Source organism: Lentzea sp. JNUCC 0626 (assembly GCF_043632865.1).
Lineage (GTDB): Bacteria > Actinomycetota > Actinomycetes > Mycobacteriales > Pseudonocardiaceae > Lentzea.
The window spans coordinates 4504925-4559213 of the sequence record NZ_CP171635.1; the positions used below are offsets into that span (position 1 = coordinate 4504925).

At 68.4% G+C, this 54289-nt stretch carries 63 protein-coding genes (2 of these 63 cut by a window edge); 35 read left to right on the forward strand and 28 right to left on the reverse strand.

Going from position 1 to position 54289, the window contains the following annotated elements:
* Nucleotides 1-534 carry the 3' portion of a non-homologous end-joining DNA ligase gene (gene ligD, locus JNUCC0626_RS19545; protein WP_394621200.1) on the forward strand. The gene continues 411 nt to the left of window position 1, outside the view, so only the last 534 of its 945 coding nucleotides appear in the window; its start codon lies beyond the left edge, outside the window; the stop codon is at nt 532-534.
* Nucleotides 524-1459 carry a DNA polymerase domain-containing protein gene (locus JNUCC0626_RS19550; RefSeq protein WP_394621201.1) on the forward strand — a complete coding sequence of 312 codons (936 nt, stop codon included), beginning with the start codon at nt 524-526 and terminating at the stop codon, nt 1457-1459. Before ligD ends, JNUCC0626_RS19550 begins: the two co-directional genes overlap by 11 nt.
* On the opposite strand, the gene JNUCC0626_RS19555 is transcribed toward JNUCC0626_RS19550, so the two are convergent.
* The 7 genes from JNUCC0626_RS19555 to JNUCC0626_RS19585 form a co-directional block, all read right to left on the reverse strand.
* Nucleotides 1438-3783 carry a caspase family protein gene (locus JNUCC0626_RS19555; protein WP_394621202.1) on the reverse strand — a complete coding sequence of 782 codons (2346 nt, stop codon included), beginning with the start codon at nt 3781-3783 and terminating at the stop codon, nt 1438-1440. The genes JNUCC0626_RS19550 and JNUCC0626_RS19555 overlap by 22 nt on opposite strands.
* Nucleotides 3784-3824: 41 nt before the next feature.
* Nucleotides 3825-4703: a hypothetical protein gene (locus JNUCC0626_RS19560; protein ID WP_394621203.1), complete on the reverse strand. Its 879-nt coding sequence runs from the start codon at nt 4701-4703 to the stop codon at nt 3825-3827.
* 83 nt (nt 4704-4786) lie between these two features.
* A complete protein-coding gene (locus JNUCC0626_RS19565; RefSeq protein WP_394621204.1) occupies nt 4787-6484 on the reverse strand; it encodes an ABC transporter family substrate-binding protein in 1698 nt (565 codons plus the stop codon).
* 86 nt (nt 6485-6570) lie between these two features.
* Nucleotides 6571-8700: a dipeptide ABC transporter ATP-binding protein gene (locus tag JNUCC0626_RS19570; RefSeq protein WP_394621205.1), complete on the reverse strand. Its 2130-nt coding sequence runs from the start codon at nt 8698-8700 to the stop codon at nt 6571-6573.
* A complete protein-coding gene (locus tag JNUCC0626_RS19575) occupies nt 8697-9674 on the reverse strand; it encodes an ABC transporter permease (RefSeq protein ID WP_394621206.1) in 978 nt (325 codons plus the stop codon). Before JNUCC0626_RS19575 ends, JNUCC0626_RS19570 begins: the two co-directional genes overlap by 4 nt.
* A 16-nt stretch (nt 9675-9690) precedes the next feature.
* Nucleotides 9691-10668 carry an ABC transporter permease gene (locus JNUCC0626_RS19580; protein WP_394621207.1) on the reverse strand — a complete coding sequence of 326 codons (978 nt, stop codon included), beginning with the start codon at nt 10666-10668 and terminating at the stop codon, nt 9691-9693.
* Nucleotides 10669-11152: 484 nt separating this feature from the next.
* Nucleotides 11153-12181 carry a hypothetical protein gene (locus JNUCC0626_RS19585; RefSeq protein WP_394621208.1) on the reverse strand — a complete coding sequence of 343 codons (1029 nt, stop codon included), beginning with the start codon at nt 12179-12181 and terminating at the stop codon, nt 11153-11155.
* Between the two features lie 42 nt (nt 12182-12223).
* Between JNUCC0626_RS19585 and JNUCC0626_RS19590 the strand changes: the two genes are divergently transcribed.
* The 3 genes from JNUCC0626_RS19590 to JNUCC0626_RS19600 are packed head-to-tail and all read left to right on the forward strand — an operon-like array spanning nt 12224 to nt 14628.
* Nucleotides 12224-12703, forward strand: a complete 480-nt coding sequence (locus JNUCC0626_RS19590) for a DUF6886 family protein (RefSeq protein WP_394621209.1) — start codon at nt 12224-12226, stop codon at nt 12701-12703.
* 9 nt (nt 12704-12712) lie between these two features.
* Complete coding sequence (locus JNUCC0626_RS19595) at nt 12713-13363, forward strand: response regulator transcription factor (protein WP_394621210.1); 651 nt, start codon at nt 12713-12715, stop codon at nt 13361-13363.
* The gene (locus tag JNUCC0626_RS19600; protein ID WP_394621211.1) at nt 13360-14628 is read left to right on the forward strand and encodes a sensor histidine kinase; all 1269 of its coding nucleotides are present in this window, start codon (nt 13360-13362) and stop codon (nt 14626-14628) included. The genes JNUCC0626_RS19595 and JNUCC0626_RS19600 overlap by 4 nt, the downstream gene beginning before the upstream one ends.
* Here the strand turns inward: JNUCC0626_RS19600 and JNUCC0626_RS19605 are convergent.
* Nucleotides 14585-15073 carry an SgcJ/EcaC family oxidoreductase gene (locus JNUCC0626_RS19605; RefSeq protein WP_394621212.1) on the reverse strand — a complete coding sequence of 163 codons (489 nt, stop codon included), beginning with the start codon at nt 15071-15073 and terminating at the stop codon, nt 14585-14587. The two genes, JNUCC0626_RS19600 and JNUCC0626_RS19605, sit on opposite strands and share 44 nt — an antisense overlap.
* Nucleotides 15074-15195: 122 nt before the next feature.
* On the opposite strand from JNUCC0626_RS19605, the gene JNUCC0626_RS19610 reads away from it, so the two are divergent.
* On the forward strand, nt 15196-15570 hold the full coding sequence (locus tag JNUCC0626_RS19610; protein ID WP_394621213.1) for a PH domain-containing protein: 375 nt from the start codon (nt 15196-15198) through the stop codon (nt 15568-15570).
* A 297-nt stretch (nt 15571-15867) separates the two neighbouring features.
* Here the strand turns inward: JNUCC0626_RS19610 and JNUCC0626_RS19615 are convergent, their stop codons facing one another.
* Both JNUCC0626_RS19615 and JNUCC0626_RS19620 read right to left on the reverse strand, forming a co-directional pair.
* Nucleotides 15868-16317, reverse strand: a complete 450-nt coding sequence (locus JNUCC0626_RS19615) for a DoxX family membrane protein (RefSeq protein WP_394621214.1) — start codon at nt 16315-16317, stop codon at nt 15868-15870.
* Nucleotides 16318-16456: 139 nt separating this feature from the next.
* Entirely contained in the window at nt 16457-17116 is a 660-nt protein-coding gene (locus JNUCC0626_RS19620) for a winged helix-turn-helix transcriptional regulator (RefSeq protein WP_394621215.1), read from the reverse strand.
* Between the two features lie 94 nt (nt 17117-17210).
* Between JNUCC0626_RS19620 and JNUCC0626_RS19625 the strand changes: the two genes are divergently transcribed.
* The 3 genes from JNUCC0626_RS19625 (at nt 17211) to JNUCC0626_RS19635 (ending at nt 19272) form a co-directional block, all read left to right on the forward strand.
* Nucleotides 17211-18356 carry an acyl-CoA dehydrogenase family protein gene (locus tag JNUCC0626_RS19625; protein WP_394621216.1) on the forward strand — a complete coding sequence of 382 codons (1146 nt, stop codon included), beginning with the start codon at nt 17211-17213 and terminating at the stop codon, nt 18354-18356.
* Between the two features lie 68 nt (nt 18357-18424).
* Nucleotides 18425-18832 carry a VOC family protein gene (locus tag JNUCC0626_RS19630; RefSeq protein ID WP_394621217.1) on the forward strand — a complete coding sequence of 136 codons (408 nt, stop codon included), beginning with the start codon at nt 18425-18427 and terminating at the stop codon, nt 18830-18832.
* Between the two features lie 59 nt (nt 18833-18891).
* Entirely contained in the window at nt 18892-19272 is a 381-nt protein-coding gene (locus JNUCC0626_RS19635; RefSeq protein ID WP_394621218.1) for a class I SAM-dependent methyltransferase, read from the forward strand.
* Between the two features lie 423 nt (nt 19273-19695).
* Here the strand turns inward: JNUCC0626_RS19635 and JNUCC0626_RS19640 are convergent, their stop codons facing one another.
* The 7 genes from JNUCC0626_RS19640 to JNUCC0626_RS19670 all read right to left on the reverse strand — a co-directional run bounded on the left by JNUCC0626_RS19640 (nt 19696) and on the right by JNUCC0626_RS19670 (nt 26950).
* The gene (locus JNUCC0626_RS19640; protein ID WP_394621219.1) at nt 19696-20025 is read right to left on the reverse strand and encodes a hypothetical protein; all 330 of its coding nucleotides are present in this window, start codon (nt 20023-20025) and stop codon (nt 19696-19698) included.
* A 182-nt stretch (nt 20026-20207) separates the two neighbouring features.
* The gene (locus JNUCC0626_RS19645) at nt 20208-21947 is read right to left on the reverse strand and encodes a DUF2264 domain-containing protein (RefSeq protein ID WP_394621220.1); all 1740 of its coding nucleotides are present in this window, start codon (nt 21945-21947) and stop codon (nt 20208-20210) included.
* Nucleotides 21944-22894, reverse strand: coding sequence for a hydroxyacid dehydrogenase (locus JNUCC0626_RS19650; RefSeq protein ID WP_394621221.1), 951 nt, complete (start codon nt 22892-22894; stop codon nt 21944-21946). The genes JNUCC0626_RS19645 and JNUCC0626_RS19650 overlap by 4 nt, the downstream gene beginning before the upstream one ends.
* On the reverse strand, nt 22891-23718 hold the full coding sequence (locus tag JNUCC0626_RS19655) for a carbohydrate ABC transporter permease (RefSeq protein ID WP_394621222.1): 828 nt from the start codon (nt 23716-23718) through the stop codon (nt 22891-22893). The genes JNUCC0626_RS19650 and JNUCC0626_RS19655 overlap by 4 nt, the downstream gene beginning before the upstream one ends.
* The gene (locus JNUCC0626_RS19660; protein ID WP_394621223.1) at nt 23718-24593 is read right to left on the reverse strand and encodes a carbohydrate ABC transporter permease; all 876 of its coding nucleotides are present in this window, start codon (nt 24591-24593) and stop codon (nt 23718-23720) included. The genes JNUCC0626_RS19655 and JNUCC0626_RS19660 overlap by 1 nt, the downstream gene beginning before the upstream one ends.
* Nucleotides 24590-25888, reverse strand: coding sequence for an ABC transporter substrate-binding protein (locus tag JNUCC0626_RS19665; protein ID WP_394621224.1), 1299 nt, complete (start codon nt 25886-25888; stop codon nt 24590-24592). The genes JNUCC0626_RS19660 and JNUCC0626_RS19665 overlap by 4 nt, the downstream gene beginning before the upstream one ends.
* Before the next feature lie 33 nt (nt 25889-25921).
* On the reverse strand, nt 25922-26950 hold the full coding sequence (locus JNUCC0626_RS19670) for a substrate-binding domain-containing protein (protein ID WP_394621225.1): 1029 nt from the start codon (nt 26948-26950) through the stop codon (nt 25922-25924).
* 97 nt (nt 26951-27047) lie between these two features.
* On the opposite strand from JNUCC0626_RS19670, the gene JNUCC0626_RS19675 reads away from it, so the two are divergent.
* From JNUCC0626_RS19675 to JNUCC0626_RS19690, 4 genes are read left to right on the forward strand one after another with little or no spacing between them, the layout of a single operon-like run.
* Entirely contained in the window at nt 27048-27968 is a 921-nt protein-coding gene (locus JNUCC0626_RS19675) for a TIGR01777 family oxidoreductase (protein WP_394621226.1), read from the forward strand.
* Between the two features lies 1 nt (nt 27969).
* Nucleotides 27970-28221, forward strand: a complete 252-nt coding sequence (locus JNUCC0626_RS19680) for a hypothetical protein (protein WP_394621227.1) — start codon at nt 27970-27972, stop codon at nt 28219-28221.
* Nucleotides 28214-28480, forward strand: a complete 267-nt coding sequence (locus JNUCC0626_RS19685; RefSeq protein ID WP_394621228.1) for an SH3-like domain-containing protein — start codon at nt 28214-28216, stop codon at nt 28478-28480. The genes JNUCC0626_RS19680 and JNUCC0626_RS19685 overlap by 8 nt, the downstream gene beginning before the upstream one ends.
* Nucleotides 28473-29063, forward strand: coding sequence for a nitrile hydratase subunit alpha (locus tag JNUCC0626_RS19690; RefSeq protein WP_394621229.1), 591 nt, complete (start codon nt 28473-28475; stop codon nt 29061-29063). The genes JNUCC0626_RS19685 and JNUCC0626_RS19690 overlap by 8 nt, the downstream gene beginning before the upstream one ends.
* Nucleotides 29064-29112: 49 nt before the next feature.
* On the opposite strand, the gene JNUCC0626_RS19695 is transcribed toward JNUCC0626_RS19690, so the two are convergent.
* The 5 genes from JNUCC0626_RS19695 to JNUCC0626_RS19715 all read right to left on the reverse strand — a co-directional run bounded on the left by JNUCC0626_RS19695 (nt 29113) and on the right by JNUCC0626_RS19715 (nt 35152).
* Nucleotides 29113-30522 (reverse strand): serine hydrolase, encoded by a 1410-nt coding sequence (locus JNUCC0626_RS19695; RefSeq protein ID WP_394621230.1) that lies wholly within the window; start codon nt 30520-30522, stop codon nt 29113-29115.
* A gap of 25 nt (nt 30523-30547) precedes the next feature.
* On the reverse strand, nt 30548-31768 hold the full coding sequence (locus JNUCC0626_RS19700; RefSeq protein WP_394621231.1) for an MFS transporter: 1221 nt from the start codon (nt 31766-31768) through the stop codon (nt 30548-30550).
* A 59-nt stretch (nt 31769-31827) separates the two neighbouring features.
* Entirely contained in the window at nt 31828-32286 is a 459-nt protein-coding gene (locus JNUCC0626_RS19705) for a DoxX family protein (protein ID WP_394621232.1), read from the reverse strand.
* A 60-nt stretch (nt 32287-32346) separates the two neighbouring features.
* On the reverse strand, nt 32347-34026 hold the full coding sequence (locus JNUCC0626_RS19710; protein ID WP_394621233.1) for a peroxidase family protein: 1680 nt from the start codon (nt 34024-34026) through the stop codon (nt 32347-32349).
* Nucleotides 34027-34159: 133 nt separating this feature from the next.
* Nucleotides 34160-35152, reverse strand: coding sequence for a glycosyltransferase (locus JNUCC0626_RS19715; protein WP_394621234.1), 993 nt, complete (start codon nt 35150-35152; stop codon nt 34160-34162).
* A 43-nt stretch (nt 35153-35195) separates the two neighbouring features.
* Between JNUCC0626_RS19715 and JNUCC0626_RS19720 the strand changes: the two genes are divergently transcribed.
* Complete coding sequence (locus tag JNUCC0626_RS19720) at nt 35196-35519, forward strand: STAS domain-containing protein (protein WP_394621235.1); 324 nt, start codon at nt 35196-35198, stop codon at nt 35517-35519.
* 9 nt (nt 35520-35528) lie between these two features.
* On the opposite strand, the gene JNUCC0626_RS19725 is transcribed toward JNUCC0626_RS19720, so the two are convergent.
* On the reverse strand, nt 35529-36080 hold the full coding sequence (locus JNUCC0626_RS19725; RefSeq protein WP_394621236.1) for a chorismate mutase: 552 nt from the start codon (nt 36078-36080) through the stop codon (nt 35529-35531).
* A 9-nt stretch (nt 36081-36089) separates the two neighbouring features.
* On the opposite strand from JNUCC0626_RS19725, the gene JNUCC0626_RS19730 reads away from it, so the two are divergent.
* Entirely contained in the window at nt 36090-36446 is a 357-nt protein-coding gene (locus JNUCC0626_RS19730; RefSeq protein WP_394621237.1) for an RNA-binding S4 domain-containing protein, read from the forward strand.
* On the opposite strand, the gene JNUCC0626_RS19735 is transcribed toward JNUCC0626_RS19730, so the two are convergent.
* Genes JNUCC0626_RS19735 through JNUCC0626_RS19745 form a run of 3 tightly spaced genes read right to left on the reverse strand, consistent with a single transcriptional unit; the run spans nt 36443 to nt 40461 of the window.
* A complete protein-coding gene (locus JNUCC0626_RS19735; protein WP_394621238.1) occupies nt 36443-37855 on the reverse strand; it encodes a DUF4419 domain-containing protein in 1413 nt (470 codons plus the stop codon). The genes JNUCC0626_RS19730 and JNUCC0626_RS19735 overlap by 4 nt on opposite strands.
* Entirely contained in the window at nt 37833-38729 is an 897-nt protein-coding gene (locus tag JNUCC0626_RS19740; protein WP_394621239.1) for an NAD-dependent protein deacetylase, read from the reverse strand. The genes JNUCC0626_RS19735 and JNUCC0626_RS19740 overlap by 23 nt, the downstream gene beginning before the upstream one ends.
* A gap of 1 nt (nt 38730) precedes the next feature.
* Nucleotides 38731-40461: a cellulase family glycosylhydrolase gene (locus tag JNUCC0626_RS19745; RefSeq protein WP_394621240.1), complete on the reverse strand. Its 1731-nt coding sequence runs from the start codon at nt 40459-40461 to the stop codon at nt 38731-38733.
* Between the two features lie 549 nt (nt 40462-41010).
* Between JNUCC0626_RS19745 and JNUCC0626_RS19750 the strand changes: the two genes are divergently transcribed.
* The 5 genes from JNUCC0626_RS19750 (at nt 41011) to JNUCC0626_RS19770 (ending at nt 45374) form a co-directional block, all read left to right on the forward strand.
* Entirely contained in the window at nt 41011-42870 is a 1860-nt protein-coding gene (locus JNUCC0626_RS19750; protein WP_394621241.1) for a recombinase family protein, read from the forward strand.
* 98 nt (nt 42871-42968) lie between these two features.
* Complete coding sequence (locus tag JNUCC0626_RS19755; RefSeq protein WP_394621242.1) at nt 42969-43727, forward strand: hypothetical protein; 759 nt, start codon at nt 42969-42971, stop codon at nt 43725-43727.
* Entirely contained in the window at nt 43724-44125 is a 402-nt protein-coding gene (locus JNUCC0626_RS19760) for a hypothetical protein (protein ID WP_394621243.1), read from the forward strand. The genes JNUCC0626_RS19755 and JNUCC0626_RS19760 overlap by 4 nt, the downstream gene beginning before the upstream one ends.
* The gene (locus tag JNUCC0626_RS19765; RefSeq protein WP_394621244.1) at nt 44122-44949 is read left to right on the forward strand and encodes a hypothetical protein; all 828 of its coding nucleotides are present in this window, start codon (nt 44122-44124) and stop codon (nt 44947-44949) included. Before JNUCC0626_RS19760 ends, JNUCC0626_RS19765 begins: the two co-directional genes overlap by 4 nt.
* Entirely contained in the window at nt 44946-45374 is a 429-nt protein-coding gene (locus tag JNUCC0626_RS19770; RefSeq protein ID WP_394621245.1) for a hypothetical protein, read from the forward strand. Before JNUCC0626_RS19765 ends, JNUCC0626_RS19770 begins: the two co-directional genes overlap by 4 nt.
* Before the next feature lie 165 nt (nt 45375-45539).
* Here the strand turns inward: JNUCC0626_RS19770 and JNUCC0626_RS19775 are convergent, their stop codons facing one another.
* A complete protein-coding gene (locus JNUCC0626_RS19775; protein ID WP_394621246.1) occupies nt 45540-45824 on the reverse strand; it encodes a hypothetical protein in 285 nt (94 codons plus the stop codon).
* Between the two features lie 137 nt (nt 45825-45961).
* Nucleotides 45962-46417, reverse strand: coding sequence for a hypothetical protein (locus JNUCC0626_RS19780; protein WP_394621247.1), 456 nt, complete (start codon nt 46415-46417; stop codon nt 45962-45964).
* A gap of 120 nt (nt 46418-46537) precedes the next feature.
* On the opposite strand from JNUCC0626_RS19780, the gene JNUCC0626_RS19785 reads away from it, so the two are divergent.
* The 15 genes from JNUCC0626_RS19785 to JNUCC0626_RS19855 form a co-directional block, all read left to right on the forward strand.
* Nucleotides 46538-46849, forward strand: coding sequence for a helix-turn-helix domain-containing protein (locus tag JNUCC0626_RS19785; protein WP_394621248.1), 312 nt, complete (start codon nt 46538-46540; stop codon nt 46847-46849).
* Nucleotides 46846-47043, forward strand: coding sequence for a hypothetical protein (locus tag JNUCC0626_RS19790; RefSeq protein WP_394621249.1), 198 nt, complete (start codon nt 46846-46848; stop codon nt 47041-47043). The genes JNUCC0626_RS19785 and JNUCC0626_RS19790 overlap by 4 nt, the downstream gene beginning before the upstream one ends.
* A gap of 6 nt (nt 47044-47049) precedes the next feature.
* Complete coding sequence (locus tag JNUCC0626_RS19795) at nt 47050-47367, forward strand: hypothetical protein (RefSeq protein WP_394621250.1); 318 nt, start codon at nt 47050-47052, stop codon at nt 47365-47367.
* Nucleotides 47367-47915 carry a hypothetical protein gene (locus JNUCC0626_RS19800; RefSeq protein ID WP_394621251.1) on the forward strand — a complete coding sequence of 183 codons (549 nt, stop codon included), beginning with the start codon at nt 47367-47369 and terminating at the stop codon, nt 47913-47915. Before JNUCC0626_RS19795 ends, JNUCC0626_RS19800 begins: the two co-directional genes overlap by 1 nt.
* Nucleotides 47915-48142, forward strand: coding sequence for a hypothetical protein (locus JNUCC0626_RS19805; protein WP_394621252.1), 228 nt, complete (start codon nt 47915-47917; stop codon nt 48140-48142). The genes JNUCC0626_RS19800 and JNUCC0626_RS19805 overlap by 1 nt, the downstream gene beginning before the upstream one ends.
* A gap of 21 nt (nt 48143-48163) precedes the next feature.
* Nucleotides 48164-48475, forward strand: a complete 312-nt coding sequence (locus tag JNUCC0626_RS19810) for a hypothetical protein (RefSeq protein ID WP_394621253.1) — start codon at nt 48164-48166, stop codon at nt 48473-48475.
* Nucleotides 48472-48828 (forward strand): DUF7574 domain-containing protein, encoded by a 357-nt coding sequence (locus tag JNUCC0626_RS19815; RefSeq protein ID WP_394621254.1) that lies wholly within the window; start codon nt 48472-48474, stop codon nt 48826-48828. Before JNUCC0626_RS19810 ends, JNUCC0626_RS19815 begins: the two co-directional genes overlap by 4 nt.
* Nucleotides 48825-49736 (forward strand): YqaJ viral recombinase family protein, encoded by a 912-nt coding sequence (locus JNUCC0626_RS19820; protein WP_394621255.1) that lies wholly within the window; start codon nt 48825-48827, stop codon nt 49734-49736. Before JNUCC0626_RS19815 ends, JNUCC0626_RS19820 begins: the two co-directional genes overlap by 4 nt.
* Nucleotides 49733-50620: a recombinase RecT gene (locus JNUCC0626_RS19825; RefSeq protein WP_394621256.1), complete on the forward strand. Its 888-nt coding sequence runs from the start codon at nt 49733-49735 to the stop codon at nt 50618-50620. The genes JNUCC0626_RS19820 and JNUCC0626_RS19825 overlap by 4 nt, the downstream gene beginning before the upstream one ends.
* Before the next feature lie 203 nt (nt 50621-50823).
* The gene (locus JNUCC0626_RS19830) at nt 50824-51006 is read left to right on the forward strand and encodes a hypothetical protein (protein WP_394621257.1); all 183 of its coding nucleotides are present in this window, start codon (nt 50824-50826) and stop codon (nt 51004-51006) included.
* Between the two features lie 4 nt (nt 51007-51010).
* Entirely contained in the window at nt 51011-52093 is a 1083-nt protein-coding gene (locus tag JNUCC0626_RS19835; protein ID WP_394621258.1) for an HNH endonuclease, read from the forward strand.
* Nucleotides 52090-53433, forward strand: coding sequence for an AAA family ATPase (locus tag JNUCC0626_RS19840; protein ID WP_394621259.1), 1344 nt, complete (start codon nt 52090-52092; stop codon nt 53431-53433). The genes JNUCC0626_RS19835 and JNUCC0626_RS19840 overlap by 4 nt, the downstream gene beginning before the upstream one ends.
* On the forward strand, nt 53430-53624 hold the full coding sequence (locus tag JNUCC0626_RS19845) for a hypothetical protein (RefSeq protein WP_394621260.1): 195 nt from the start codon (nt 53430-53432) through the stop codon (nt 53622-53624). The genes JNUCC0626_RS19840 and JNUCC0626_RS19845 overlap by 4 nt, the downstream gene beginning before the upstream one ends.
* Nucleotides 53621-54112, forward strand: coding sequence for a hypothetical protein (locus JNUCC0626_RS19850; protein WP_394621261.1), 492 nt, complete (start codon nt 53621-53623; stop codon nt 54110-54112). The genes JNUCC0626_RS19845 and JNUCC0626_RS19850 overlap by 4 nt, the downstream gene beginning before the upstream one ends.
* Before the next feature lie 76 nt (nt 54113-54188).
* A protein-coding gene (locus JNUCC0626_RS19855) for a hypothetical protein (RefSeq protein WP_394621262.1) crosses the window boundary here: on the forward strand, nt 54189-54289 show its 5' portion. The gene runs 121 nt beyond the window's last position; only the first 101 of its 222 coding nucleotides appear in the window; the start codon lies at nt 54189-54191; its stop codon lies beyond the right edge, outside the window.

The following is a 54289-nucleotide window of genomic DNA, read 5'->3' on the forward strand; positions in this document are numbered from 1 at the left end:
GACCTCGACCCCGGCCCGACCTGCTCGTTCGACCGGGTGCGGCGGGTGGCCCTGGTCGTGCAGGAGGTGCTGGCCGAACTCGGCGCCACCGGGTTCCCGAAGACGTCGGGCTCCAAGGGGCTGCACATCTACGTGCGGATCAAGCCCGACTTCGGTTTCCAGGACGTGCGGAAGGCCGCGTTGGCGTTCGCGCACGAGGTGGAGCGACGCGCCCCGGACGACGTCGAGACGACCTGGTGGCGCAAGGACCGCGACCCGTCCCTGGTGTTCGTGGACTACAACCAGAACACCCGCGACCGCACGATCGCGAGCGCCTACTCGGTGCGCGGCTATCCCGAAGCCACGGTGTCGACACCTGTCCTGTGGTCCGAGATCCCCGACGTCGACCCGCACGACTTCACCATCGCGACCGTGCCCGCTCGTTTCGCTTCGCTGGGGGATCTGCACGCCGGGATCGACGACGCGGTGTGGTCGATCGAGCCGCTGCTGGAGTGGGCCGCCCGCGACTCCCTGGAGGTCCCCGATGAGCAGTAGTTCCTTCAAGTTCTCGTCCTTGGACCAGCCGTTGTTCGGCGGGCTGCTCAAGGGCGACCTGGTGTCGTACCTGGAGTTCGTGGCCTCGCGGTTCGTGCCGGTGCTGGCGGGGCGGCAGCTGTCGGTGTGGCGGATCCTGCGCGGGCAGGACCCGTTCATGCAGAAGAACGTCCCCAAGTACACGCCTTCCTACGTGCGGACGGTCGACGTGTGGGCCGAGGCGTCGCACCGCACGATCAAGTACGCGATCTGCGACGACGAGCAGACGTTGATGTGGTTCGCGAACCAGCGCGCCGTCGAGTACCACGTGCCGCTGTACCTCGGGGATCACTTCGGCGAGGACCACGTGCAGACGCATCTGGTCATGGACATCGATCCGCCCGAGGGTTCGGGGTTCGACGTCGTGGTGCAGACGGCTTTGCTGGTGCGGGCCGCCTTGGCCGATGCCGGGCTGTCCGGCGTGGTGAAGACGAGTGGCGCCAAGGGGGTGCACATCTTCGTGCCTCTGGTCGCGCACTCGCCCGACGACGTCGCCGCGGCCACCCGGGCCTTGGCGGTGCGGGCGGAGAAGCTCGATCCCGCCCTGGCCACCACGGCCTACATCCGGGCGGAGCGGGGTGGGAAGGTCTTCCTGGACTCGACCCGTTCCTGGGGAGCCACGGTGGTGGCCGCCTACTCGCCTCGGCTGCGCGAAGGGTTGCCGATCTCCTTTCCGGTGCCTTGGGAGTCGCTGCCGGACGTGACGCCTGCCGACTTCACCGTGCGGACCCGGTTCGACGGGGACCCTTGGGCTACCTTGATGCCCGCGCCGCAGACGTTGCCCGACGACCTGATCGCGGAGGGACACACGATTCCCGTCGCGCGGGTGGTGGCGATGCACGAGGGGAAGCGGCGGAAGGCGGCTCAGCGGGAGGCGGAGAAGTAGGCGGCCATCGCGGCTGCCACCGGCAGGGCCACGTGGGCGACGCTGGTGAACGTCGGTTCGGTGGCGGAGACGTAGTCGTTGGCTCTGACGAGGATTCCCGCCGCGATGACCAGGTAGGCGGCCAGCCGGGCTTGGGCTGTGGTGATCGCGGCGGCCAGGGGGACGACGATCAGGGCCGCCAGGGCGGCGTGGGTGACGTACTGCGGGACCTCCGCGGTGAGCACGAGGACCGCGTCTGCCAGGAGCAGGGCCGGGGCGATCGCTTGCGGCCACTCCTGGGAGCGCCACGTGGTGTAGGCGGCGGTGGCGGTCAGGGCGGCGGCGGTGGTGAGGACGGCGATGTCTTCGCCGTCGCCGTTGATGGACATGAGGTCGTGGGCTGAGTACGCAACCACGAAGACGCCTGCGGCGCCCACGACTCCTGCGGCTGCGGTCAGCCAGGTCCGGCTTGTCGCCGCGGTCACGGCCAGGGCGGTGGCGGCCAGGGCGTAGGGCATCCAGGCGAAGGTTTCGCCGCCGCTGAGCAGTCCGGTCGTGCCGGCCAGGAGGCCGAGGGTGGCGCCGGGCAACCACGGGTGGTCGCGGACGGTCAGGGCGAAGAGAGCCGCGGTCAGTGCCCAGGGCCAGACGGCCGCGAAGACGAACGTGTTCGGGCTGGTGTCGCCGAGGTGGGTCAGGATGCCGCCGGGGATCGTCATCATGCCGATGACCAGGAGCGTCAGCGCCAAGCCCGCGACGAGGCGCGGCAATGCGGCCGGGAGCTGGAGTCGCGGCGCCTTCGGAATCGATCCGGCCTCGACCCCCTCCGGGGAGTCCGAAGCCCCCACTCCCATCGTCGCAGGCGGCACCGACAGTTTTCGCGGAGTGCGGTCGGCGGCGGGTTTCGAGGTGGATGCCGGAGCGGCGGGTTTCGAAGTCGGTGAGGATGCTGGCCGTGCGCTCGACGGCGGGGTCGCGGAGCGTTTCGAAGTAGTCGGGGAGGCGGCTGGCGTGGGTGGCGCAACGGTGTCGGCCGCCGGCTCCCCCAGCGCCTCGCGCGCCGCCGACGCCACCATCCGGCTGTCGTCCTCCCCCAGCCTCCGCAACGCCAGCCGCGCCGCCAACGCCCGCCCCTCGTGCGCGACGGTCAGCATGCGCAGCAACTCCGGGATCGCCCCCGCCCGCACGCCCGGCAGCGAGTGGTCGATGGCCTCCTGCAGTTCCGACGGGAGCGCGGACGGCACCGAGACCGGGCGGGCGCGGCGGGCTATGCGGAGGTCGCCTCGCACGTCCAGCATCCACTTGCCCGGGGTCTGGTGCGGGGTCACGCGGCGGACCCGGTCGTAGACGTACTCGTAGAGTTCGTCGAGGCCCACGTGGCCGTCCTGGTCGCGGTCGGCGTCGCCCGATTCGAGGCCCTCGACCAGGGCCGAGGTGAAGACGGACGGTTCGCCCTCCGAGGCGTCGGCCACCGAGGCCCCCTCGAAGGCGTACTCCATCGCGGACGAGGCGGTGATGACGGCCCGGCCGCTGCCGCCGAACTGTTCCTCCAAACCCACCGAACCGCCTGCGCGGGCGACCATGCCCCGGCCGAAGGCGCCGGAGTAGCAGCAGTCGAGGAGCAGGACCACTCGGCGGGAGCGGGAGCGGTTCATGCGGCGGGCCACGAAGTCCGCGGAGACCGCGGTGCCCGCGAGGCGGGAGAGTTTGGTGCTGGAGGTGGCGAAGTGGAGTTCGCCTGCCTCGTCCTTGACGCCGTGGCCGGAGAAGTGCAGGACGAGGAGGTCGTCCGGGGCCCGGTCGGCGAAGAAGTCCTCCACCGCCTCGTTGATCTCGGCCGCCGAGGAGTTGATCAGGGTGCGGACGTGGAGGCCGCCGATGCGCGGGTCGGCGAGGACCTCGCTCAGGCGGGCGGCGTCGTGGGCCGGGGCGCGCAACGACGACAGGCCCGGGTCGGCGAAGACGTGGCTCGCGATGATCAGGGCGTGGCGGTGCAGGCGGCGGCCCAGCCACGCGGAACGCTGTTCCAGCTCCTCAGGAGTGGGGGCGCCGGTCAACTCCAGGGGCTCGCCGTCGGCCTCGATGGTGACCGAACGTTCGCGGCGCTGGCCCAGCCACGACGACACGGCGTTGATCAGGGCGGCCAGCACCGTGGACTGGGCGACCGTGGCCAGGAGGGTGCCGAGGTCGGCCACGTCGACGGCTTTGGCGCCGTCCGGGGCCGAGCCGGGAGCAGCGGAGACGGGGAGCAGTTCGGACAGTTCGGTGCGCAGGAAAGACGTGAGTTGCTCGACGCGTTCGTCGTCGGCGCCGTCCTCGTGCACGCGCAGTGTGACCTGGGTCATAGCGGCCTCCCGACAGGAGGTCGTTCACCAGGGGCAAAGCATTACGACGGGTCGGAACCCCGGTACGCGCCCCACCAGAAGCCCAGCACGGCGGCGATCACGGTCGCGGTGATCCAGCCGGTGAAACCGGTGCCGTCGAGGTAGGCCCAGAACAGGCCCACGAACGGCGCCGGGACGATGAACACCGCGTCGACCCTGAGGTGGGCGACCAGGCCCGAGGGCGCGCGGGTTTCCGGGTCGGGGCGCACCGGGTTGTCCAGACGGCGGCCGCGCGGGTGCTTCGTCACCGGGCGGCCGGACGGGTAGACGGTCACGCCGTCGATCACGGCGACCCGGCCGCCGCGCAGTTCCACGTCGGCGGGCGACGGCAGCGTCACGAGCACCGGGTCGTAGTAGACGGGCAGCCAACGCTCGACCGGGCCGTCGATCTCCAGCCACGAGCGCACCATCAGGCCCGACTGCAGCCGGATGCGCCGCACCGACACGGTCACGGCCTCGGCACGAGCGGCGCGTACCGCCAGGAACAACCGAAGGCCGCCGACGAACAGCACCAGCAACGCCACCGCGAGCGCGAACGTCACGCCACCCAGAGCGCGGTCGGTCGACACCAGCAGGTCCGAGCCCGGGATCACCGCGCGCGACGGGTCGGCGGGGTCGAACGCGATCTGCGCCTGCTTGCCGACGACCCGATCGCCGTCTTCATAAGGAACGCGCGCGGTGCCGGCGGGCCAGCGCACCTCGACCGCTCCGTCCGAATAGGACACGACCTCGCCCATATCGCGCGCGGTCATCGACGCCAGCGAGGCACGACCGTCCAAATAGGACAGCCAGGACAACGACGCGACCACGAGGCAGACCAGCAGCACGGCCGCCGTGGTCGTGAGGCCGTAGCGCAACGCGGGAACCCGGGAACGCAGCAAGACAAGCTCCAAACAGAAAGAAAACGGCCCGGCGGAGAGGACCCCCGCCGGGCCGTTCACGAGCCTAACGGCACGTCACTGCATCACTCGGTGAAGCCCATGGTGATGTAGTCGTACGGACGGTTCGCGTACGCGACGGCACCGAAGTTGGCGACGTTGCTCTTGACCGCGACCGCGCCGGGCAGCTGGTACAGCGGCAGCTGGTGGCCGAGCTCCCAGATCTTCTTGTCGGCCTCGTTCGCGATCTCGAGACGCTTGGCGTCGTCGAGCTCACCGTTGGCCTGCTCCAGCAGCTTGTTGACCTCTTCGGACCCGATCCGGCCGTAGTTCTGGTTGGTGTTGGTCGGGTCGAGCGTGTAGATGCTCTTGCTGTCCGAGATCGGCGTGGCCGAGGCCAGCCAGCGGAAGCCGGTCATGTCGAAGTTGCCGACGTTCACGAACTGCTTGAAGAAGTCCGTCGACGGGACGGCCTGGATGTCGACCTTGGCGCCGATCTCCTTCAGCTGCGACTGCACGAGCTTCGCGATCTGGTCGGAGGTGGGGTTCGGCGTCGGGATGACGTAGCGGACGACGAGCTCCTTGCCGTCCTTCTTGCGGGTCTCGCCCTCGAGCTTCCAGCCCAGCTCGTCGAGCTGCTTCTTCGCGGCTTCCTTGTCGAACGACGCCACGGACGAGTTGTCCTTGTAGCCCGCGGAACCCAGCAGGAAGAAGTGGTTACCCGTGACCTGCGCGTCACCCTTGATCATCTGGCCGAGCAGGGCCTTGGTGATCGTCTTGGTGTCGATGCCGCGCTGCAGCGCGACGCGGAGCTTGGCGTCCTTGAGGATCGACGTGTCGGCACCGTTGAACGTGATGTGCGAGTAGTCCGGCGTGATCGCCTGGCGGATCGTCACACCCTGCATCGACTTGGCACGCGTGAAGTTGTCGATGGAGGAGCCGATGTCGAAGAAGTCGATCTGGCCGTTGGCGAGCGCGTCCGCGAGTGCGGGACGGTCGACCTGACGGAACGTGATCTTCTCGAGCTTGGGCTTCTGGCCCCACCACGCCGGGTCCTGGACCACGGTCACGAGCTTCGCGGTGCGGTCGATCGTGCCGATCTTGAACGGACCAGCGGTGATCTTCGGCGTGTCGGCCCAGCCCTTGTTGAACTCCTCGGCGGAGGAGGACATGGCCTTCGGGTAGAGCGGCGAGAACAGGCCACCCTTCCACTCGGCGAACTTCTTCTTGAACGTCACCTTGACGTCCTGGTCGGAAGCGCCCTTCTCGACCTTCTCGATGTCCTCGTAGCCGGTGGTGCTGGCGACTTCGAACGCCTTGTCAGTGCCGTTGAGGGACTTCCACATCGCCTCGAAGTCCTGCCACGACAGCGCGGTGCCGTCCGACCACTTGGCCTTGGAGCTGATCTTGTACTCGACGACCTGCGGGTCCGACGAGGCGAGCTTCGCGTCGTCGAGGATGTCCTTGTTGACCTCGATCGTCGAGTCGGCCTTCTGCTTCCACAGGTTCGGCAGCATCGTGTCGATCATGCGACGACCGTCGGCGTTGGTGCCGTCGAGCTGGTTGTAGTTCCAGTTGTCGGGCAGCTGGTCGACGGGCCAGCGGAACTCGCCGCCGTCCTTGACCTTGGACGCGTCCTGCGGGTTGATGTCCGCCTGGCCGATCGCGTTGTCCGCGCCCTTGAGCCCGGAGTCCCCAGTGTTGTTGCTGGGCCCACCACACGCGGTAAGCGTGAGGGCGACCGCCGAAAGGGCGATCACACCCACCTTGGTACGTCGACTCACTGTCGTGAACCTCCCTCGTGCCCGGACACCAGTTGCCGGGGACACTGTTCCTTCGTGCTCGTAGGTGCTCTGAGGCGACGGATGCATCAGAGGACCTGACGAATCTGGGCGAAGTGGCAGGCCGCCTCGTGGTCCTCGGCCTGCGATTCGCGGAGTGGCTCCACCTCGATGCACTGGCGCTGCTGCTCGGGCGGCAGCGACGCGTGCAGGAAGCAGCGCGTGCGGAAGCGGCAGCCGGACGGCGGGTTCGCCGGGCTCGGCAGGTCGCCGGTGAGGATGATCCTCTCCCGCTGACGCTCCTTGACGGGGTCGGGAATCGGGATCGCCGACAGCAGTGCCTGCGTGTACGGGTGGCGCGGCGCGTCGAACACCGAGTCCACCTCGCCGATCTCGATGATCTTCCCGAGGTACATCACGGCCACCCGGTCCGCGATGTGCCGCACCACCGACAGGTCGTGCGCCACGAACAGGTAGGCCAGGCCCAGCTTGGACTTGAGCTCCTCCAGCAGGTTGATGACACCCGCCTGGATGGACACGTCCAGCGCCGACACCGGCTCGTCGAGCACGACGAGCTTGGGTTCGAGCGCGAGCGCCCGCGCGATGCCGATGCGCTGCCGCTGACCGCCGGAGAACTCACCGGGGTAGCGCGACAGCTGGTCGGGCCGCAGGCCGACGAGCCGCATGAGCTCCGGCACGCGCCGGTTGATCTCGTCCTTGGCGTAGCCGTGGACCTGCATCGGCTCGGCGATGCAGTCGTGGATCGTGAGGCGCGGGTCGAGCGACGCCATCGGGTCCTGGAACACCACGGACATGTCGCGGCGGATCGCGAAGCGGCGCTTGTTGTCCACATCGGACGACTTCGTGCCGAGCACGGAGATCTCGCCGCCCATGGGCTTCTGGAGGTTGAGGATCTCCATCAGCGTCGTGGTCTTGCCGCAGCCCGACTCGCCGACGAGGCCCAGGGTCTCGCCCTCGCGGATGTCGAACGAGATGCCCGCGACCGCGTGGACGGTGCCGACGCGGCGCTTGAACACCACGCCCTTGTTGACCGGGTACTCCTTCACGAGCTGGTCGAGCTCGAGCACGATGTCGCGCTGGTCGCGCGGGATCTTCGCGACCTCGGGCTCGTCGGCCACCTCGGCACCGAAGATCTCGACCGCGGCCTCGGCGCCCTCGGCGTCGGTCGCGGCGATCTCGTTGGTGCGGATGCACGCGGCCAGGTGCTCGACGGAGCCGTCGACGTCCACCAGCGGCGGCTCGGCGGTGTGGCAGGCGTCGACGACCATCGGGCAGCGCGGCGCGAACGGACACCCCGGGGGGAGATCCGTGAGCGACGGCGGGTTGCCCTTGATCGGCACGAGCGCCTGCTTCTCGCTGACGTCGAGCCGCGGGATCGAGCCGAGCAGGCCGAGCGTGTACGGCATGCGCGGCTGCTGGTAGATCTCGTCGACGTTGCCCTTTTCGACAGCGCGGCCCGCGTACATGACCATCAACCGGTCCGCGAACCCGGCGACGACGCCGAGGTCGTGGGTGATGATCACGATGCCGGCGCCGGTGACCTCCTGCGCGGTCTCCAGCAGCTGGAGCACCTGCGCCTGCACCGTCACGTCGAGCGCGGTGGTCGGCTCGTCGGCGACGATCAGGTCGGGGTCGTTGGCGATCGCCATCGCGATCACCGCGCGCTGCCGCATGCCGCCGGAGAACTCGTGCGGGAACGCCTTGGCGCGTTCGACGGCGTTCGGGATGCCGACGAGGTCGAGGAGTTCGACCGCGCGCTTGTTGGCGGCGGCCTTCGAGACCGCGCCCTTCTTGTGCACCAGGATCGCCTCGGCGATCTGGTCGCCGACGGTGTAGACCGGCGTCAGCGCGGACAACGGGTCCTGGAACACCATCGAGATGCGGCGGCCGCGGATCTTCGACAGCTCCGCGTCGCTCTGGCCGATCAGCTCACGGCCCTGGAACTTGATGGAACCGCTGATGCGCGCCGAGGACGGCAGCAGGCCCATGACGGCGAGCGACGACACGGACTTGCCCGAGCCGGACTCGCCGACGATGCCGAGGACCTCGCCCGGTGAGACGTGGTAGCTCAGCCCGCGCACGGCGTGCACGCGGCCCGCCTCGCTGGGGAAGGACACGTGCAGGTCCTCGACCTGCAGGACCGGGCCCTCGGTGGCCGGGGTCGCCGGCGTGTCGAACTGGATCTCCGAGGTGGTCATGCGGCGGCCTTCTCCTTGGTCTTCTTCTCCTTGCGGCGCACGCGCGTGGACGTCGGGTCGAGCGCGTCCCGCAGACCGTCGCCGACCCAGTTCACCGCCAGCACGAACACGACGAGGAAGCCCGCCGGGAACAGGAACAGCCACGGGAAGGTCGTCGCGGACTCCGCGTACAGGCCGATCATGGTGCCGAGCGAGACGTCGGGCGACTGCACACCGAACCCGAAGAAGCTCAGGCCGGTCTCGGCGAGCACCGCCGATCCGACGTTGATCGTCGCGTCGATGATGAGCAGCGACGCCATGTTCGGCACGATGTGCTTGGCGATGATCTTGCGCGCCGGCTGGCCCATGAACTTGGCGGCCTTGACGAACTCGCGTTCCTTCAAGGTCAGCGTCATGCCGCGGACGATGCGGGCGGTGATCATCCATTGGAACGCCGCCAGCATGAGCACCAGCAGCCACCACGACTTGCCCCTGAACCACGGGCTCAGGATCGCGATGATCAGGAACGACGGCAGCACCAGCAGCAGGTCGACGACCCACATGAGCGTCTTGTCGGCGATGCCGAGGAAGTACCCGGCGGCCGCACCGACGACCGCGGCGATGGTCGTCGAGATCAGCGCCACGAGCAGGCCGATGATCAGCGACTTCTGCAGTCCGCGCATGGTGAGCGCGAACATGTCGGTACCGATCTTGTCGGTGCCGAAGATGTGGTCGGCGTAGGGCGGCTCGAGGAACGCCGCGTAGTCCTGCTGGTCGTAGGTCCACTTCGACAGCAGCGGGCCCACGAACGCCATCAGGTACATGCCGATGATGACGACCAGCCCGACCAGGGCCAGCTTGTTGCGCATGAAGCGGATGAACACGAGCCTGCCTCGTGTCATCGCCTTTTCGGGTTCGGGAGCAGCGTCGACTGGGCTGCCCGAGGCGGCACCGGTGGTTCCGGCGGCGTCGCCCTCGTTGAGGATCACGGTCACGTCGTCGTCACCTTGCCTAGTTCACGCGGATTCGGGGATCGAGCGCGGCGTACAGCACGTCGGCCAGCCAGCCGGAGAACAGCACGCAGACGGCGACGAAGAGCGTCACCGTGGCGGTGATGTTCGCGTCCTGCGAGCCGATGCCGACGACCAGCCAGTCACCCATGCCGTACCAGGTGAAGATCTTCTCCGTGAACGTGCCACCGACGACGAGCAGGCCGAACCCGAACGCGAACAGCGTCGCCATCGGGATCAGCGCGGTGCGCAGGCCGTGCTTGAACAGCGCCTTGCGGCGGGTGAGTCCCTTGGCCTGGGCGGTGCGCAGGAAGTCGCTGCCGAGCACGTCGAGCATCGACGAGCGCTGGTAGCGGCTGTAGAAGGCGATCTGGCCGAGCGCGATCGCGAGCGTCGGCAGGATCAGGTGTTGCAACCGGTCCCCCAGTTGCTCGAACCAGTTCCCCTGAAAACCGGGGGTGGTCTCGCCCACGAAGATCAGCACGTTGCTGCCGATCGCGTCGTTGAGGCCCTGGGCACCCAGCTTGAGCAGCGGTCCGAGCACCAGAACGGGCATGGACAGCAATATGAAGCTGAACAGGGTCGCGAAGTAGTCGCTGAACTTGTACTGCCGGATCGCGCTCACGACGCCCAGCAGCACGCCGAACACGATGCCGAACGTGATGCCCAGCAGGAACAGCCTCAAGCTCACGCCGATCCGCCGGCCGAGTTCGTCGGTGATCGGGCGGTCCGCGACGGTGCGACCGAAGTCGCCCTGAACCACACCGCTCATCCAGGTCACGAACCGCTGCGGGATCGGCTGGTCGAGGTGCAGGTCTCGTTTCTTCGCCTCGATCGATGCCGCCGGAGGCGGTGGGTTGCGTTGTTGCAACACCCCGATCGGGTCAAAGGTGGCGGAGGCCAACGTGAACGCGAGGAACGTCGCCACGAGGGCGAGCACCACGTAGTTGACCAACCGCCGCAACAGAAATCCGGCCACCCGTGTTCAGTCCTCTCCCCGGTGGTTGCGACTTCGGCTCACTGGATTGCAGTGGACGAGTTGCAAGAGATTAACCGCCGTTCAGGCGGACCGCTGCCCACCCCCACCATTGCGTGGAGGCCCACTGACCGGGCCATAGTCACCCATGCGTGGAGGAAAGGTGGGCGGAACAGCCACATCCACAGTTGACTCTCGTGAATTGTGTGCTCAAGCGTGACCATTGTGCGGCCGTATCGCTGTATTCAGCGTGAAGTTCCGGTTCGCCACGATGGATGTGACGCATCTGGGTGAATGCATTGACCAGAAGACGTGGGACAAGCAGCGCAATGTGATCAGAAACCGGCATCACTCTGCGGAGCGCCTCGAACATCGAGGGTAACTGCACCGACGCGGAGCAGGGCAGACGCCCGAGCGGCGCACCGGACGCTCGCCCGAACGGCGTGAACCGCGTCACAAACAGCGGGGCCAGATGGATTAGGGGACCCTAAGAAATGCGCCAGAGCCGGCCGCCCGCGATCACGAACACCTGACCGCCCGCCTTCTCCGCCGCCACCACCGCGCCGGACGGGCCGTCCGCCGGTCGTTCGTCCTTTTCGGACACCAGCTTGACGCCGTTGTGGTCCACGAGAAGCGTCGGCGTTCCGTTGACGTCCACGGGTGCGGCGAGGGTCATGTCGTCATCGACCGGGATGTCCGGGGTGGTGAGCTTCTTCCAGTCCGCGCCGGTGCCCGACCACCACGCGAGTTTGCCCTTCGCCCTGCCCACGACCTGGCACGTGCCGTTCCAGCACCGACCGGCCAGCGCCGCGTCGCCGTCCGGCAGGATCGCGGTGGTCCAGGTGGTGCCGTCGAACTGCCAGACCGCGGCGCTCACGACTCCCTTGGCGATCTGCCAGCCGGTGACGAGCGCGCCGTCGCCGTTCTGCGTCACGGCCAGGGGAAAGCGCAGGAGTTCCTGCGAGCTCTCGAGAACCGTGCCCGCGGACGGCTGCCTGGTCCACGTGTCGGCGGCGTAGCTCCACGCCGCGATGTCGAGGCCCGCCTTGGCGCTCTGCCAGGTGCCGATGATCAACGGACCGGCGGCGGTGCGCACCGGGCCGATGAGCTCACCCGCGCCGTACCCGCCGAACGTGCTGAAGGCCTGCGGTTTCTCGGTGATGGCACGGGTGTCGCCGGTCCACGCGCTCCAGCGGACGTTGCCGTGCGCCCCACCCCGTTCGCCGCCCACGCCCGTGATCGTCATGCCGTCGGAGGTGATGCCGTACCAGTGCGCTTCCTTGCCGTACGGCGTCGCGGGGGTGAGCCGCGAGTTGCTGACCTTGCCGTCGGCCGAGCGGGTCACGAGTTCCGGGTGGTCGGCCGGGCGGGTGCCGATGACCAGCAGATCGTTGTGCGTGGCCAGGGCTTCCGGGGTGGCGGTGAGATCGACGGCGGTGAAGCCGACGGAGTTGTCCGCGCCGCCTGATGAGCAGCCGGTGAGGACCAGCAGAACCGCGAGCGTGAGCCTCCGCATGCGGGCCAGTATGACCACATGCGCCCCGAACACGATCAGGTAATGCACTTCTCCGAGGATCCGGGGATCGCGCGGTTCGTGCCGCACCTGGCGGCGACGGCGCGGCAGGCCGGGGAGTACGTGTGGGCGGTGGACGCGGGACGGGCCCCGGACTACTGGTTTCCCCGGCAGTGCCCGCGAGTCCTGACATGGACGGACGCCTGGCGCGTGCACGCCGTCGAGTACGGGTGGCTGGAACGGATGCGGACCGTCGAGCTGTACGCGTACCGGTTCGACGCGGCGCGGTTCCGGCCGTTCGGCGAGGAGGGCGAAGGGGGCGGGCACGCGCACGTCGCCACCGAGACCGTGGTGCCGCTCGGGCCCGCCGAACGCGTCGGCGACCTGTTCGCGGTGCACGAGGAGGCGGGGATCGAACTGCGGGTGCTCGCGAACCTCTGGGCGTTCTGGGACGAGGTCGTCGCCAGTGGCCACGACTTCAGCGGCATCCGGCTCCGGAACGCCCTGCCGCGATCAGTGGAATGATCAGCGCCCATGCGGGTGCTGCTGGTGGAGGACGACGAGCCGATCGCGGAATCGCTCACGCGAGGGCTGTCCCGCTACGGGTTCGAGGTCCGGTGGGTGCGCACGGGTGCGGAAGCGCTGGCGGCGGAGGACTTCGCCCTGGTGCTCGTGGACCTCGGGCTGCCCGACGTGGACGGGCTCGACGTCTGCCGTGAGCTGCGGGCGCGCTCGGACGTGCCGATCATCGTCATCAGCGCGCGGTCGGACGAGGTGGACCGGGTGGTCGGGCTGGAGATCGGCGCCGACGACTACGTCACGAAACCGTTCGGGGTGCGGGAGGTCGTCGCCCGGATGCGGGCGGTGCTGCGGCGGGTGCAGCCGGCCGCGAAGGAGCCGGAACGGCACGGGCGGGTGCGGATCGACCGGCGCGGGCGGCGGGTGCACCTCGACGGCGGCGAGGTCGAGCTGACGCCGAAGGAGTTCGACCTGCTCGCGTTCCTCGCCGAGGACCCCGGCGCGGTGTTCACCCGCGAGCAGATCATGGAGGCGGTGTGGGACGAGAACTGGTTCGGCCCCACCAAGACGCTCGACGTGCACGTCGGGGTGCTGCGCCGCAAGCTCGGTGACGCCGCGTCGCTGGAAACTGTGCGGGGCGTGGGTTTCCGGCTGGTGCTCACGTGATCAGGCAGCTCGCCTGGAGCTACCTGCTGCTGGTCGCGGTGGCGATCGCGGCGTTCACGGTGCCGGTGGCGTTCACGTTGAACCAGCAGCTCTACGACGACGCCGTGAACACCGCGCGGCGCGAGGCCGACACCGCCGCGCTGCTGCTCGCGTCCGGCGACACGAGGTCGTTGAACGCGCTGGTGGACGCCTACGAACGCCAGACGCCCGGCCAGATCGACGTGCTCGAACCGCAGCCGGAGTCGAAGGTCTGGGACGACGAGGGCCTCAAGCTCACGGTCCCGGCGAAGACCCCGGACGGCACGGTGGTCGGTGCGATCCGGCTGTCCTATCCGGACGGTCCCATCACGCAGCGGCTCTGGCAGATCTGGGGTTTCCGGGCCGCGCTCGCCGTCGGCGTGCTGATCCTGGCCGCGTTCCTGGGGCTGTGGCTCGCGAAACGGGTCACCCGGCCGTTGCGGGAGCTCAACGCGATGGCGGGCAGGCTGCGCGACGGCGACCTGACCGCGCGGGCCGAGGAGACCGGGCCGCCCGAGACCCGCACGCTCGCCAGGACGTTGAACACCGCCACCGAGACGATCGGCACGCTGGTCGGCTCGCAACGGGCGTTCATCGGCGACGCCTCGCACCAGCTCCGCACGCCGCTGACCGCGTTGCGGCTCTCGCTCGACAACGTGGCGGACGGCGTGGACGACCCGCTGGTGCGCGAGGACGTCGAGATGGCGACGGCCGAGGTGGTGCGGATGTCCAGGCTGGTCAACGGGTTGCTCGCGCTGGCCCGCGCCGAGGCCGACGTCGCCCACCCCGAACCGGTGCAGGTGCTCGACGTCGTCGCCGAACGGTTCACGGCGTGGCGCGCGGCCGCCGACGAACGCTCGATCTCGTTGGTGAGCGAGGGGTTCGACATCCGCGTGCTGGCCACGCCCGGCCACCTGGAGCAGGTGCTGGACAACGTGCTGTCCAACGCCCTGGAGGTCTCCCCCGACGGCGCCACGATCCTCCTCCGCACCACCCGGCCCGGCCTGCTGGAGGTGATCGACTCCGGTCCCGGCCTGCCCGAGGCCGACCGGGCGCGGGCGTGCGACAGGTTCTGGCGCGGCCAGGGCCTGACCGGCAAGGGCGGGTCCGGGCTCGGCCTCGCGATCGTGAAGCAGCTCGTCACCGACGACGGCGGGGCCGTCACGCTGGAGGCGGCGGGAAGCGGCGGCCTGTGCGTGCGGATCAGACTTGCTCCGGCATCGCCGACGAGTGGTGGTTCACGATGAGCCACTTCCCGTCGATCTTCTCGTAGACGAACGTGTAGCGGGCGTCGACCGTCGTCGCCTTGCCGTCCTTGGTGAGCGCGAACCGGTAGGTGCCCGCGTCGATCGCGTCGTCGGCGTCGAGGACGGCGACGTGCGAGTCGAGGATGCTGCCGCTCGGCTTGCCCAGCAGGAAGTGCTCGAAGTAGTCGACGATCTCGGCACGCGTGGAGCGCACCTGGTTCGAGACGGTCGGCAGCAGAACCGCGTTCGGAGCGTAGCGATCAGCCACCTTCTGTGGGTCACCCGTCGCGAGGGAGGCGTTCCAGTCGGCGAACAACGCCTTGATCTGGTCGGTCGTCGGCGCCTGGTCCGTTCCGGCAGTGGTTTGTGCTGGAGCACTGGAACATCCGACGAGCAGAGCGGTGGCTGCGATGAGTGCGGCGGCTCCGACTAGGTGGTTGCGCATTGTGTCGTTCTCCCCGATCGAGTGGTTGTTGAGATCCACTTTCGGGCTAGTCGAGGAAGCGTCCGCACAGGAGAAGCCCAGTACCGGGACAATCTTTCGGAAAGCCTGGTAAACGTGGACGTATGGGACTTCTCAGCGGAATGATGGGGAACGCTTCGAAGCTCGACCCGCGGGACGCCGCCAAGGAGTTCGGGCGGCTGCTCTCGCACGGCGAGCAGATCCACGCGGCGTACCAGCTGGTGCGCGACTCGTTCCTGTTCACCGACCGGCGGCTGATCCTGGTCGACAAGCAGGGCATGACGGGCAAGAAGGTCGAGTACCACTCGATTCCCTACAAGGCGATCACGCAGTTCTCAGTGGAGACGGCCGGTCACTTCGACCTCGACGCCGAGCTCAAGATCTGGGTCTCCAGCCACGACGTGCCGATCTCCAAGCAGTTCGGCAAGGGCGTCGACGTCTACGAGGTGCAGGCGCTGCTGGCCGCGTTCGTCCGGTAGCAGGGCCACGACGAGCTCGGCCAGCGCGATCAGCACCGCGGTGAGCAGGTGGCTCGTGTCGAGCAGGACGTTCAGGGCCGTCAGGACCACGGGCGCGACCCGGCCGCGAACCAGCACTCGCAGGACGGCGGTGGCGCAGCGGGTCGTGGACATTTCCCTGTCCTCTCAGGCGTTTCCGGCTCTCACTGATACGTCGAACCAGACCGTCCGAAATCGACACCAGGCCACAGATTCCTTGTCCCACAACGAAAAATCCCCCGCAGGCGAGGTGCCTACGGGGGATTTCGCTTGTGCGGTCTAGCGAGCCTGCAACATCGGGCGGAACTTGTCGCGGTAGGCCCACGCGAGACCGAGCACGGCGACGGTGACGAAGATGCCCACGGGCAGGCCCTCGGTCTCCAGGAACACGTGGTACAGCACGATGTTCACGATCATCGGGGCCAGCAGCGCCAGCGCCAGCGGCACGAACCGGCCGGTCAGCAGGAAGAGTCCCGCGACGACCTGCACGGCGGACGCCAGGTGCAGCATGTACCCGGTCGCGGCCAGCGCCAGCGTGAACGCCACCCCGGCGGGCGCCATCGTGCTCGGATCCGGGGCGGGCATGAAGTTCAACCACCCGTTCAAGCCGGTCGTGGTGAACAGCAGGCCGGTCAGCACGCGGGTCACGATCGTGAGGTGACGGGCGAACGCGGACTTGCGGGCGACGGGCGCGGTGGTGGCGGCGGGGGTGGTGATCGTGGCGGTCATGTCGAGTTCCTCCTGGGCTGCTGTGTGCCTTCACTGATGAGTCGAACGGGCACCACCCCGGATCGACACGACAGCCCAGAAAATCTTGAAGTTTCTCGTTCGCGCAGGTCAGGAGCGCGAATTTGCCAGTTGTGCCCAGTCAGACGCGGGCGCCTCGCACGATCTCGGCGACCGGACTGAGCTTCAGCCACGCCGGCAGCCCGCGCACCACCCACCGCGTCCCGGTCAGTTCGATCGTGCCCGCCCGCACCGCGTCGAGCAGGTCGACCTCGCCCTCCCACATCCGGTAGAGCGTCGCGATGTCGGACGCCAGCACGGCGTCGACCTCGAGCCCGGGGTCGGTGTAGCAGATGGAGGCGTCACCGGGTTCGACGACGAGCCAGAACGTGCGGCGCCGGTCGCTGATGCGGACCTCGATGTTCGCGCGCTTGTCGAGCGTCCCGGTGTCGACGCGGCCGTGCATCCACCACATCAGCACCTCGGGGTCGAGCTCGTCGGCCCGCGGGTCGCCGAACGCGTACCGGGCACCCCAGTCGGCCAGCCCGAACACCAGCGGCCGCAGCGCCTGCCCGGCCGGCGTCAGCTCGTAGCCGTCCCCGGTGCGCAGCACCAGCTCAGCTTTCGCCAGCTGCCGCAGCCGCTGGGACAGCAACGCGCGCGAGAGCCCCGGCAGGCCGCGGGAGATCTCGTTGAAGCGCGAGGCACCGACCAGCATGTCCCGCACGATCAGCAACGTCCACCGGTCGCCCAGCACCTCGACGGCGCGGACGATCGGGCAGTACTGCGCATAGGTCCTCACAGGGGAAGTCTCCGCCCGGGAAGGCGTTTCGTTACCGCCGTCCGGTTCACTTTCAGAACTACCCGCGGGCCTTGCGGCTTCCTACTTTCGTCCTATGACAACACTTGAGACACCAAGGGTGACCGGCACGTTCCCGACCGTCACCAGAGACGACGACGCGAAGTTCGTGGACATGGCGGCCCGCATCGGCGCCATCGCCGCCCGGCACGCCTCCGAGCACGACCGCGAAGCCACGTTCGTGAGCGAGGCCTACGAGGCCATGCGCGAGGAGGGCTACCTGGCGTTGGCCGTACCCGAGGAACTGGGCGGGCTCGGCGCCACCACCCGCCAGGTCTGCTACGCGCAGGCCGAACTGGCCAGGCACGACGGCGCCACCGCCCTCGCCGTCACGATGCACCTCTACCTCACGCTGATGCAGGTCTACCGCAGACGCAAGGGCGCACCGGACGCGGAGGGCGTGCTGCGCCGCGTGGCCGCGGAAGGCCTGGTCATCGCCACCAGCGGCGGCTCCGACTGGCTGTGGCCGACCACCACCGCCACGCCCGTCGACGGCGGTTTCCTGATCAACGGCCGCAAGGCGTTCTGCAGCCAGTCCCCGCGCGCGAACGTCGTCGCCACGTCAGCCGTCCTCGGCGAGGAGGTCCTGCACTTCAGCGCGCCCCTGAACGCCGACGGCGTGCGCATCGAGGAAACCTGGGACACGCTGGGCATGCGCGGCACGGCCAGCCACGACGTCGTGCTCGAAGACGTGTTCATCCCGGCCGACAAGATCGCGGCAAAGCGCCCGTACGGCGAGTTCGGCGTCCCCCTGTTCGCGGCGATCGTGCACTTCGCCCCGATCTGCGGCGCGACCTACTACGGCATCGCGGCAGGCGCGCGAGACGTGGCCGTGAAGTCGACGTCGAAGAACGCCGTCCGCCAGATCGGGCTGATGGACTACAAACTGCGCACCGCCTGGTGGTCGCTCATGGGTTCGATCGAGGAACTCGGCACCGACTACACCGCCAACGCCGAGTCGACCGTCACCGTGATGCTCGCGAAGCGCCAGGCCGTCCTCGAAGCCATCGAGGTCGTCGACCTGGCCATGGAGGTCCTGGGTGGACGGTCGTTCTTCAAGCGCTCACCCCTGGAACGCGCCTACCGCGACGTCCGCGCGGGCACGTTCCACCCGCTCACCCCCGAAGCCACACTCGTGTACGCAGGCAAGGTGGCACAGGGTGACCCCGGAATCACGGAATAAGTTCAAGTTGTAGACACGCCAAGGGTTTGCGAGGATTCGGGCCCGTCTCTTCTGAAGGAGCGATTCCGGTGGCCACTCGCCTCAACCCGTACATCAGCTTCGACGGCCAGGCCCGCCAGGCGATGGAGTTCTACCACTCGATCTTCGGCGGCGAACTGAAGATGAACACGTTCGGCGAGTTCGGCATGCAGGACACGCCGCAGGCCGACCAGATCATGCACGCACAACTGGAAACCGAACTCGGCTACACGATCATGGCGTCCGACACGCCCCCCGGCATGGACTACCAGCCAGGCGCACGCGTCACGATGTCCCTCTCCGGCGACGAAGAGGTGCTCCGCACCTACTTCACCAAACTCGCCGAGGGCGGCAAAGTGGGCACGCCGCTGGAAAAGCAGATGTGGGGCGACGAGTACGGCGACCTGGTGGACCAGTACGGCGTCAACTGGATGGTCAACCTGGGCGGCCTCGGCTAACACCTTCGGCGGGGCTGCGGGAGTAGCCCCGCCCGCCGCACTGACGCATGATGTGGACCATGAGCGAGCGTCTGCGGGACGTGGTCGGCCAACTCGCGATCCAGCCGACCTCCCGAGTGCTGGAAATCGGCTGCGGCCAAGGAGTAGCAGCCACCATGGTCTGCCAACTCCTCACCACGGGCACCTACACGGCAATAGACCGCTCCGTGAAAATGATCGAGGCGGCCACCCGCCGCAACGCCCCCTACGTGTCCTCAGGCAGAGCCGAATTCCTGATCGCCTCACTGGAGGACGCAAACCTGGGCGACCGCCGCTTCGACGTGGTGTTCGCCGTACGAGTGGGCCTGTTCCACCGCGACCCGACCCGAGCCCACTCTCTCCTCGCACCTTGGCTGGCGCCGGGCGCACACGTGCAGTCGTTCTTCGACGTGCCGGTCTAGCCCACACGCACGCACGCAACCGCACTCGCGAACGCAAGGTGACCACCGTCTTGGCCCGGCGCGCGCACGCAACCGGCGGCCACCAACGCACGCCAACCACCTAAGAATCCTGGCGTGGCGAAGCGAAGCGAGCCCGAACGGGCTGCTACCGGGTTGGGAACCGGTTCCGCCGCTCATGGCGATTGGGGCTTGACCTTGAGGGGCTGGATGCCAACCTGTCCGGTCCGGCCGGGGAGCTTCTATCCCCGGCCTTTGAGGCCGCGAATGCATCCAGCTAGAGGCTCAAGGTCAAGCCCCAATCGCAACCCCGCTCATTCGTCACGACCTACGCGAGCACCCTCGCAACCGCAGCCCAACCAACCGAACGCAACCCACCCCGCTGGAACAGGAACCAGCCAACACAAGTCGACCCGCACGGAAGGGTCAAACCCGGCTGAACAGATCCGTGATCAGCTTCTTGGAAGGCTCAACCCCAGCCGGCGACATGACCTCGATCTGAGTCTTCCCCTTGCGCGCAACCACCGTGTGCTGAGCAGTCTCCGCTCCCCCAGCCGACGACTCGTAAGCCTCGTCGAACAACCCCTCAACCACCTTGGCCTTCTCCGGTCGCCCCTGAGCGAACGAAGCCGCGGTGACGTTGGTGGTGAACCGAACCTCCACCGGCATCCCAGCCCCCACGTAGTTACACGTGGTAACAGCCTTGTCCACGGTCTCCCGCTGTCCCTGCAACCGCAGGTTCAACGCCTTCCCCACCACAGACGAGTTGGCGTTGGCACAGGTAGGCCCACTACCGGCAGGCTGCTCAACAGTCGTCTGAACAGCAGGCGCCTGCGTAGGGGCAGCCTCGGGCTCGGAAGTGCATCCGGCAAGCAGGACCGCGACAACAACAAAAAGGGCGATGCGCACATCCCTACATCGGCCCTGCCGCCGCCGCGTTACCCCGCCTCACCCCACCCGACCTGCCCAAGAACCTCCGAAACCCGCCCTTCCCAGTCAGCCTCCTGCACCGACCCACCCAGCACAGCAACGGCGGCGAGCACCACAGTCCCCTCAATCGAAGCAGTCAAAGAGGGAACCGCGACACCGCCGGCGAACGCCGTCCCCTGAGGCGCCACATGCGAACCCACCCCGGTCCACCCCCGCACGCTGACCAGCGAGGACGGCAGATCGGTAGCCCAACCGGTGAGCTCGACCTCGGTACCAAAAGGCGCCCCGACAACCCGATGAATGCGCAACTCCTGGTCGTCCCAAACAGCCGTAACACTCTCCACCCGAACCCCGGGCACCATCGGCTGATGAGCGTCGAACACGGGCCGATGCCACGACGCGGCCCAGTTCCCGGCCGCCCCCACCGGGTGAATGCGACGCCGAACACTGCGAACTCCGTTGATGATCAGCGTCAGGTGGTTGTCCGCAACGTTGTACCGAGAAGTAGGCCCAGTGGACGTCGAGTAGGCAAACCGGCTGTACAACGGATCGTCCTCAGTCGCGTACTCCCCCTCGAACGGCCGAACATGATCGCTGCCGTGGTTGTGCAACCGAGTAACACCACGATGCCGCTGAATCAAGAACCCAGGCCCGGGCAACGCAAGCACACGGTCCTCGTCAACCGCCTCCTCCACCGATGTCCACAGTGGATGTTCAGCGTCAGCAAGCAGACAAACGAACGCCTTCGACGCCCAATACGGCGAGGCAGGCCCGGAGTAAGGCTGAAGGCTGGCCGAGTGCGCCCCGTGCCACCCCAGGCTGAGCAGACCGTCAGTCAACGCACCGCGATCGAGGAAGTACCGCAGAGAGTTGCTGATGAGGTACCGCGACTGCCCCGGCCGAAGCGGCGTCTCACCGGTGACCGCCCCCAACGCCACAGCCGAGGCGGCAGCGAACCGATAGGTGAGCGACCGCCCGAAGTAGATCGGCGCCCCATCCGCCCCGAACAGCAACGCAAAACTGTCCAGATGCGACCGCAGGCGCGTCGTGACAGGCTGACCGTCAAGATGGGCGTCGAGCGCCGGATAGAGGTGCAGCGCCCACCCGTTGTAGTGGTCGAACGCCCGCCCGTCACCGTCGGAGTACCACCCGTCCCCCCGGTACCAGCCCTCCAACAACTCCATCGCACGCTGCCGAGCCCGGCGGGTCTCATCGTCACCACGCCCGACGTGCTCCAGGAACGAGGCCACCGTGTACGGGAAGAAGTACCAGTTGTTGGCGGCCGGCACGTGCCGAAGCGCCCCCCGCAACCACGCCTCGGCACGATCCTGAACGGCCCCGGGCAACTTGTCCCACAACCAAGGCTTGGTGAGCCGCAGCCCCAAGGCAACAGACGCCGACTCGACCATGGGCTGACCGACGTCGAAGATCGCAGGCCATTCCCCCGCCGTCCCCGCGGCAAGTCCGAAGGCGTACCGCTCGAGCAGGTTGTGGGGGTCGTCGCCGTGCGCAGTCCGAAAGGCGGCAGCGAGGAACGTGCGGGCGTAACCCTCAAGGCCGTCCGACCGCACACCGCTGCGCGACGGACGACCCGGAAGATCCAGAAAGGCCTGGTCAGGGGACGCATGACGCCAAGCGGCCGCAAGCAGACCGTCGGCGGCGGCCACCCAGTGCTCGCGGGTGAGGCCGGTGAGGGGGCTGAGGGTGTGGTCGGGGTCTGGCAGCTTCACTCCACGCCTTTCCGTCATGCGATTCGTTCCCTCCGGTCCGCCGGCACCGGCGTCGCGAACTCCTCCCCCGCCACCCACCGCCGAACCTCCTCCACGGCGTGCCGCCCCAGCCGCCCCCACTCGTTGCCCTGCGACCCGGCCAGGTGCGGCGTGATCAGCACGGCGTCGTTGCGCCACAACGGGTGCTCCGGCGGCAACACCTCCGGATCGGTCACGTCCAGCACGGCCCGGATCCGCCCGGCCTCCGCCACCAGCGCCTCCTGGTCCACCACCGCCCCGCGGGCCGTGTTGATCAAAACGGCGTCGTCCCTCATCAACCCCAGCAACGACCCGCTCACCAGCCCGACCGTCTCCGGCAGCAGCGGCGTGTGCACGCTCACCACATCGCTGCGGGAGAACAACTCGGCAAGACTCACGGACGAGGCACCGTCCACTTCGGTCACGAACGGATCGTGCACCAGCACCTCGAAATCGTAGGGCGCCAGCAGCTCGATCACCCGGCGGCCGATCATCGATGCCGACACGATGCCGACGACCGCGCCGAAGTTGCCGACGGTCGGGGGCACCTCGTAGACCGCCATCTGCTTGGTCTCGCGGTACGCGCGGGCGCGCTCCAGGACGCGTTTGCCGGTCAGCAGGATCATCGCGACCGTGTACTCGGCCACCGGCAGGGCGTTGGCCTGGGCGGCCGACGACACCACGATGCCCCGGTCCCAGCAGGCGTCGGTGACGAAGCCGCGCACCGACCCCGCCGTGTGCACGATCGCCCTCAACCCAGGCAACCGCGACAGCACCTCGGCGGTGATCGGCGGACAACCCCAGCCCGTGACGAGCAGATCCACGTCCGGGACGGAGGAGAAATCGCTGTGCACGCCCAAAAAATCGCAGCCAGACGTCAGATCGGCAAGAACGGGCGCGAGGACGGCGGCCGAAGCCTCCGGCGACATCACGCCCGCGACCCTCACTTGACGGCTCCCGCGGTCATGCCGGCCTTCCAGAACCGTTGCAGCAACATGAACGCGAGGATCAGCGGCAGCACCGCGAAGAGAGATCCCATGATCACCACCGGGTAGTACTCGGGAGAGACAGTGGCCGAGCTGTTCCACTGGTAAAGGCCCAGGCTGACCGGGTAGAGCTTCTGGTCGGACAGCATCACCATCGGCAGGAAGAAGTTGTTCCAGATCGTGGTGAGCTGGAACAGGAAGAGCGTCACCATGCCGGGGCCGAGCATCCGCAGCGCGACCTTGAAGTACGTGGCGAGGTCGCCCGCGCCGTCGATGCGCGCGGCCTCCAGCACCTCGCCGGGCACGTAACCCTGGGAGAAAACCCGCCCCAGGTAGACGCCGAACGGGTTGAACAGGGCCGGGATGAACACCGCCCAGAACGTGTTCACCAGGCCCGCCCCGGACGCCATCAGGTAGAGCGGCAGGGCCAGCACGGTCTGCGGCACCATGACGGCGGCCAGCACCAGGCCGAACAGCTTCTCCTTGTGCCGGAAGACGTACTTGTCGAACGCGTAACCGGCCGCGATCGAGATGAACGCGCTCACCCCCGCGCCGATCACCGCGTACAGCAGGCTGTTGACGTACCAGCGCGAGTACAGGCCCTTGTCCATCGAGAAGAGGTTGCGCACGTTCTCCACGAACGAGAAGGTGCCGAACAGTTCGCTGTTGAACAGCGCGTCGACGTCCTTGGTGGCGGCGAGTACCAGCCACATCACCGGCAGCAGGGTGTAGAGGACGGAGACGCCGACGACCACGTTCACCGTGGTCCGGCCGAGCAGCGTCATCAGGCGGCCTTCCTGTTCGTCCAGCGGGTGACGCCGTAGGACAGCGCGACCGTGAAGGCCAGCAGGATCACGGACGCGGCCGCGGCGAGGCCGTAGTTGTTGCGGGTGAACGCGGCGTCGTAGATGTACATGCTCGGCGAGAACCGGGCGCTGATCATCGGCGTGGACTGGCTGAGCAGCACGGGTTCGGTGAACAGCTGCAACGCCCAGATCAACGTGAAGATGCCGACCGTGACGATCGCGCCGCGCACCAGCGGCGTCTTGATCCGCAACGCCTGCTTGACCGGACCGGCACCGTCCACGACGGACGCTTCCAGCACCTCGCGCGGCACGGCCTGCAACGCGGCGTAGAAGATCACCATGTTGTAGCCGAGGTTGCTCCACAACGCGATGTTCACGATCGACGGCAGCACGGTGTGGATGCCGAGGAAGTTGATCTGGATGTCGGCCTTGGCGAACAGGTCGACGATCGGACTGAGCCCCGGCGTGTACAGGTAGAGCCAGATCAACGCCGCGATGATGCCGGGCACGGCGTGCGGCAGGTAGAGACTCATCTGTGCCCAGCTGCGCAACTTCGCGACGCCCGAGTCGAGCAGCAGCGCCAGGGTCAACGCGCCGACCACCATCAGCGGGATGTAGATCAGGCAGTACAGGACCACCGTGCCGAGGCCACCGAGGAACGTCGGGTCGCTCAGCACCGCGCCGTAGCTGCGCAGGCCGACGAACACCGTGCTCTCCGGCCCGAACCCGAGTCCTGGCTGGTCGGCGGCGAAGAAGCTGAGCCAGATCGCCGTGCCGGTCGGCACGAGGAACACGACGACGAGCAACACGAAGAACGGCGCCATCAGGACGGCGCAGGCGAGCTTGCCCCTCACCTCGCACCCTCCTCAGTGGACAGACCGAGTGCGCGCAGGTCCGGCATGGTGCCGCTCTGCGCCTCGCGCATGGCGTCGATCAAGGTTCCGGAACCGGCACCGGCGCGCGCGAACCCGTCCTGCATGACCTTCTGCGTGGCGGTCATCCGCGGCCCCCACACCCAGCCGTCGCGGATCTTCTCGGTCTCCTGCTCGAAGAGCCGGTAGATGTCCTGGCCGCCGTAGTACTCGCCGGGGAACGCCTTGGCGCCCGCCTCGACGAGCCCCGGCGCGACCGGGAACTGGCTGCTGGTGCCGCTCTTCAACCGGGCCGTCAGCGCGTCGGGGTGGGTGCACTGCCACTCGATGAACTCCATCGCGGCCTCGGGCTCCTGCGAGTCCTTGGTGACGGCGAACGTCGACCCGCCGTGCGTGCCGACGACCTGCTCACCCCAGATCGGCATGGGCGCGATCCGCCACTTGCCCTTCTGCGCCGGACGGGCCCGCATCTGCGCGCCCGCGTCCCACGCGCCGCTCAGCCGGGTGATCACCTTGTCCTGGCCGAGCTGGGCGTCGTGCTGCTTGCTGTCGGCGGCGTTGCGGAAGACCAGGTCCTCGTCGATCAACCGCTGCCAGTAGGCCGCGACCTTCTGCGTCGGCTCGTCCGCGAGCGACACGCGCCACTTGCCCCCCGCCGTGTCGAACCACTTCGCGCCCGCCTGCCAGGCGTAGCAGGCGAACTGCATGCCACCGTCGGTCGGGAAGATCGCGAGGCGCTGCGCGGGGTTCCCGGAGCGGACCGTGCGAGCGAGCTCCGCGAACTCGTCCCAGGTCGTCGGGATGTCGTAACCGCCTGCCTGGAACAGATCCGCGCGGTAGTGCAGGACCATCGGCTCGATGTCGAGGGGGACGCTGAACACGCGGTTGTCGAACGTCGTGAGCTTCAGCGCCTGGGGCAGCAGCTTCTGCTTCACGCGGTCGGTCACGAGGTCGGTGATGTCGCGGGCCACGCCGTCGATGGCGTACCCCGGGACCTGCGGGTACTCGATCGTGGCCACATCAGGGGCGTTGCCCGCACGAGCCGCGTTGCTGAGCTTGGCGTAGCCGCCCTGCCCACCGGAGGGGATCTGCTGGAAGATCACCCTGATGCGGTTCTGCGAGGAGTTGAACGCGTCGACGACCTGCTGGCTACCGCGCAGGGCCGACCAGAACGTGATCTCTACCGGGCCTCCGGCACCGCGGCGTTGCGGAGTGGAGCAGGCCGCCAGCGGTGCCGTGAGACCTGCCGCGAGGAGGGTGCGACGACTCAGGCGCATGGTTCGCATCCTGATCGTACGATCGGTTTGCCGTCAAGAAACGATCAAACGCTCAGACGATGAGCGGATCTTCAACGACGGCAGCAGCTCGATCCGTTCAGGGGCGCTGACCTCGCCGTTCAGCTTCCGCAGCAGCAGCTCGGCGGCCACCCGGCCGACCTCGGTCTTCGGCGGCGCGACGGCCGTGAGCGGGATGCTGCCGAGCGACGCGACCACGTCGTCGTACGAGACCACCGAGCACATCCCAGGCACGTCGATCCCGGCGTGCACCAGCTGCTGGACCAGCATCAACGCGTCCTCGTCGCCGTGCAGCACGGCCGCCGTGGCCCGGCGTCGGCGCAGCACGTCGACCAGCCCTGCGTCCGGCGCGCTGCTGACCGTGATGGCATCCTCCAGGCCCGCGGAGATCTCTTTGAACGCCCGGCGCAACACGCGCGCTGTCGGGCTGTCGTCGCGTGCGGCCAGCACGATCCGACGATGGCCCAGGTCCGTCAGGTGCTTCACGGCGAGATGCATGCCGTACCAGTGGTCCGAGCACACGGAGTTCATCGCTCTGAGGTGTCCGTTCGGACGGCGTTCCATCAGGACGGTCGGCACGCCGGTGTCCGCGAGCCAGTCGTCCTCGGCCTCCTCCTCGAACGACCGCCAGCGCGGCGCCATCAGCATGCCCTGCACCGGTTCGGTCAGGGCCTTCTCGACGATGGGCCGTTCGGCGCCCCTGACCTGCGGCGCGATGTGCAGCACGACGCGCATGCCGGCCTCTTCGAGCCTGCGCCGTGCACCGTTCATCGTCTCGTAGAGGTACGTGTGGCGTTCCGGCACGACGAGCGCGATCGACCCGTTCGTCGCCTGCACCGGCTCCGGCTGCGCGACCGGGATGAGCGAGCGCGCGATGCCGTGGCCGCGGCGCAGCTTGCCGAGCCTCGCCAGCTCCTCGACGTCGCGGCGGATCGTCACGATCGACACGTCGAGTTCCTCGGCCAGATCGCTCACCTTGACCGTGCCCCGCGACGCCGTGACGGCCAGAATCCGCTGCCGTCGTGCCTCGCTGGACTCCCGCATGACCGACCGCCTGTTCGTTTGAGCGTTTTGCGGGAGCATAACTGAAAGGTCTCTCAGCGACCCGGGACTAGCGTCGCCCGCGAGGGGGACGAACCAGATGAAGATCGTGATTCCAGGCGGAACGGGCCAGGTCGGCGGCGTGCTGACCCGCGCACTCAGGGCGGCGGGCCACGAGGTGGTGATCATCAGCCGCAGCGCGGGCGTGCGCTGGGACGGCCACACGCTCGGCCCGTGGGCAGCGGAACTCGACGGCGCCGACGTGGTGATCAACCTGGCCGGGCGCAGCGTGAGCTGCCGCTACAACGCCGAGAACCTGCAACAGATGATGCGCTCGCGAGTCGACTCGGCCCGCGTCGTCGGCGAGGCCATCGCGAAGGCCGACAACCCGCCCGGCGTGTGGCTCCAGATGAGCACGGCGACGATCTACGCGCACCGCTTCGACGCGCCCAACGACGAGGCGACCGGCGTCCTCGGCGGCCGCGAACCGGACGTGCCGGGTTACTGGACGTACAGCGTCGAGATCGCCAAGCGCTGGGAGGCCGAACTCTTCGAGGCGCACACGCCCGGCACGCGCAAGGTCGCGCTGCGGTCGGCGATGGTGATGAGCCCCGACCGCGGCGGCGTCTTCGACTACCTGTCGTGGCTCGCCCGGCTCGGCCTCGGCGGACCGCTCGCGGGCGGGCGGCAGTACGTGTCGTGGATCCACGACGACGACTTCGTGCGCGCCGTCGCGTTGCTGATCAGGGAACCGATCGAGGGCGCCGTGAACCTCGCCGCGCCCCACCCGTTGCCGCAGCGGGACTTCATGCGCGAACTCCGCCGGGCCTGGAACGTGCCGGTGGGCCTGCCCGCGACGCGCCTGATGGCGTCGATGGGCGCCTTCGCGCTGCGCAGCGACACCGAACTGCTGCTCAAGAGCCGCCGCGTCACCCCGGGCAGGCTGGTCGAGGCCGGCTTCGACTTCCACTTCCCGAACTGGCCGGCGGCGGCGCAGAATCTGGTGGAGCGCAGGAGGTGAGATGCCGAGGATCAACGACGTCGGCGGGCTCGACGGCTTCGGCCCGGTGGTGGAGGAACTGGACGAACCGCCGTTCCACCACGACTGGGAAGCGCACGTCATGGCGATGAACCGCGCCTTGATCGGCCAGGAGGTCTACAACCTCGACGAGTTCCGCGACGCCGTCGAACGCACGATGTCGCACGAGTCTTCGTACTACGAGAACTGGTTCCGCGCGATCCAGACGCTCCTGAAGGAGAAGGGCGTTGTCTGAGCGCTACCGCACCGGCGACCGCGTGCGGACGTCCACAGTGGACCCGGACCACCACACCCGCCTGCCGCACTACGCCCGCGGCCACGTGGGCACGATCGTCGGCCACGACGGCATCCACCCGCTCGCGGACCTGAGCGCGCAGGGAGTCCAGCAACGCCAACAGGTCTACCTCGTGCGGTTCTCCGCGAACGAACTCTTCGGCCACGGCGACCACAGCGTGACGCTGTCTCTCTGGGAGGACTACCTCAGCCATGAGTGACGACCACGACGACTCCCCGATCGCCGCCCAGGTCCGCGACCTCGAAGCACTCCTGGAAGCCAAGGGCCTGATCGACCCGCGCGAACTCGACCAGGTGCTGGAGGCGTTCGCCGCGAGGGCCTCCCCCGCCAACGGCTTCCGCGTCGTCGCCCACGCCTGGGTCGACGAGGGCTTCCGCGAACGCCTCCTCGCGGGCGCCGACGACGCCCTGCCCGAACTGGGCCTGTCGATGGGCGGCGGCCTGCAACCGCAGGTCCTGCACGTCGTCGAGAACACCGAGCAGGTGCACAACGTCATCGTGTGCACGCTCTGCAGCTGCTACCCGCTCTCACTGCTCGGCCCGTCGCCGACCTGGTACAAGAGCACCGCCTACCGGTCCAAAGTGGTCAGTCAGCCGCGCGAGGTGCTGGAGCAGTTCGGCCTCGACCTGCCGCGGGACACCGAGATCCGGGTGTGGGACGCGAACGCCGAGTCGCGGTACATGGTGCTGCCACGCCGCCCGGACGGCACGGAAGGGCTCGCCGAGGCCGCACTCGCGGACCTGGTCACGCGCAACGGGCTGATCGGCACCGCCGCGGTCTGAGCACGAGAACGGGGCGCCGCACCAGCGACGCCCCCGTTCCCACGACTGACTACAGGGTCTTCATGATCCCGTCGATCACCTTGCCGAGCTGCGCGTACTTCTGCGTGTACAGCACCGGGTACACGCCGGGCGGGTCGGCCGGGCGGTCGGCGTCCACGTAGTCGGTGCCCAGGTTGCAGAACACGACCACGATGTAGTTGCGCTTGTCCTTGCCGCGGAACGACTTCACGATGCCCGCGTCGGACCCCGTCGTGTCGACCCAGCCGGTCTTGTGCGCGAACGTCACCTCGGCGGCGTCGTTGCACGGGCGGACGTCGCGGTCGTACACGGCGTCGCCGACGGTCACGGTGCCGTCCGGCTTGATCCAGCGCGCCGGGACCTGCTGCGGGATGCCCTGGGTCGGGTAGTCGCGGCCGCACCAGTTCGGGGTGGACAGCATCTCGTTGTGGCCCTGGCCCGCGAGGGTGTCCTGGAAGAACTTCCGGGACGTGGACGAGAGCTCGTGGCGGGTGACCGGCTTGCCCTGGTCGGTGGTCCACAGGACGCCCGCGCCGCCGTTGACGAGCAGCAGGAGCTTGGCGGTGTCGAGGCCGCTCATGTTCGAGCCGATCCAGCGGCCGCCGTTGCCGGGGATGGTGCCGGTGACCATGAGGGTCGGCATGCCGAGGTCGACGAACGTCTGGTTGACGGCGTCCCACGCGTTGAGGTCGTGGATCAGCTTGATCAGCGCGCAGGTGGACTCGTTCTGCGACTTGGTGATCATCTCGTCGAAGTGCTGCCGGATCTTCTTCACCGACGGGCCGCCGCACGCCTCGCGCACCGGGTTCGGGGCGTAGGTGTAGTCGGCGTCGAGGTCGAGCTTGCCCTGGTCGGCGAGGCGCAGGATGCCGAAGCCGACCATCAGCTTCAGCACGGACGCCGGGTACGGCGAGGAGAAGTCGATGGGAGCGTTCTCCCTGCCAGGCAGCACGTCGACGGTTCCCTTGCCGCCGTTGACGTCCCACTCGGTGTCGTCCCACCAGCGGTAGCGCACCTGGTCGGTGGACAGCCCCTTGCGGTCCACCGGCACGACGACGCCGTCCGGGTGCTGCGGGCTGAGCAGGACGTTCGCCACGGCCTTGGTGCGGCCGAACGCGTCGAGCTCGAAGATCGCCGCGTCCATGTTCGGCGTCTGGTGCAACGGCTTGCCGGCCGCCAACGTCCGCGCCTGCGCCCGGTTCATCAGCTCGGTGGGCGAAGCGTCGTACTTCTCCCGTTTGCCCGAAGACCGCGCCGCCGTGGCCAGGTCGGGCGGCGTCAGGTCGATGACGTCCTTGAAGTTCTGCGCGACGATCGCCTCGCGCAGGCGGTCGGCCAGCGGCCGGTGGTCGGTCTGGACGTCGGCCGAAGCAGCCGGTGAAAGAGCCGCGCTCGTCACAGCGAGCACGGTGAAGAACGCAGCGAAACGCTTGCGGTTCATTCACTCCCCCAGTGAAGTGGAATACCTACACACGCACCGTATCAACGTTCTCCACGGAGCGCACAGACGGGGAAATGAGCATCCCGGCGGTCGCGAGCAGGTGCACGACGGCGCAGCCGAGCAAGGCGGCGGTGATTCCGAACGCGTGCGACACCGGCCCGATCGCCAGCTGCGCCAACGGAATCGCGACAAACGACCCGACCATGTCGTAGGAGTAGACGCGGGCGAGCCGGTCGGCGGGGACGTGGTGCTGCAACGTCGTCTCCCACGCCACCCCGAACTGCTCGATGCCCATCCCGCACACGAACGACGTGACGATCAGCAGCCACGGTTCCGGGTGCAGCACCATCACCAGCGGCAGTCCGGCGAACCCCGCCACGCACGCGACCCCGACCATCAACTGCCGGCGCACCTTGACCCGCAGCACGACGACCGCACCCGCCACCATGCCCGCGGTCTGCGCGGCCAGGACCAGGCCCCACGTCTCGCGCCCGAACGTCGAGTCGGCCATCACCGGGCCGAGCACCATCACCCCGCCGACCAGGGCCGCGTTGACGAACGTGAAGCCCACGATGATGACCCAGACCCACTGCCGCGCCACGACCTCGGTCCAGCCGACCTTCAACTCGGCCAGCACGGACGGTTTGCGGTCAGCGGCGGCGACCCCGGGCACCCGCACGAACGCGAAGAACACCCCGGCCAGCGCGAACGTCAGCGCGTCCACCGCGAGGCCCCAGCCGGGACTGGTGAACGCGATCAGCAGGCCACCCAGCGACGCGCCGCCGATGTTCGCGGAGTTCGTGCCGAGCCGCAGCAACGCGTTGGCCTGCAAGCGCATCGACACCGGCACGGTCTGCGACACCAGCGACGCGGAGGCGGGCATGGAGAACGCGCTCGACATGCCGTTCACCGCCGACAGCACGATGAACCACGGCACCGACACCGACCCGGTCAGCACCAGCCCGGCGATCAGGGCCTGGCTCGCGAAGCTGACCGCGCACGACCCGACGAGCACGATGTGGCGCGGCAACCGGTCTGCGACCACGCCTCCCCACAGCAGGAACACCACGTTCGTCAGCGACCGGGCCGCGACGACGAGGCCCAGCGACGTGATCGACGACGTCAGGTCCAGGACCGCGAAGGCCAGCGCGATCGGTGCCATCGCGTTGCCCGTGACGGTCGTGACCCTGGCCGCGAGCAGCCAGCGATAAGCAGGATGCGCCAATGGCGCGAAAGTTTCCCCCATCACCACAACGTATAACGGCGGGAGCCGCCCGACTCCCCGAAGGTTCGGACGGCTCCCGTTCATCGCACCCTCGGGTGTGATGAGGCGATGACCACCGCGGCGGCGACGGTCACCAGGTTCTTCAGGATGTACTGCGCTTCGAACGACGCCTGCAGCGGACCGGACCACATCTCACCGGGGAACAACACCAGCGGTGTCGACACCATCACGACGTGACCGACCAGCAGGACCGCGCACAACCGGGGTGCGCGGAAGCTCAGCAGAACCAGTGCGATCCCGATTTCGGTGATCGCGGCACTCAGCCGGGCCAAATCCCCGTGGATGATCCCGAACGTCAGCGCGGAGACCGTGCGTTCGACGAGATCCTGGGCAGGGCTGCCACCGGGAAAGAGCTTCAACACGCCGAACCAGAGGTACACGACCCCCAGTCCGATGCGCAGCAACGGAATTCCGGACTCGCGCGCAAACCGAGCAACCCGTTGTTCCGTGCTTTCGCGACGTGTGGTTTCTGGACGCATGACGATCTCCCTCTCCTGTCTGACTGCCACCACCCGGCCAGACAGGAGGAACGAGGAAGATCAGGCGCCGGCCGGGTCCCCGAGCGGGTTCAGCAGGTCGGCCTTGCCCTCGAACGCGAACAGCAGCAGGTCGACCATGCGGAACGTGCTGGAGTCGGGGCCGAGCGTGGGCCGCCAGTACGGCGAGCGCACGATCGAGATCCGGCTGCCCTCCATGGCGCGGTGGAACACCTCCGCGGTGATCCGGCCGCCCACGGGGCCCATCAGGCCGTTGCCGACCTCGGCCTCCCGCAGGATGTAGAACCACAGCGGCGTGTTGGCCACGAGCTGCGCCTTCTGCTCCTCGGACAGGCCCTCGACGACCGCGCCGCCGTTGCCCACCAGGATCTGCTCGGCCGTCAGCGGTGCGACGCCGAACAGTTCGGCGATCTGCTGACCGGTGGCGAGCTCCATCATCGAGGCCCTGGTCAGGTTCCGGAACGCGAGGTTGCGCTCGATCTCGCGGAACTGCGTGCCGCGCCCGCCGAACGTGCCCGCCGGCAGCTGCGTCAACGGGTCGACGAGCAGCGTGTCGATCCGCTTGGTGACGTTGCCGCCGCCGAACTGCGCGGGCGGCACCAGGTCGTCGCGCTCGGCCTCGGTGAAGTCGTAGAGCCGCCGGAAGTCCGCGATCCAGTTGCTGGGCAACGTGAACAGCGGGCCCCGGTTGACGTCGTCGAGGTCGGCGGGCGTGCCGGAGGTCGGGTCGAAGTTGCCGCTGACGCCGGTGAAGGTGAACAGCGCGAACAACGTCGCGATCCCGCCGGGCCCGGTCTGCGGCCCGCTGCCGTTGAACACGCGGTTCCACTGGTACGCGCCGCGGATCTGGCTGTGGCCGAAGCGGTACGAGGCGACCGAGAACTCGACCGGCATGGTCGGCGAGTTGTCCCGGCTGTAGTAGCGGCCGGGCACCTCGAAGAACTTGCGGCCGTTGGTGAACACGTCGTCCACGATCGCCGGGTCGATGATCCGCGGCAGGTGGTCGGTCCGCAGCATCCACTGGTAGTGCCGCACCACGAGTTCCTTGGCGGCCCGGAAGAGCCGCTCGCCGGTGAGGCCGGTGAGCGCGAGCTCGTCGACCACGCGGTTGTGGAAGCGGATGAACGCGAGGTGCGTCTGCGCCACCACGAGGTTCTCGTCGTTGCGGGCGTCCGGGATCAGCGGCAGCCGCCGGTCCGCGGCCGTGCCCGCCGTGCCACCGCGGCGCGGCAGGTCGAAGCCCTCGAACGGGACGTTGGTGCCCTCGTCCGGGAACGGCACCGGCGTCGTGGTGCCCATCTTGAGCTTCACGCCGTCCTCGGCGTAGAAGGCCTGGTCGTCCTTGTCGCGCGGACCCCGGCCGTAGACCGAGTCGAGGTCGAGCGCCGGTGAGCGGCCCTGCATGAGTTCGTCGAGGTTGACGTCCTGCCCGAGCTGCGACTCGGTGCGGTCCATCGTCAGGTCGTGGTCGACGAACTGGCCGAGGTAGGTGAACCCCGCCGGAACCGTCGGGTCCGCCGAGTCGGGCTGCGGGACGTTCGCGGTGATCGCGGTCGCGAGGGCAACCCGCGTCTCCTCGTCCGTCCTGGGCCCCTTCGGCCCCAGCCGTGAGAACCGGAACCTGCGCAACTCCTCCGCCGTGGAGGGCTGACGCGTGGTGGCCTCACCTCTGCCGTCGAATTCCAGCACACCTTCGCCCACGACGAAGAAACTGTCGCGCACGTGCCTCTTCATATATCCCCCTGTGTATCCCCTGTGTCAGGCAACCTGTTCTCCCCAACAAGCACCTGCCCCACCGCCAGTCTCCAGACGGACGAAAATCCCGTCGAAGCTTTTGGCCACAACCAAAAAGTTGTCACACAGCGGATACGAGATGGTCCGGAATAGTGCGGAAATCCTCCAGCACGGCGATCTTCGCAGCCAGACCCTCAGCTGATTCATGATACGTCCTCGCGTTCAGCGCGTGTTTGATCTGTTCCACGAGAACGGCCGCGGTCAGGCCTTTCACCTCGACGTGGACACCGACGCCGAGATCCTGGATTCGGGCCGCGTTGCGGTGTTGATCGCCGAACAACGGCAACGCGACCATCGGCACGCCCGCCGTCAACGCCTCCCGCACACCGTTGCACCCCGCGTGCGTGACGAACAGCTTCGCATTGTTCAACAATCGCCGTTGAGGGATCTCCGGCGTCAGGCGAACATTCGCCGGACGTGGCCCTTTCCAATCCGCATGGCCTATCGCGACGGCGGAATGGGCGTCGATCTCGCCGAGTGCCTCGACGACGGTGGGCAGCGAGTCCGGCGTCACGCGGGTGCCGAAAGACGCGACGATCTCCGGCGCGCTGTCCACGCGCCCCTGGTCGAGGGGCACGCGGAAGTGGTGCTGGGCGGGGTGCCAGGCGGCGGGCGTCAGTCCGGCGGTGAGCACCGGGTCGGTGCCCGCGACGCCGAACCTGGCGCGCACCTTGTCCACCAACTCGTCGAGCAGCGGGATCTCCAGCGGCGCGAACGGCGCGATGTCGACCAGCGCGTGCGGGATGCCGAGCACCTCGGCGGCGATCTGGCCGCCGTACTCACTGGTCTCGCGCACGATCACGTCGGGACGCCAGGTGCGGGCGAAGTCGAGGACGTTCGCGGCGAAGGCGACCACGAGCTGGTGCGACCACTCCGCACCGGTCCCGGACGGCGCGGGGACGTCCGGCATGGCCACGGAGTGCGGCAGGTGCGCCATCGCCGGACCGGTCGCGATCACGGCCTCGTGGCCCCGGTCCCGGAACGCCCTGGCCAGCGGCACCATCACCGGCACCAGGTGGGAGTGGACGGGCAACGCCGTCAACAAAATGCGCACGCCACCCAGTTTCGCGTTGGTCACCAGTGGGTACAGCTGCGAAATGCTCGAAGTCACGGTGACTCGGTCGTCGCCTGCCTCCACCCTGATCACGGTCTCCGGCGAACTCGCCGGTCCCGGCGCGGAAAGACTGCTCGCCCGGCTCGACCGGCTGCTCGACCAGGGACACCGCTACGTGGTGCTGGACCTGACAGGTGTCACGTTCTGCGACTCGAGTGGGGTGAGTTCGCTGGTGCGGGGGCACGCCCGAGCGTCGGCCGCGGCGGGCGGGCTCCGCCTCTCCAGCGCGTCCCCGCAGGTGACGAAGGTGCTCGAACTGTCCGGCCTGGCAAGGATGCTGGGTCTCAAGTCCACAGTGGATATCTGACCGGAACAGCTAGTCGCACACCGTGCGCATCGCCTCGGCCAGCGCGTCCTCGTGCAGCCGGTCGAGGCGGTGCAGCACCACCGCGGAGCGTTCCGCGACGGTCGCCTGGATCTCGCACCTCAGCGACGAGCGGCGCAGCTGCTCGGTGTCCTTGAGCTCGGCCAGGATGCCGGTGGTGAGCCGGTCGAGGACCGGTCGCACCTCGGTGGCGAGATCCGGCTTGTGCTGCGGCACTTCCTCGGGGTGGGCGGTCCAGCGCGCGTACAGGCCGCGTTGCACGATCTTGTTCGCCTCGATCTGGGCGCGGAAGAAGCGGGCAGCGTTCTCGGGGTCGAGCTGGAGTTCCACGGCCTTGGCGCGGACGGTGTCGAGCACCTGCTGTTCGCGCACCGGGTCGTCGATCGGCTGCGTCGTCCCGAACTTGGCCGCGGCCACCAGGTCACCGACCTGGACGCGCTGCACGGCGAGGCCGGTGAGTTCGCCGAGTGGGCCTACCGGGGTGAGCGACGCGGCGAGGGTCAGTGCGACCGCCAGGAGCTTCATGATCTCCGAGAGTGCCATGATGGCGGGGTGGAGTCCACGCGCATCGACAGCTGGCTGTGGGCGGTCAGGCTGACGAAGACCCGCCCGGACGCCGCCCAGGCGTGCCGGGGCGGCCACGTGCGCATCAACGACAAGCCCGCGAAGCCGTCCGCCACCGTCGTACCCGGCGACACGGTCCGCGCCCGCGTCGGCGACCGGACCCGCGTCGTCGAGGTGGTGCGGGTGATCTCGAAGCGGGTGGGCGCGGAGATCGCGACCATGTGCTTCATCGACCGCACGCCGAAGCCGCCGGTGGAGGTGCCGATCGCCCGGCGCGACCGCGGTGCCGGGCGTCCGACGAAGCGCGAACGACGCGAACTGGACCGGTTCCGCACGCAGAACTAGCGGATCAGCACCAACTCGCTGAGCCTGATCGTCTCCAGGTGGTCGATCTCGTCGTGGTCGAGCACGGACTTCAGGATCATCGCGAGGGACGTGCCGAGCACGGGAACGTCCTCCGCCCGGTCGCCGGGGCGCAGGACCACCCAATGGCTCAACCCGGTGCCGTACTCGCCGATCTCGCCCACCACCCGGCCGTCCGCGAGGTCGAACACCACGTAGACCTGGTGCCCGCCGACGGTCTCGTCGCGAGGCGCCCTGTGGTCGCGCAGCCGCCACGCACCGCCGTGCAGCGACACCGTGCCGAAGCGTTCGTAGAGCAGGACCGCCTCGCCGCCACCGCTCGGCCGGAGGGTGATCTCGGAATAGTGCGTGGCCACCTTCGCCCTCTCGGGAGGGGTCCACTCGTGCTCGGCGGCAATGCGGTCCAACACCTCCTCGAGCGGCGGCGGCGCGGACACCACCGCCCAGCCCGCGACGGGTTCCAGCGCGCCGTTCTCGTGCTGGGTGACCCCGACCAGGCCCGCGTCGACGGCGACCGCGGTGAGGTCGTGGCCGGTGTTGACGTTGATCACCGCGCGGCACAGCGTCGCCGGCACCACGCCGGCGGAGATGGCGTGGTCGGTGTTGTCGCGCGGTTCGCCCACCGGGAGGTCGAGCATGGGGTTCGGTCCACGCCTCACGCGCCCTATGTACGGGTAGAAACGCGTGATCCAGCCGGTGATGACCTCGCCGCCGTACGCGTCGGACGGGTTGTAGATGCGCTTCCAGAACTCCTGGTCGGCGTTGCCCTCGGCGGCGCGCACGAACTCGTCCGTGATCGGGACGAGCGAGCGGCACCAGTGCTCCAACCGGAACCGGGGCAGGTCATCGACCCTGGCGCGGATCTTCCGCCAGTCGTCCGGGGTGCCGGTCAGGGTGATCGACGGGATGCCGCAGACCCCGTACATCCAGTACCCGTAGTAGGGCGAGTAGGCGTCCAACATGGCGACGCGGCCCGCCAGGCGTTCGACGGCGGTGCTCGTGCTGAAGTCGCAGTCGAAGGTCGTGTCGCCGATCTGCTTCGCGAGGCCTTCCAGGACGGTGTCCCACGTGTCGTCCGGCCCGTGCACCACCTCCAGGCGAAGCTTCCCCTGGTGGCCGACCAGGACCGGCCGCAACTCCTCGGCGTGCTCCTTCACGTGGTCGGCGATGCCCCGCGTGATCGTCAGCCAGACCGCGTCCGGGGACAGCACCAGCGGGCGGTGTTCCGCGAACGCCTTGGAGACGGCGTGCAGCAGCGGGTGCACGTCGTTGGGCTCGAGCACGAGTGCGTCGCCTCCGGTGGCGTGCGCTCCGGGGAACAGGTCGGCGATCGGGCGGGTGGGCAGCGCGTCGGTCACCGGCGTGACGTCATCGACCGGGAAGGTCACCATTCCCGGACTGTAGAACGACTTCGGCCAGTTCCGTCAGCGATTTCCCCAAGGGCAGATCCACCCTCAGCGAAGCGTGCGGATCGCCCCGCGTCTCACCCCGGTTGATGATCACGACCGGGATGCCGGACGTCGCGGCCCGGCGCACGAACCTCAGCCCGGACATGACCGTGAGCGAGGAACCCAGGACGAGCAACGACCGTGCGTTGTCGACGAGTTGATAGCACTGTTCAACGCGTGGGCGGGGCACGTTCTCGCCGAAGAACACGACGTCCGGCTTGAGCACGCCGCCGCACTCCTCGCACGGCACCACGCGGAAGTCGCGCACCTGGTGTTCGGGCAGGAAGACGTCGCCGTCCGGGTTGATCTCGTCCGTCGTGGCGTGGAAGTCCGGGTTGACCTCGCGCAGGCGCCGGTCGAGGGCGAGACGCGGGCTCAGCAGCTTGCAGTCCAGGCAGATCACCCGGTCGAGGCCGCCGTGGAGTTCGACCACGTCCTGCGAGCCCGCCGCCTGGTGCAGGCCGTCGACGTTCTGGGTGATGACGCCGGACAGGAGCGGTGTCAGGTCGCTGACGGCGTGGTGGCCGGCGTTGGGGTGCGCGTGGGCGATGGTGCGCCAGCCGACGTGGCTGCGCGCCCAGTAGCGCTGCCGTCCGGCCTCGCTGGTGGTGAACTCGTCGTAGGTCATCGGGGTGTGCTTGCGCAGGGACCCGCCCTCGCCGCGGTAGTCGGGGATGCCGGACTCGGTCGACAGGCCCGCGCCGCTGAGCACCAGCACCCCGCCCTGCGCGACGATCGGCACGACGTCGGTGAGGGCGGTGGTGCGCGGCAGCGTCGGGCCCGGGTTCGTCCAGCTCAGAGTGGGCCTGGTTCGCACTTCACCAGCTTACGTACCACTGTCGAATCTCGGCCTCCGCCGCAGCCACGTTGCCGCCCGAGGGGGCCGTGACCAGCGCGAACTGCCGTCCGGGGGCCGAGTTGAGGAGCAGCTTGTCGCCCTGGACGGCCGACTGCGCCGAGCTGATCACCAACGGCGAGCGCAGCGACGCGGGCAGGTGGAGTTCGGTGGGCGCGGTGCCGCCGTTCGAGTCCCACACGATGACGGCGAACGGGGCGGTGCCGACGAGCGCGCGGACGTTCGGCAGCGGAACCTGCTGCCAGGTCTGGTAGGCGCGGTCCTCGTAGGTGAACGCGAGCGTGGTGCCCGCGACGGCCTGCGGGTAGACGCGGTCGACGACGGCCCGGTCGACGTTGAGCACGGGGTTGTTGTTCGCGTCGAGCTTCACGGCGGAGAAGTGCTCGTCGTTCATGGCGTCGCCGTCGGTCTTGACCTTGTTCGGGTTGTCGTTCATGAGCTCGCGATGACGTCCGTAGTTGGTGTCCCAGTGCCACTGGCTGCCGGACACGACGCTGCCCTTCGGCGCCGACCACCACCGCGCACCCGGCGCCGTCGAGTCGAGGCCCTGGTAGATCGCCTTCAGCACGGACGGCGTCTTGTCGGACGTGAAGCCCGAGACGGGGTGGCCGAACTCGGAGACGATCGCCGTGGTGCCGAGTGCCTTGGCGCGGTCGCGGATCGTCGTGAACGCCTGGGTGTACTGCCCGTCGGCCGCCTTGCCGGGCATCAGAATCCCGGACTGCGCCTTGCCGTCGTAGAAGTGCGCGTTGAACACGAACCGGTCGCCGAGCGCGGGAACCAGCGTGAGCCCGCCGGGTTCGGCGAAGAATTCGACGTTCTGGTTCCAGAACACCAACGGTTCCACGAACGCGGGCTTGCCGCCCCAGCCCGCCTCGTCCATCTCGGCGCGGAACCGGTGGTAGAACGGCATCAGGAGATCGCGCTCCCACGTCTGCGAGGTCTGGCCGGCGTCGTACTTGCCGGCGTACGGCTCGTTCAGCGGGTCGACGCCGACGACGAGCTTGAACTCGTTGGCGGGCAAGGCGTTCTTGACGTGCTTGAGCGCCTCCCCCGCAGCGTTGATGAACGAGTCCTGCACACCGTTCCTGTTGTGCCAGAAGTCGTAGGTGGCGGCGGTGACGGCGTTGTTGTTCTTCATGTTCTGGCCCCAGTGCACGCAGATCCCGCACGACTCCTTGGGGTATCCGCTCGCGGCCCACGCCGGGGCGCCGTCGCCGGTGTACCAGCTGTCGGAGTTGAAGAGGTGCCGCGAGTAGAGGTCCTGGTGGAAGTCCAGGTAGACGCGGATGCCCTCGTCGGTGAACTGGCGCAACTGGGCCGTGACGCCGTCCAGGTAGGCGTGGTCGATCTGGTTTCTCCGGGGTTCGATCCAGGCCCAGGTGAGGAGGAACCTGACCGCGTTGGCGCCGGTGAGGCTCTTCATGGCCTGGGCCGATTTGCGCGCGTCCGTGGTGTTGGCGAACGGGAGTCCGCGGTACTCGGCCAGTTTCGCGGTGCCGGAGACGTTGAAGCCTCTCAGGACGACCTCGCGGCCGTGTTCGTCGCGGAAGACCCCGTTCTCCACCCGGAGTTCGGTGCCTTCGAAGGATTCTGCCCTTGCTGGGGTGATCAGGGAGAAGAGGAAGAGGACCGTCAGGAGAACCGCTCGCCGCATCGCCGCCGCCTTTGGGAACGTGAACGAGATTCGCATTGCACCGTAGCCGGTTGGGTGGGGTTGCGGCTAGGGGCTTGTCACGTCGCCAATGCGGTGGTCCCGTTTGGTGCAGACCTGGACGAGCTTTGGTTTCGTCATCGCCGCTTCGCGCCGATAGGGATTGGGGCTTGACTTCGGGGCCCTTGCGAGGCGCTGGTCGGACTGGAAAGGCCGGGCTGAAAAGCGCCCGGCCGAACCACAAGTGGTAGCACCTCGCACCCAAAGTCAAGCCCCAATCCCTTCGGGTGCATGGCTGGGTTGCGTTGGCACGTCACCGATACCGGCTGATCGGTGCAGCCAAGAGTGTCGGCTCGCCTTCGGCATTGCGTAGCTCGGGCGCGCGTTGAGCCAAGAAACTCAAGGACGCCTCGCCTACGGCGTCGTTCTCCTCAAGCCACTGCTGACCGAGCTCTCGGCTACCTCGCGCTCGGCTACCTCATCTCCCGGCCCGCTGCGCTCCGCGCAGCTCGCCGGGCCGGAGTGTCAGACCCGCTGAGTACGTTGGGTCCCGTCGCTGCGGGGGTCATTTCGTGTTAGACACCGGCTGTGACGACAAACATGCAGGTCATCGGGGTGCCGATGGCCCTTCCAGATGGCCATCCGCTCAAGACCGGACCGTCCGCCAACCAGTGGTCGTGGCGGGAGAGAACCGCCAAGCCGGAGTCTGAGTGGGTCGCCTGGCTGTACGGGCGCGTCTCGAACAAGCTCGAAGACGCGTCGGTCGAGAACCAGAACGAACTGAGTCGTGGGTGGTGCGCTGACCGGACGTGGAACCTGACCCGCGAGTACAACACGACCGGTCGTCGGGACGGGTCGGCGTCGGACTTCGCCAAGGTGATCCGCGAGTGGTGGGAAACCCTGTTGGCGCACGTCATCGCGGGTCTGGAGGACCCGTCCCTGCCGATGCCGGACGTGGTGGTGCTGTACGAGGTCTCCCGTGGTGACCGTCGACTCATCCAGTGGGCCGAGACCATGAAGCTGTTTGCCGCGGCCGGGATTCTGGTGGGCGTGCACAGCGAGGAACGGGTGTTCGACCCCCGTCTTGACTCCGACTGGGAGTCGCTGATGAACCTGGCTCTCAAGGCGGAGGCGGAGGTCAAGCGCACCCGTCGACGGTCGACCCGCAACCTGTCGCAGCGGATGGCGGCGGGCGTGCCCATGGGGCCGATCCCGGCGGGCTGGTTCGTGAAGAAGGACAGCCGCGGCAAGACCATCGTGGAGATCGACGGTCGACCGGTGATCAAGGTCGACGGCAAGGCCGTGGTGCACATCGATGGTCGGTACGTGCCCGTGGATGAGGTGGAGGGGCGTCGCGTCCGGCACTTCGAGGACCCGAAGTACGCCCCGATCCGCGCTGAGGTCATCACGCGGGTGGGGAAGGGGGAGCCGTTCTCGGACATCCGGGACGACATGATCAGCCGGGGCGTCCTTGCACCGTCGGACTACCAGCGCAAGCAGCGGGGCGAACCCGTGTTGGGGGTCATGTGGGATGACAACGCCGTGAAGCGGATGGCGAGCGACCCCCGGTGCATCGGGAAGTTGATGGTGGACGGTGAGTTGATCGACGGCCAGGTGGAGCCGATCGTCGGGCCGGAGGTCTTCTACCGGGCGCTGAACGTGGTCAACGACGCCGCGCGCAAGGCCAAGTACACCGGCAAAGCTCCGGAGAAGCCGGGCAGCGCCGTGCACCTGCTGCGCCCGGCGTGCACCTGTCAGTGGAGCAAGCGCAACCGGATGACCCGGCACTTCGATGGCAAGTATCACAACTACGAATGCCGTGTGACCAAAGGATGTTCGCGCCGTATTCACGGTCCGGGCCTGGAGGCGTACGTGGTGGCCACCGTGGTCCAGTGGCTGACCCGCCCGGACGTCTTGGCCCTGTTCCCGGCCGCTGACGACGTGGCGTTGAGCAGGGCGCGTGCAGACCGGGACAAGGCGCAGGTGGCGCTGGCTGAAGTCCTTGCCGCACAGGAGGAAGGCGGCCCGGACGCGCCCAGTTGGCGGGTCGTGGACATCGAGGTGAAGCGCCAGGAGAAGGCCATCGCCGACGCTGAGAAGCTGATCAAGTCGTTGGCGATCCCGACCGCCGTGCGCGACGTGCTGGGTGTCGGTACGGACGTGGTGAACCTGACGGAGTGGTTCGTCTCCCCCCAGGTCCCGATGGGTGCCCGGCGGACGGCGATCGACCGCCTGGTGACCGTGGTCGTCAAGCCTGGTCGGCGTGGGCGGGTCAAGACTGCCCAGGGCGAGCACATCAGCGACCGGGTCCGCGAACGGGTGGACATCTTGCTGAACTGCCCGCGCGGGTGTGGGTCCCACCTGGTCGAGCGTGACGGGGCCTGGCCGTGCCCGAAGTGTGACAAGTCCGAGCAGAACCGCGAGCAGGTCCCGGCGACCGCCGCGTAAGAAATCACACCGGAATTCTCCGGACGCGTCGTAACGAATTCACGGCGCATACGATGATCACATTGATATTTGCTTTGGCAAACGCGAGGAGATGGGTAGTGACCGAACGGTTTTGGGTGATCTTTGAGCAGCACCGGACGGAGGTCGACGGGTTCGTCCCGGCGTTGATCACCGTCGGCAACCCCGACCCACAGATGGGCGCGGGCGACTCGGCCCGGCCACGGGTGTGGGGTCGGACCTGGGCTGAGGCCCAGAAGATGTGCGACCAGGCCAACGTCGAGGACTACGGCCTGACCCACGTGCAGGCGCGCGACATGGTGGTGGCGTTCCTGGAGGCGGACCCGGCCCGGTGGGAGACCGGCCCGTGTTCGCTGGACAACTGCTTCCGGGAAAGGTGCAACGGCGTTGTCCACATGGGAGCGGCCGATGTGGAGTGGCCCCAGATGCAGGGGATGGCCATGGACCCGACGGTGTCGGACTACACCGCGTACGACTGGTCGGGTGACGGAGAGTTCAGCGATGACCGTGGCACCTGGCGTTTCCGCGAAGAGTTGATGTGGCGCGACTGGCGGTGGGGCGGGACCGATGAGCAGGACCGGCGGGCTGCGTTCACGGCCCACGTGACGCCTGAACTGGTGGACATCTGCTGGGAAATCAAACCGGATCTGTACAACGACGCGCTGGACCGCGCGATCGAGTACGCGCTTCAGCGGTACTCGGACCAGGGTGCCGAGTCGCCGGTTTTCGGTGCCGCTTTCCTGGCCGTCTTCGAAATCGAGATGTCCAGGCACTGGCACGACATCGATTCCTGGTTGATCCCGGAGCGGTGGGAAGAGTTCGGGGTGAGCTTCGAATGATGGGCGAATCCACTGTGGTGGCGACGGTCTGCCGCGAGTGCGGCGACTCCGAACTGCCGTTCACACCGGAGGGCTTCTGCTCCGGGTGCGCCTTCGACGCGTGTGCCGACGGTGACGGTGACCGCGTCGGGCTTCCCGTCCCGACGGACCTCGACACGGCGGTGGCCAGGCTCGCCGACCACTTCGTGGACGGCTGCTGGCACACGGCCGACGTCGCCTGCCTGGTCTGCCACCTGGCGCACCGCAGGTGCGGGGACTGCGACCTGATGTTGGGCGACATGTCCGACTCCCAGGCCGACGAACACCGGTTGTGCGCCAACGAATTGTTCCTGGCCGTCGGATGTCAGGGGTACGTCACCCCGTCCGTGCGTGCCGCTGCCCTGGAGGTGTTGAAGTGACTGAACAGTGCTGGGTGATCTTGGAGCAGTACCGGACGGAGGTCGACGGGTACGTCCCGGCGTTGATCACCGTCGGCAACCCGGACCCGGAAGTGGCCTCGGGCCAGGGCGACTCGTCCCGGCCGTGGGTGTGGGGCCAGAACCCCGCTCAGGCGCAGGAGGTGTGCGACAAGGCCAACGCCGACGACTACGGCCTGACCCACGTGCAGGCGCGCGACATCGTGGCGGCGTTCCTGGAGGCAGACCCGGACCGGTGGGCGACTGGACCGTGTTGGCTCACCTACTGCCGCGCCCCGAAGTGCAACGGCGTGCAGCACGTGGACCGGCAGGGCGACACCTGGGACCAGTTCCAGGGAATGGCGTACACGATGGAGACGGAGGACTTCACCGCGTACGACCCGAACGGCGAGGGCGAGTTCACCAACGGCCGCGACACGTGGCGGATTCGTGGTGAGTTCCTGTGGTGCGACCACATCTTGAAGTTCGAGGAGTTGGAGGAGGCCAAGCGCTACGGGGCCACGTTGTTGTCGGCTGACCAACTGGACCGGCTCCTCAGGTTCACCGCGTGGCAGTACAACGGCGTGCTGGACGAGGCGTCGGAGTACGCCCAGGTGCACTTCGAGGACCTGACCTCGCCGGGGTTCGCCGCCGCCTTCCTGGCCGTGTTCCACTGCCGCCTGTTCGACCTGGAACACGACCCCGAGGCGGTCGAGACGGCAGCCAGCGCGTCATGGGGCAACCCGTCCCGCAGCAGCAACCCGTCCCGCAGTAACAAGCCCTCCCGCAGCAGCAAGCGCCGCAAGAAGGGCAAGGGCCGACGATGACCAACAGGAACGACGCCCCCGTGACGCGCCACGAGATCGGCTCCGGGCGCATGCTCACGATGGTGCGAACGCTGCCCGCAGACGAGACGCTGCACTACCTGGCGTGCTCGTTCAACGTCACCGCGGCACGGGAGTTCGCAGCGGACTACCAGGTCGACCAGGCCGACATCACCGGCTGGTTCGGGATCGGGTCGACGGTCCACGTGACGGAGCAGGAGGTGAACCAGGCGGACCTGACCGTGCCGCTGGTGTTCATCCACCTGATCAACCCGCACACGGACGAGAACGCCGGTCCGATGCTGGTGAGCGGCTGGGCGGCCGTACACCGGGCAGAACGCGAACAGGTCATCGTCCTGCCCGTGGTCATGCTGAACGAGGAACAGTCCCGGTCGGTGCTGACCCGCTGGGACGGGCCGACGTCCTGACCTAGCACCCGAACACACGAAGCCCCCGCCGTTGGTACCGGCGGGGGCTTCGTGCTGGGTGGGGTCCCGTGAGCAGTCACGGGTCCTTGCGGTCGCCCAGCACGGCCGTGGCGGCGAGCCTACCCAGGACACCCCCCGCCGTGCGCGGGTCCGGCCGCGGGCTGCTCAGCCGTCCGCGCGCCGTGGGCGCTGCCCCGGCATCGGGGTCACCTGTCCCGCCTCCTCGCGCCGCTCGGCGTCGTCCGCCTCCTGGGCGAGCCAGGTCCGCAGCACCGGAGGCACCAGTACGCGGCGGAGCTGGGCCAGGCGGACCTCGATCGCGGTCAGCGCGTCGTCGTTGGCGACCTCGAACTGGTTGAGCCTGCGGGTCAGCCGGTGTTCGGCCTGGGCGATCTGCCCGACGACCACCCAGCAGCACACGGCCGCGGCGGCGATGGCTGCGCCGGCCACGGCCGCGCCTCGGGCATGGCCGGGCGAATCCGCAACGCGCGCACGCCGGTTCGACATCGTGGCCACCACCTGAATTCGATCATGAAAAGTAGACATCGCGTGTCTACCTGGTGGCCGAGGGCGGCGCAACATGTCACTCAGTCGGCCGAGCGGATGTCACCATCCTGAGTGGACGCGGTGGAAGCAAGGTCCCCGACCGTGTCCGCCACCCAGGCCAGGAACGGGGGGAAGCTCCCGCACTCCCTGAACTTCCTACGCAGCTCGTGCCGCAGGAACTCGTCCGCGCTCATGGTCTTGACCATGAGGGGCTCGACCTCCTTGGCGGCGTCAGGCCGGCCGATGTCGATCAGCTGCTGAGCCGTGATGCCCAAGCTCACGGCCAATGACGCGACGCTCACCGCCTTGGGCCACACCACTTCCCCGTGTCTGCGCACGTTGAGGATCTGGTACCAGCGGGAACGGGAGATGTCCACCTCGTCGATCAGCGACTGCAACGTCCATCCCTTGACGTCGCTGGCTTTGTCGTCCTGGGCCTGTCGCAACAACTGCGCGAGAGCGTGGGCAACTTTCGGGTCGCGTTCGTCCTCGCTCATGGCCCGGCACCTTATCGGCTGGGCCAAAGTCGCGCATTGGTCCCCCCAATGGGTAGAGAACTGCCGGAGTCTGTCTACTTCCGTGGCAAAAGTAGACATCGCGGGGTTAGCGTCCGGCTCATGCCGCAGAGGACGGAACCACCTCGCCGGGCGGCGCTCAATCACTCACCGGAAGCCCTGCGATGGGCTCGCCGAGCCAAGGGATGGACCCAACGTCAGCTCGCCGATGTCATCGGCGTCAAGGCGACGTCCGTGAGTGACTTCGAGCGTGGCACCCGATCCGCGCCACCCGACCTTCTTATCAAGATCGCTCGTGCTTTCCGTTGCCCCGTAAGCATGTTGGAGGCATGGGACCCGCAGGACCGCGAGGCCTCCCGTGTACTCGACCAGATCAGCGCGTTGGTCAGGCCCGCGAACCGCGAGGCCGCATGACCTGCCCCGAGGCCACCACCAGCGACAACTGGCCGTGGTCGGTGCTGTCCGAGGAGACCGTGGCGTTCATCCGCGCCACCGTCGCCACCTGGCCCGTGCCGTCCACCGCCCAGATTGACCAGGTCGCCGCGTTGCGGCCCTCCCGCCGCATCCCCGCCGAGGTAACCCGAGCCGTTCACACACGACCCGCCTGAGGTGCCATGTCTACCGTCATTCCCTTGCACGGCAAGCCGATCCCGACGCTGCTCCGCCGCCTGAACGAGGCGCTTGCAGAACTCAAGGCAGTGTCGAGCGAGTGCACGACCATGCCCTACGGCGAGTGGTTGCGCCGCATGGCCAAGTGCCGACGTCGTGTTGCCGCGGTGTACCGCGCCGAGTCCCACAAGCACGACCACCGGACCGTCCTGTGGCACGCCCTGACCGATGCGGCCATGCTGCTGGAACTGCACGCCGACGCCAACCAGATGGCCGCGGCCGTGCACGAACAGACCGGCCCGTCCATCCCGGACGGTGCCTGATGACGGCGACCCTGGACTACATCCCCAGCCCAGACCCCCAGATCGAGATCGCCCGGCTTCGCCTGGCGCTCCAGGTCGAGCGGGAACGCCGCGTCATGGCCGCCCTGTGGGGCTCCCGTGACGACCGCTGCCCACACGTCTTCGCCCTGTACCGCCACGAGAACGACGACGAGCCGGGTTCTCCTGGTGCCATCGTCGCCTACGGCGTGCACTGGACCGACGGCCAGGTGACCCTGCGGTGGACCGAGACCAGGTCCCACATCGCCGTGACCGATGAGTGGGACGGCCTGCCGACCTTCGAGGCGTGGCGGCGCAAGGACTCCGACCTGTCGATGGTGTGGCTGTCGGAGGACGTGGACGACCTCACCGAGGCGATCACCGACGGTGTACGCCACCAGCTCGGCCAGGCGCTGGCCAGGCCGCAGACGGTGCAGTACCTCACGATGGCCGTGGCCGCCGTGCCGTGGAAGGACCCCCGCGAGATCGCCGAAACCGCGTTGAGCGCTCTGCGCAAGGCGGTGGAGACCGTTCCACTCGGGGACGCGTGATGTTCGCCGTCATCACGGCGGTACTCGCCGTGCTCGCCCTGTGCGTGATCGGCGTCGTGATCTCGCTCGCCGAGCCCTACACCGCAACCGACGACGACCCCGGCGGCGAGCACGACGCCCAGGCCGACGAGGCATGGATAGCGGAACTCCACGCGCTCAACCAGGCCATGCCCTACGTCCGCAAGCACCGCGCACGCCTGGCCGCCCGGCCCGCCCGCCACCACTGACCATCCCTGAGGGAGTCCGACATGAGTACCAAACTGTCTTCCAGGCTGCCCAAGGGAACCGCCAACGGCCTGGACGTCATCGCCCAGGACCTGATCGCCGATCCCGCCCGCCGGCATCTGGTGGTGGGCATCGTGGACTGCACCTCGGTCACGACCAGGCACGACAACGGCGCGGTCGTCCCCACGGCCCAGTTCTGCCGCATCGAGGTCGTGGCGGTGGCCGATGCCCAAGCGGCGCAGGACCTGCTGCGCCAGGCGTCCGAGGCCCGCCAGGGCTCGCCCCTGCTGCCGCTGGAGTTCGGCTACGACGCCGCGGAGGTCGACTCCCCGTGAAGTCGAACATTCTGAGGACTCCCGATCGGTACGGCCTGCGGCTGCTGGCTGCCCACGACGCGTCGGAGGAGGCGTGCCGGTTCGACATGGTGGCCGTCTGGCAGGACGAGGAAGACAACTACCTGGTCGGGCACTCCGAGCACTGCGTGTGCGATCAGCCGTTTGAGGGCATGGCCGTGATGAACCTGGCCGCCGTGGAAGACCTGGACGCCGTGGCGGTCTTCGCCCGCGAGAGTTGGGCGGAATGGTCGTCGGACTTCGTGAGCGAGCAGGAGTTGGACGCCGCGGTGGCCGAACTGGTCCGCCAGGCGGTCGAAGCAGAGCGCGAGTACGAACGGTGGCACCGCTCATGATCGTGCCCCGGCTCAGCACGTGCGCGGACCTGGTCGGCCGCCACGCCGACGGCTCCGAGCAGTGGCACGCGTTGCGGGCCACCGGCATCGGTGGAAGCGACATCGCCGCCATCCTGGGGATCTCCCCGTGGGAGTCGGCTTTCTCGTTGTGGCACCGCAAGGCGGGCACCGTCGAGGGCAAGCCCGTCAGCCCGGAAATGTCGTGGGGCCACCGCCACGAGGACACCATCGCCCGCTGGTACCGCGACACCCACCCCGGTGTCAGGGTGGCCCGGACCGGGACCTGGAGGAACAGGCAACGGCCGTGGCAGCTCGCCAACCCGGACCGGCTGATGGCGAGACGCCGGGTGCTGGAGATCAAGACCGACCGCAGCGCGGAGGCGTGGGGCAAGCCCGGCACCGACGAGGTTCCGGTGCACTACCGCGCCCAGTGCATGTGGTACCTGGACACCCTGGGCTTCACGACCGCGCACCTGGCCGTCCTCATCGGACTGTCCGACGCCCGTGAGTACGTCGTGCACTGGAACGAGCCCGAGGCCGTCCTCATGCGCGACGCCGCCGAGTCCTTCTGGGACAGCCTGCAGAAGGGTGACCGGCCACCACTGGACGGCCACGACGCCACGTACCGCACCGTCCGGGACCTCAACCCGGACCTGGAGGACGTGGAGGTGGAGGTGCCCTACGAGGTGGCCGTGGCCTACCTCGGGGGGTGCGCCGCCGAAACCACGGCCGCGGAACAGAAGCGCGCCGCGGCGGCCCAGTTGATGGACGTCATGGGCTCGGCGCGCCGAGCGACGTGTGAGGGGCGGCGGATCGCCGTCCGGGTGCCAGGACCCCATGGAGGCAGGCCGTTTCTCCGGCCTGCCAGCACCAAGACCAAGTTCGCGCAAGGGATCGAGGCCGCGTGAGCGGACAGACCATAGGGCAAGCCGTTGCCACCAAGGACAAGGGCATGATCGAGCAGTACCGCGGCGACTTCGCCGCCGTGCTGCCCACCCACATCAGCCCCGACCAGTGGGTGCGCGTCACCCAGGGCGAACTGCGGCGCAGCGCCCAACTCCAGACCATCCTGAAGAACAACCCCGGCTCCGTGCTCTCGGCGCTGCTCGACTGCGCCCGGCTGGGCCTGGAGGTAGGCGACACCTACCACCTGGTGCCGATGGGCGGCGAGGTCGTCGGGATCGCCGACTACCGGGGCATGATCGAGCTGATGTACCGCGCAGGCGCTGTGCGCGCGGTCAAGTGCGAGATCGTCTATGAACACGACCTGATTCCGGACCCGCAGGACATCGACCCCCGCACCGGCCGGCCCCGGCCCCGGTTCTCGTGGGAGCCCTCCTACATGCGGGTTCCCCATCACCGCCCGGACTGGTGGGCCGACCGAGGCGAGATGAAAGGTGCCTACGCCTACGCGGAAATGATGGACGGGGCGATCTCCCAGGTGGTGTTCCGCACCCGCCGGGAGATCGAGAAGGTGCGGGCGGTCAGCAAGACCGCCAAGTCCTCCACGTCGCCCTGGTCGGTCTGGCCTGACCGGATGTGGCTCAAGACCGTGCTGCGGGAGCTGGCGCGGATGGTGCCGACCTCGGCGGAGTTCCGAAAGGACATCGCACGCGCGGCCAAGGCCGGGCAGCACGAGGCCGCAGAGACGATGCGGTCCGGGCTTCCCCGCCTGGCGTTCGACGACGACGTGGTGGACGCGGAAGTTGTCGCCGACGACGAACCCGCCAAGATGTCCGACCCCGTGGCCCCGCAAGCACAACAGCGAGACCGACCCCAGACCGCCGCCTGACCTTCCCCAAGCCCGGTGCCGACGCCCGGCAGCCCACTGCGACCCGGTGACGCCCCTGGGGGACTGCAATCCCCGGCGTCGCCGTCCGGTTCGCGGCCTGCCGCGCGGCGTCGGCACCGTCTGAAGGGCGGCGGGGTGGAGTGCTTCGAGCCGCTCCATCCCGCCGCCGACCACCCCTTCGAGTTCGTCAGCGGGAGTGGCCCGTGACCAACCTCAATCCCTTGCCCCGTAACACCATCAACGAGGGCGTCATCCCATCCGCACAGGAACTGTGGGCGCGAATCCAACTCGCCCGCGCCTGCCTCAACCACGGCCGGGTCGACCGCGCCGAACTTCTCGCGATCTTGAACGGGGCGGCCCTGGCCGACCTGATGCACCGGGAGTGACCCAATGACTTGGTTCAAGGTGGACGACGGCCTGCACAGCCACCGCAAGCCCATGCGCGCGGGCCTGGAGGCCATGGGCCTGTGGGCCGTGGCGGGTTCATGGTCGGCCCACCACCTCACCAACGGCTTCGTTCCCGACTACGCCGTCATGCGCTGGGGCGTCAACGCCGCAGAGTTGGCCGTCCGGCTGGTCGACGCCCAACTGTGGGTCGACGCCGAGCAGGACGGCGACACCGGCTGGCGCTTCCGCAACTGGAACAAGTGGCAGCCGACCCGCAACCAGGTCGAACTGGAACGTGTCTGGTGGCAACGCAAGACCGCCCTGTACCGGGACCCCGAACTACTCAAGGACATCCGGGCGCGGGACAAGAACCGGTGCCGCTACTGCGGTTCGCTGGTGAACTGGAAGGACCGCCGCAGCACCGTCGGGGCCACCTACGACGCGGTGGACCCCCAAGCCGGGAACACGCTGGTCAACATCGTCGTGTCCTGTCGTGGCTGCTTCATCCGCAAGGCGAACCGTGCCCTGGTCGACGTGCCGGACATGGCCCTGCTGCCGGTCCGCGCCTCTGGACCGAACCAGAACCGAACCAGCACGCAACCAGACACACACGAGAACGAACCCAACTCGGAACCTGAACTGCGCCAAGGAAAAACCAGAGACACCACCAGGTCCGAACCAGAACACAACCAGGGTCCAACACGTACCCGTCCCGTCCCGTCCAGTCCCGTCCAGAAGAAAGAGAAGAACCCTTCGGGAACGGCGGCCACCAACCAGTCCGTACCTGGTTCGGACACCACGGCGGGCGAGGTCGTGGCGGCCTGGGTAGAGGCGTTGACCGCCAACGGTGTCCAGCCCTCCTCGGCCCAGCGCGGCCAGGTCGGCAGGCTCGCCCGCGAGCTGCTCGCCCACAACGAACCCGGCCGAGTCCTTGCCGCGGCCCGATCCGCCGGGGCAAAGGGGTTCGCGACCATCGACCGGGAACTGACGGTCATGGCCGCCAAGCCCGAACCCAACGACCGATGGCCCGGCGGCTGGAGGCCGGTCAACCACGACCCGGTCAGCGGAAGGCCGGTCGACTGGTGACCGTCAACCCGATCCCCGCGGATCTGGTGGCGGAACGCCAAGTGCTGGCCATCGTCCTGTCCCACGAATGCCCCGAACCGATCACCGCCAAGTTCCTGCTGGTCCCACCGGACGCCTGGCACGACCCGGTCCACGACGTCGTGGCCACCGTGCTGCGCGACCGGATCACCCGCCGAATCCCGATCGACCCCCTCGTGGTCGCCACCGACGCGGCGTCCGTCGTGGGCACCGACCACAAGGCCCAGCGAGTCCACCGGTTCGTCACCGACGCCGTCACCGCGACCCCGCCATGGGTCTCGTTCGACTACTACGCCGAGGAGGTCCTGCGGGCGCTGTACCTGCGCCGCGTCCACCAGTCCGGCCAACGCCTGGCCCAGCTCGCCGAACACGGAGCCCACGCAGCCGACATCGGCGACGTCCTGACCAGCCTGCGCAGCTGCGTGGACGAGATCGAATCCGGCTATGGCCTGGCGGAGCCGGACAAACCGATGAGCCTGGCCGACCTGGCGGCGATGGCGGAGGAACCACACGACTGGCTGGTGCCCGACCTGCTGGAACGCACCGACCGCCTGGTGCTCACCGGGTTTGAGGGCACAGGCAAGACCGAACTGGTGGCCCAACTGGGCATGGCGTTGGCGAGTGGGCTCCACCCGTTCACCGGCCAGATCAACAACGAGAAGGGAGCGCGTGTGCTGCTGCTGGACTGCGAGAACTCCCGCCGCCAGGTGCGGCGTCGCTGGGTGCGTCTGCGGGACCGGGTCGACCTGGTGCGCTCCATGGCCGACGCCGACCCGATCGACTGGGCCGATCAGGTCCGCATGGTCATCCGCCCGGAAGGCGTGGACCTGGCCAACCCCACCGAACTGGCCCGCGTCGAGCAGGCCATCGCCCTCACCGCGCCGGACCTGGTCGTGGGCGGCCCGCTCTACAAGATGTCCAAGCTCGACATCCGCGACGAACCCGCCGCCAAGGCGCTGGTCGACGCTTTCGACCACCTGCGGGTCAAGTACTCGTTCGGGCTGGTGATCGAGGCTCACGTGGGCCACGGCGGGGAACTGACCGGCGGGCGCAAGCTGCGGCCCACCGGGTCCAGCCTGCTGTTGCGCTGGCCGGAATTCGGCCTGGGCCTGCGAGCTCACCGCGAGGCCGCCAACCGCGAACACCCCGACCTCGTGGAGTTCGTCTCCTGGCGCGGAGGACGGGAAGTCAGAGACTTCCCAACGCTGCTCGGCCACTCCACCCGCGAACTGCCCTGGACCCCACGCGACCCCGATTACCGCTACCGCAACGGAATGCCGGCATGGACCCCCGAACAACCCGATTGGAGCCGCTCCCCGTGATCCGCCTGTGCTTCCGCGGCCTTCTCTGGGTACTCGCCGCCTGGACCTCAGGCGGTGCCATCGGGGCGTGGCTGCTGGGCAACCACCCCGACCGGGTCCTGTACACGGCACTTGTCCTCACCCTGATCAACACCCTGTGGATAGATCACCTGGCCCACCACCGCCGCGACCGCGTGCGAGGTGCCTCGTGACCACCGACAGCACTGCCTCGGCACGGGGCAAAGCCTCCCGGCGCAAGGGACACGACACAGAGCGGATGTTGGCCCGGTACCTGCGCCAGTGGTGGCCCCTGGCCAAACGCAAGGCGGACAACGGATGGAGGCGCGGCCCCGTCGCAAGCGCTGACCAAGGCGACATCGCCGGCACCCCCGGCATCGTCTGGCAGGCCAAGTACGTGGCCCGGCTCAACGTCACCACGACGATGACCCAGGCCACCGCCCAAGCCGTCGCCGCCGGGGCCGACTACGCCGTGGTGGTCGAGCGCCGCAGGGGCCGCGCCGACCCCGGAGCGTGGTGGGCCTGGGTGACCCTGGTCGACCTCGCCCAGCTCCTCGCCCCGGTGCACCAGGTGCCGCCCCGCCTCGGCGGGCACCTGAGCACCACGTTGGTCCGCCTCGAACTGCACCGCCTGGTCGAGCTGCTTCGCCTGTCCGGCTACGGCGAACAGCCCGGCAACTGACGGCCCGACGTCCGCGACGGCTGACCCAATCCCGTTGCGACACAACAGAAATCAGCAACAGAGAGGACGACACGCGATGAACCGCGCCCAGCTGATCGAGGCTGCCACCAGGGTCATCGACCCGTCGGCAGTCGACCGCCCGCGGCTGGACCTCACGACCGACAACCAGGCGGTCCA

Bases quoted from the DNA above. Each gene is read 5' to 3' on its own strand.
- JNUCC0626_RS19615 (WP_394621214.1), bottom strand. From the start codon at position 16,317: ATGACCGCCACGATCACCACCCCCGCCGCCACCACCGCGCCCGTCGCC.
- JNUCC0626_RS19605 (WP_394621212.1), bottom strand. From the start codon at position 15,073: ATGCGCAACCACCTAGTCGGAGCCGCCGCACTCATCGCAGCCACCGCT.
- JNUCC0626_RS19555 (WP_394621202.1), bottom strand. From the start codon at position 3,783: ATGACCCAGGTCACACTGCGCGTGCACGAGGACGGCGCCGACGACGAA.
- JNUCC0626_RS19835 (WP_394621258.1), top strand. From the start codon at position 51,011: ATGACTTGGTTCAAGGTGGACGACGGCCTGCACAGCCACCGCAAGCCC.
- JNUCC0626_RS19720 (WP_394621235.1), top strand. From the start codon at position 35,196: ATGCTCGAAGTCACGGTGACTCGGTCGTCGCCTGCCTCCACCCTGATC.
- JNUCC0626_RS19785 (WP_394621248.1), top strand. From the start codon at position 46,538: ATGCCGCAGAGGACGGAACCACCTCGCCGGGCGGCGCTCAATCACTCA.
- JNUCC0626_RS19690 (WP_394621229.1), top strand. From the start codon at position 28,473: ATGAGTGACGACCACGACGACTCCCCGATCGCCGCCCAGGTCCGCGAC.
- JNUCC0626_RS19725 (WP_394621236.1), bottom strand. From the start codon at position 36,080: ATGGCACTCTCGGAGATCATGAAGCTCCTGGCGGTCGCACTGACCCTC.
- JNUCC0626_RS19810 (WP_394621253.1), top strand. From the start codon at position 48,164: ATGAGTACCAAACTGTCTTCCAGGCTGCCCAAGGGAACCGCCAACGGC.
- JNUCC0626_RS19780 (WP_394621247.1), bottom strand. From the start codon at position 46,417: ATGAGCGAGGACGAACGCGACCCGAAAGTTGCCCACGCTCTCGCGCAG.
- JNUCC0626_RS19550 (WP_394621201.1), top strand. From the start codon at position 524: ATGAGCAGTAGTTCCTTCAAGTTCTCGTCCTTGGACCAGCCGTTGTTC.
- JNUCC0626_RS19700 (WP_394621231.1), bottom strand. From the start codon at position 31,768: ATGGGGGAAACTTTCGCGCCATTGGCGCATCCTGCTTATCGCTGGCTG.
- JNUCC0626_RS19695 (WP_394621230.1), bottom strand. From the start codon at position 30,522: ATGAACCGCAAGCGTTTCGCTGCGTTCTTCACCGTGCTCGCTGTGACG.
- JNUCC0626_RS19595 (WP_394621210.1), top strand. From the start codon at position 12,713: ATGCGGGTGCTGCTGGTGGAGGACGACGAGCCGATCGCGGAATCGCTC.
- JNUCC0626_RS19705 (WP_394621232.1), bottom strand. From the start codon at position 32,286: ATGCGTCCAGAAACCACACGTCGCGAAAGCACGGAACAACGGGTTGCT.
- JNUCC0626_RS19760 (WP_394621243.1), top strand. From the start codon at position 43,724: ATGATGGGCGAATCCACTGTGGTGGCGACGGTCTGCCGCGAGTGCGGC.
- JNUCC0626_RS19625 (WP_394621216.1), top strand. From the start codon at position 17,211: ATGACAACACTTGAGACACCAAGGGTGACCGGCACGTTCCCGACCGTC.
- JNUCC0626_RS19820 (WP_394621255.1), top strand. From the start codon at position 48,825: ATGATCGTGCCCCGGCTCAGCACGTGCGCGGACCTGGTCGGCCGCCAC.
- JNUCC0626_RS19735 (WP_394621238.1), bottom strand. From the start codon at position 37,855: ATGGTGACCTTCCCGGTCGATGACGTCACGCCGGTGACCGACGCGCTG.
- JNUCC0626_RS19585 (WP_394621208.1), bottom strand. From the start codon at position 12,181: ATGCGGAGGCTCACGCTCGCGGTTCTGCTGGTCCTCACCGGCTGCTCA.
- JNUCC0626_RS19610 (WP_394621213.1), top strand. From the start codon at position 15,196: ATGGGACTTCTCAGCGGAATGATGGGGAACGCTTCGAAGCTCGACCCG.
- JNUCC0626_RS19795 (WP_394621250.1), top strand. From the start codon at position 47,050: ATGTCTACCGTCATTCCCTTGCACGGCAAGCCGATCCCGACGCTGCTC.
- JNUCC0626_RS19680 (WP_394621227.1), top strand. From the start codon at position 27,970: ATGCCGAGGATCAACGACGTCGGCGGGCTCGACGGCTTCGGCCCGGTG.
- JNUCC0626_RS19590 (WP_394621209.1), top strand. From the start codon at position 12,224: ATGCACTTCTCCGAGGATCCGGGGATCGCGCGGTTCGTGCCGCACCTG.
- JNUCC0626_RS19675 (WP_394621226.1), top strand. From the start codon at position 27,048: ATGAAGATCGTGATTCCAGGCGGAACGGGCCAGGTCGGCGGCGTGCTG.
- JNUCC0626_RS19670 (WP_394621225.1), bottom strand. From the start codon at position 26,950: ATGCGGGAGTCCAGCGAGGCACGACGGCAGCGGATTCTGGCCGTCACG.
- JNUCC0626_RS19655 (WP_394621222.1), bottom strand. From the start codon at position 23,718: ATGACGCTGCTCGGCCGGACCACGGTGAACGTGGTCGTCGGCGTCTCC.
- JNUCC0626_RS19745 (WP_394621240.1), bottom strand. From the start codon at position 40,461: ATGCGAATCTCGTTCACGTTCCCAAAGGCGGCGGCGATGCGGCGAGCG.
- JNUCC0626_RS19805 (WP_394621252.1), top strand. From the start codon at position 47,915: ATGTTCGCCGTCATCACGGCGGTACTCGCCGTGCTCGCCCTGTGCGTG.
- JNUCC0626_RS19770 (WP_394621245.1), top strand. From the start codon at position 44,946: ATGACCAACAGGAACGACGCCCCCGTGACGCGCCACGAGATCGGCTCC.
- JNUCC0626_RS19645 (WP_394621220.1), bottom strand. From the start codon at position 21,947: ATGACGGAAAGGCGTGGAGTGAAGCTGCCAGACCCCGACCACACCCTC.
- JNUCC0626_RS19665 (WP_394621224.1), bottom strand. From the start codon at position 25,888: ATGCGCCTGAGTCGTCGCACCCTCCTCGCGGCAGGTCTCACGGCACCG.
- JNUCC0626_RS19570 (WP_394621205.1), bottom strand. From the start codon at position 8,700: ATGACCACCTCGGAGATCCAGTTCGACACGCCGGCGACCCCGGCCACC.
- JNUCC0626_RS19800 (WP_394621251.1), top strand. From the start codon at position 47,367: ATGACGGCGACCCTGGACTACATCCCCAGCCCAGACCCCCAGATCGAG.
- JNUCC0626_RS19635 (WP_394621218.1), top strand. From the start codon at position 18,892: ATGAGCGAGCGTCTGCGGGACGTGGTCGGCCAACTCGCGATCCAGCCG.
- JNUCC0626_RS19790 (WP_394621249.1), top strand. From the start codon at position 46,846: ATGACCTGCCCCGAGGCCACCACCAGCGACAACTGGCCGTGGTCGGTG.